At 57.2% G+C, this 57,671-nt stretch carries 46 protein-coding genes (1 of these 46 cut by a window edge); 26 read left to right on the top strand and 20 right to left on the bottom strand.

Annotated features, from left to right (window positions below; translation table 11 throughout):
- Positions 1 to 186: 186 nt before the first annotated feature.
- Positions 187 to 672 (top strand): cytidine deaminase, encoded by a 486-nt coding sequence (locus EPD60_RS01885; RefSeq protein WP_131446276.1) that lies wholly within the window; start codon positions 187 to 189, stop codon positions 670 to 672.
- Between the two features lie 71 nt (positions 673 to 743).
- On the opposite strand, the gene EPD60_RS17325 is transcribed toward EPD60_RS01885, so the two are convergent.
- From EPD60_RS17325 to EPD60_RS01855, 6 genes are all read right to left on the bottom strand, one after another.
- Positions 744 to 1,217 (bottom strand): methylated-DNA--[protein]-cysteine S-methyltransferase, encoded by a 474-nt coding sequence (locus tag EPD60_RS17325; RefSeq protein WP_131446274.1) that lies wholly within the window; start codon positions 1,215 to 1,217, stop codon positions 744 to 746.
- The gene (locus EPD60_RS01875; RefSeq protein WP_131446272.1) at positions 1,217 to 1,555 is read right to left on the bottom strand and encodes a tRNA-binding protein; all 339 of its coding nucleotides are present in this window, start codon (positions 1,553 to 1,555) and stop codon (positions 1,217 to 1,219) included. Before EPD60_RS01875 ends, EPD60_RS17325 begins: the two co-directional genes overlap by 1 nt.
- Before the next feature lie 29 nt (positions 1,556 to 1,584).
- Complete coding sequence (locus EPD60_RS01870; RefSeq protein WP_131446270.1) at positions 1,585 to 2,451, bottom strand: transglutaminase family protein; 867 nt, start codon at positions 2,449 to 2,451, stop codon at positions 1,585 to 1,587.
- Positions 2,452 to 2,596: 145 nt separating this feature from the next.
- The gene (topA, locus tag EPD60_RS01865; protein ID WP_131446268.1) at positions 2,597 to 5,188 is read right to left on the bottom strand and encodes a type I DNA topoisomerase; all 2,592 of its coding nucleotides are present in this window, start codon (positions 5,186 to 5,188) and stop codon (positions 2,597 to 2,599) included.
- A gap of 136 nt (positions 5,189 to 5,324) precedes the next feature.
- Positions 5,325 to 5,942: an SGNH/GDSL hydrolase family protein gene (locus tag EPD60_RS01860; RefSeq protein ID WP_131446266.1), complete on the bottom strand. Its 618-nt coding sequence runs from the start codon at positions 5,940 to 5,942 to the stop codon at positions 5,325 to 5,327.
- A gap of 114 nt (positions 5,943 to 6,056) precedes the next feature.
- A complete protein-coding gene (locus EPD60_RS01855; protein WP_131446264.1) occupies positions 6,057 to 6,908 on the bottom strand; it encodes an alpha/beta hydrolase in 852 nt (283 codons plus the stop codon).
- 153 nt (positions 6,909 to 7,061) lie between these two features.
- Between EPD60_RS01855 and EPD60_RS01850 the strand changes: the two genes are divergently transcribed.
- The 8 genes from EPD60_RS01850 (at position 7,062) to EPD60_RS01815 (ending at position 12,944) form a co-directional block, all read left to right on the top strand.
- The gene (locus tag EPD60_RS01850; protein WP_131446262.1) at positions 7,062 to 7,820 is read left to right on the top strand and encodes a Rossmann-like and DUF2520 domain-containing protein; all 759 of its coding nucleotides are present in this window, start codon (positions 7,062 to 7,064) and stop codon (positions 7,818 to 7,820) included.
- 78 nt (positions 7,821 to 7,898) lie between these two features.
- Entirely contained in the window at positions 7,899 to 8,855 is a 957-nt protein-coding gene (locus tag EPD60_RS01845; protein WP_131446260.1) for a glycosyltransferase family 2 protein, read from the top strand.
- A 78-nt stretch (positions 8,856 to 8,933) separates the two neighbouring features.
- Positions 8,934 to 9,269, top strand: a complete 336-nt coding sequence (locus tag EPD60_RS01840; RefSeq protein WP_131446258.1) for a 2Fe-2S iron-sulfur cluster-binding protein — start codon at positions 8,934 to 8,936, stop codon at positions 9,267 to 9,269.
- 23 nt (positions 9,270 to 9,292) lie between these two features.
- Positions 9,293 to 9,532, top strand: coding sequence for a Fe-S cluster assembly protein IscX (gene iscX, locus EPD60_RS01835; RefSeq protein ID WP_131446256.1), 240 nt, complete (start codon positions 9,293 to 9,295; stop codon positions 9,530 to 9,532).
- Between the two features lie 81 nt (positions 9,533 to 9,613).
- Positions 9,614 to 10,135 carry a KdsC family phosphatase gene (locus EPD60_RS01830; protein ID WP_131446254.1) on the top strand — a complete coding sequence of 174 codons (522 nt, stop codon included), beginning with the start codon at positions 9,614 to 9,616 and terminating at the stop codon, positions 10,133 to 10,135.
- Between the two features lie 5 nt (positions 10,136 to 10,140).
- A complete protein-coding gene (locus EPD60_RS01825) occupies positions 10,141 to 11,061 on the top strand; it encodes a geranylgeranylglycerol-phosphate geranylgeranyltransferase (RefSeq protein ID WP_131446252.1) in 921 nt (306 codons plus the stop codon).
- A gap of 5 nt (positions 11,062 to 11,066) precedes the next feature.
- Positions 11,067 to 11,624 (top strand): Maf family protein, encoded by a 558-nt coding sequence (locus EPD60_RS01820; protein WP_131446250.1) that lies wholly within the window; start codon positions 11,067 to 11,069, stop codon positions 11,622 to 11,624.
- A gap of 18 nt (positions 11,625 to 11,642) precedes the next feature.
- Positions 11,643 to 12,944: a DUF2851 family protein gene (locus tag EPD60_RS01815; RefSeq protein ID WP_131446248.1), complete on the top strand. Its 1,302-nt coding sequence runs from the start codon at positions 11,643 to 11,645 to the stop codon at positions 12,942 to 12,944.
- A gap of 38 nt (positions 12,945 to 12,982) precedes the next feature.
- On the opposite strand, the gene EPD60_RS01810 is transcribed toward EPD60_RS01815, so the two are convergent.
- Complete coding sequence (locus EPD60_RS01810; RefSeq protein WP_131446246.1) at positions 12,983 to 13,396, bottom strand: OsmC family protein; 414 nt, start codon at positions 13,394 to 13,396, stop codon at positions 12,983 to 12,985.
- Positions 13,397 to 13,456: 60 nt separating this feature from the next.
- Between EPD60_RS01810 and EPD60_RS01805 the strand changes: the two genes are divergently transcribed.
- The gene (locus EPD60_RS01805) at positions 13,457 to 14,257 is read left to right on the top strand and encodes a hypothetical protein (RefSeq protein WP_131446244.1); all 801 of its coding nucleotides are present in this window, start codon (positions 13,457 to 13,459) and stop codon (positions 14,255 to 14,257) included.
- 240 nt (positions 14,258 to 14,497) lie between these two features.
- Positions 14,498 to 15,421 carry a lipoyl synthase gene (lipA, locus tag EPD60_RS01800; RefSeq protein ID WP_131446242.1) on the top strand — a complete coding sequence of 308 codons (924 nt, stop codon included), beginning with the start codon at positions 14,498 to 14,500 and terminating at the stop codon, positions 15,419 to 15,421.
- 124 nt (positions 15,422 to 15,545) lie between these two features.
- On the opposite strand, the gene EPD60_RS01795 is transcribed toward lipA, so the two are convergent.
- Together EPD60_RS01795 and EPD60_RS01790 are read right to left on the bottom strand one after the other, a co-directional pair.
- Positions 15,546 to 16,523 (bottom strand): ROK family protein, encoded by a 978-nt coding sequence (locus EPD60_RS01795; RefSeq protein WP_131446240.1) that lies wholly within the window; start codon positions 16,521 to 16,523, stop codon positions 15,546 to 15,548.
- 9 nt (positions 16,524 to 16,532) lie between these two features.
- Positions 16,533 to 18,272 carry an MFS transporter gene (locus EPD60_RS01790; protein ID WP_131446238.1) on the bottom strand — a complete coding sequence of 580 codons (1,740 nt, stop codon included), beginning with the start codon at positions 18,270 to 18,272 and terminating at the stop codon, positions 16,533 to 16,535.
- A 179-nt stretch (positions 18,273 to 18,451) separates the two neighbouring features.
- On the opposite strand from EPD60_RS01790, the gene EPD60_RS01785 reads away from it, so the two are divergent.
- The 4 genes from EPD60_RS01785 to EPD60_RS01770 all read left to right on the top strand — a co-directional run bounded on the left by EPD60_RS01785 (position 18,452) and on the right by EPD60_RS01770 (position 24,646).
- On the top strand, positions 18,452 to 19,873 hold the full coding sequence (locus tag EPD60_RS01785; protein WP_131446236.1) for a glycogen synthase: 1,422 nt from the start codon (positions 18,452 to 18,454) through the stop codon (positions 19,871 to 19,873).
- A gap of 78 nt (positions 19,874 to 19,951) precedes the next feature.
- Positions 19,952 to 21,223 (top strand): glucose-1-phosphate adenylyltransferase, encoded by a 1,272-nt coding sequence (locus EPD60_RS01780; RefSeq protein ID WP_131446234.1) that lies wholly within the window; start codon positions 19,952 to 19,954, stop codon positions 21,221 to 21,223.
- A 170-nt stretch (positions 21,224 to 21,393) separates the two neighbouring features.
- Entirely contained in the window at positions 21,394 to 22,788 is a 1,395-nt protein-coding gene (locus EPD60_RS01775; protein ID WP_131446232.1) for an MFS transporter, read from the top strand.
- A gap of 1 nt (position 22,789) precedes the next feature.
- Positions 22,790 to 24,646 carry a glycoside hydrolase family 13 protein gene (locus tag EPD60_RS01770; protein WP_131446230.1) on the top strand — a complete coding sequence of 619 codons (1,857 nt, stop codon included), beginning with the start codon at positions 22,790 to 22,792 and terminating at the stop codon, positions 24,644 to 24,646.
- 170 nt (positions 24,647 to 24,816) lie between these two features.
- On the opposite strand, the gene EPD60_RS01765 is transcribed toward EPD60_RS01770, so the two are convergent.
- Both EPD60_RS01765 and EPD60_RS01760 read right to left on the bottom strand, forming a co-directional pair.
- Complete coding sequence (locus tag EPD60_RS01765) at positions 24,817 to 25,554, bottom strand: GLPGLI family protein (RefSeq protein ID WP_131446228.1); 738 nt, start codon at positions 25,552 to 25,554, stop codon at positions 24,817 to 24,819.
- Positions 25,555 to 25,624: 70 nt separating this feature from the next.
- On the bottom strand, positions 25,625 to 28,378 hold the full coding sequence (locus EPD60_RS01760; RefSeq protein WP_131446226.1) for a TonB-dependent receptor: 2,754 nt from the start codon (positions 28,376 to 28,378) through the stop codon (positions 25,625 to 25,627).
- 138 nt (positions 28,379 to 28,516) lie between these two features.
- On the opposite strand from EPD60_RS01760, the gene glgB reads away from it, so the two are divergent.
- Positions 28,517 to 30,520, top strand: coding sequence for a 1,4-alpha-glucan branching protein GlgB (glgB, locus tag EPD60_RS01755; RefSeq protein ID WP_131446224.1), 2,004 nt, complete (start codon positions 28,517 to 28,519; stop codon positions 30,518 to 30,520).
- A gap of 123 nt (positions 30,521 to 30,643) precedes the next feature.
- Positions 30,644 to 31,669 carry a tetratricopeptide repeat protein gene (locus EPD60_RS01750; protein ID WP_165871369.1) on the top strand — a complete coding sequence of 342 codons (1,026 nt, stop codon included), beginning with the start codon at positions 30,644 to 30,646 and terminating at the stop codon, positions 31,667 to 31,669.
- Between the two features lie 266 nt (positions 31,670 to 31,935).
- Here the strand turns inward: EPD60_RS01750 and EPD60_RS01745 are convergent, their stop codons facing one another.
- The 5 genes from EPD60_RS01745 to EPD60_RS01725 form a co-directional block, all read right to left on the bottom strand.
- Positions 31,936 to 34,368, bottom strand: coding sequence for a glycoside hydrolase family 20 protein (locus EPD60_RS01745; RefSeq protein ID WP_165871368.1), 2,433 nt, complete (start codon positions 34,366 to 34,368; stop codon positions 31,936 to 31,938).
- A 27-nt stretch (positions 34,369 to 34,395) separates the two neighbouring features.
- Positions 34,396 to 35,109: a pirin family protein gene (locus EPD60_RS01740; protein WP_131446220.1), complete on the bottom strand. Its 714-nt coding sequence runs from the start codon at positions 35,107 to 35,109 to the stop codon at positions 34,396 to 34,398.
- 41 nt (positions 35,110 to 35,150) lie between these two features.
- Entirely contained in the window at positions 35,151 to 36,008 is an 858-nt protein-coding gene (locus tag EPD60_RS01735; protein WP_131446218.1) for a pirin family protein, read from the bottom strand.
- Positions 36,009 to 36,105: 97 nt separating this feature from the next.
- Complete coding sequence (locus EPD60_RS01730) at positions 36,106 to 36,819, bottom strand: pirin family protein (protein ID WP_131446216.1); 714 nt, start codon at positions 36,817 to 36,819, stop codon at positions 36,106 to 36,108.
- A 90-nt stretch (positions 36,820 to 36,909) separates the two neighbouring features.
- Entirely contained in the window at positions 36,910 to 37,479 is a 570-nt protein-coding gene (locus EPD60_RS01725) for an NADPH-dependent FMN reductase (RefSeq protein WP_131446214.1), read from the bottom strand.
- A gap of 108 nt (positions 37,480 to 37,587) precedes the next feature.
- On the opposite strand from EPD60_RS01725, the gene EPD60_RS01720 reads away from it, so the two are divergent.
- From EPD60_RS01720 to EPD60_RS01710, 3 genes are all read left to right on the top strand, one after another.
- Positions 37,588 to 38,607: a glycosylasparaginase gene (locus EPD60_RS01720; RefSeq protein WP_131446212.1), complete on the top strand. Its 1,020-nt coding sequence runs from the start codon at positions 37,588 to 37,590 to the stop codon at positions 38,605 to 38,607.
- 76 nt (positions 38,608 to 38,683) lie between these two features.
- Positions 38,684 to 39,409: a copper homeostasis protein CutC gene (locus EPD60_RS01715; RefSeq protein ID WP_131446210.1), complete on the top strand. Its 726-nt coding sequence runs from the start codon at positions 38,684 to 38,686 to the stop codon at positions 39,407 to 39,409.
- Between the two features lie 39 nt (positions 39,410 to 39,448).
- On the top strand, positions 39,449 to 42,406 hold the full coding sequence (locus EPD60_RS01710; protein ID WP_262708824.1) for a GH92 family glycosyl hydrolase: 2,958 nt from the start codon (positions 39,449 to 39,451) through the stop codon (positions 42,404 to 42,406).
- Positions 42,407 to 42,436: 30 nt separating this feature from the next.
- Here the strand turns inward: EPD60_RS01710 and EPD60_RS01705 are convergent, their stop codons facing one another.
- A complete protein-coding gene (locus EPD60_RS01705; RefSeq protein WP_131446206.1) occupies positions 42,437 to 43,723 on the bottom strand; it encodes a hypothetical protein in 1,287 nt (428 codons plus the stop codon).
- Positions 43,724 to 43,899: 176 nt separating this feature from the next.
- Here EPD60_RS01705 and glgX point away from each other — a divergent pair, with 176 nt between their 5' ends.
- From glgX to EPD60_RS01685, 4 genes are read left to right on the top strand one after another with little or no spacing between them, the layout of a single operon-like run.
- Positions 43,900 to 46,026 carry a glycogen debranching protein GlgX gene (gene glgX, locus EPD60_RS01700; RefSeq protein ID WP_131446204.1) on the top strand — a complete coding sequence of 709 codons (2,127 nt, stop codon included), beginning with the start codon at positions 43,900 to 43,902 and terminating at the stop codon, positions 46,024 to 46,026.
- A 5-nt stretch (positions 46,027 to 46,031) separates the two neighbouring features.
- On the top strand, positions 46,032 to 47,870 hold the full coding sequence (treZ, locus tag EPD60_RS01695) for a malto-oligosyltrehalose trehalohydrolase (RefSeq protein WP_131446202.1): 1,839 nt from the start codon (positions 46,032 to 46,034) through the stop codon (positions 47,868 to 47,870).
- Entirely contained in the window at positions 47,860 to 51,993 is a 4,134-nt protein-coding gene (treY, locus tag EPD60_RS17200) for a malto-oligosyltrehalose synthase (RefSeq protein ID WP_131446200.1), read from the top strand. Before treZ ends, treY begins: the two co-directional genes overlap by 11 nt.
- Before the next feature lie 4 nt (positions 51,994 to 51,997).
- The gene (locus EPD60_RS01685) at positions 51,998 to 52,777 is read left to right on the top strand and encodes an alpha/beta hydrolase (protein ID WP_131446198.1); all 780 of its coding nucleotides are present in this window, start codon (positions 51,998 to 52,000) and stop codon (positions 52,775 to 52,777) included.
- A gap of 97 nt (positions 52,778 to 52,874) precedes the next feature.
- Here the strand turns inward: EPD60_RS01685 and pyk are convergent, their stop codons facing one another.
- Together pyk and pfkA are read right to left on the bottom strand one after the other, a co-directional pair.
- A complete protein-coding gene (gene pyk, locus EPD60_RS01680) occupies positions 52,875 to 54,365 on the bottom strand; it encodes a pyruvate kinase (protein ID WP_131446196.1) in 1,491 nt (496 codons plus the stop codon).
- Positions 54,366 to 54,438: 73 nt separating this feature from the next.
- Positions 54,439 to 55,422 carry a 6-phosphofructokinase gene (gene pfkA / locus EPD60_RS01675; protein ID WP_131446194.1) on the bottom strand — a complete coding sequence of 328 codons (984 nt, stop codon included), beginning with the start codon at positions 55,420 to 55,422 and terminating at the stop codon, positions 54,439 to 54,441.
- A gap of 198 nt (positions 55,423 to 55,620) precedes the next feature.
- Between pfkA and EPD60_RS01670 the strand changes: the two genes are divergently transcribed.
- Both EPD60_RS01670 and EPD60_RS01665 read left to right on the top strand, forming a co-directional pair.
- Positions 55,621 to 56,193, top strand: coding sequence for a hypothetical protein (locus EPD60_RS01670; protein ID WP_131446192.1), 573 nt, complete (start codon positions 55,621 to 55,623; stop codon positions 56,191 to 56,193).
- An 18-nt stretch (positions 56,194 to 56,211) separates the two neighbouring features.
- Positions 56,212 to 57,108 carry an SDR family oxidoreductase gene (locus tag EPD60_RS01665; RefSeq protein ID WP_131446190.1) on the top strand — a complete coding sequence of 299 codons (897 nt, stop codon included), beginning with the start codon at positions 56,212 to 56,214 and terminating at the stop codon, positions 57,106 to 57,108.
- Positions 57,109 to 57,215: 107 nt separating this feature from the next.
- Here EPD60_RS01665 and EPD60_RS01660 read toward each other — a convergent pair whose 3' ends face one another.
- Positions 57,216 to 57,671: the 3' end of an arginase gene (locus tag EPD60_RS01660; protein WP_131446188.1), read on the bottom strand. The gene runs 492 nt beyond the window's last position; 456 of the gene's 948 nt are visible here — the last part of the coding sequence; the start codon falls outside the window, past its right edge; it ends in the stop codon at positions 57,216 to 57,218.

Genomic DNA, 57,671 nt, shown 5'->3' with positions numbered 1-57,671 from the left:
CGCGGAAATGAATATTCAGAAGCCCCGCATCGCGGGGCTTCTGACTTGGGTACCATAAAATAACTTCCGTGATTTCGGCGGTTTCTGCGCGAGATATCGTATTTTTAACTGCCTTCCGGGAACCGGAGGGCATTTTTGTCTCCGTAAGTGAACAAGAATGTTTTCGGAAAAACCAAAGACAGAAAGATGAAAGAAACAAAATTCGAATTCAATTACAAAGTATACGACAGCATCGAAGAGCTTCCCGAGCAGGAGCAGTGGCTCCTCAATGAAGCCCGCGAAGTAACGGCCAATGCGTATGCACCTTACTCGCATTTCCAGGTCGGCGCCGTTGCGCGCCTCGTCAATGGGGAGATCATCACCGGCTCTAACCAGGAAAACGCTTCCTTTCCCGTAGGTCTTTGCGCGGAGCGCGTGCTGCTGGCCTCTGCATCGTCCGTATTTCCCCGGGTGCCGGTGGATGTCATGGCGATTTCTTACAAGGGAGAAGGTCATGCTTCCGACCACCCGATCTCGCCCTGCGGCATTTGCCGCCAGTCGCTCCAGGAATTCGAAAGCCGCCTGGGGCATCCCATCAAGTTGATTCTTGGCGGAATGACCGGCCCGGTATATGTTATCGACAATGCCAAGGCGCTGCTGCCGCTTGCCTTTACGAGCGAGGAACTGCGTTAAGAGTTACAGCTGTGATATCGCAAAAGGCGTCGCACTGCGACGCCTTTTGCATGGTTGCAGGTGAACATTTCTCAGAAAAGCGTTTGCACCCCGGTGGCAAACCTGGCCTCATGCTCCAGCAGCCAGCGTTTGCGGTGCAGGCCGCCCGCATAGCCGGTAAGCGACTGATCGGAGCCGATAACGCGGTGGCAGGGCACGACGATCGCCAGCCGGTTGCGCCCGTTTGCCGTGCCCACGGCACGGATCGCTTTTACGTCGCCCAGCTGTTTTGAAAGGTCGCGGTAGGATGTAGTCTTCCCGAAAGGAATGGTACAGAGCGCTTCCCAGACGCGTTGCTGAAAGCCTGTGCCATCCTGGCGCATCGGGAAGTCAAAATGACGACGTGTGCCGGCGAAATATTCCCCGAGCTGCAAGCGGCAGGAGCGCATCACCACCGAATCATCACTGTCATCGAGCGGGGCATCGTCGAGGTGTATCGTAACAATGTGGCCCTCCTCCTCATGAAGGTGTACATAACCGACGGGGGAGTGGAAACAGCATTTCATCAGCCTATTTTTAACCCGTTGGATAATTGCCTGCGGGGCTGCAGCAGCACTACCGCGCCGTCTTCATCGTACACGCCCAGCACCAGGCATTCGCTGAAAAAGTTGGCGATCTGTTTCGGCGGAAAGTTCACCACCGCAACCACCTGGGTTCCGATCAGTTCAAGGGGTGTATAATGCGTGGTTATCTGCGCGCTGGAGCGCTTTACACCGAGCTCAGGACCGAAATCGATCTGCAGCTTGTAAGCCGGTTTACGTGCGCCTTCGAAGTTTTCCGCGGAAACGATCGTGCCGGTGCGGATATCAACCTTTTCAAAGTCTTGCCAGGTGATGAAGTCCATAAGGACCTAAAGGTAATTTCGGAACGTCGTCAATCCAACAGGTCGGCAAGCCCGTTCAGTTCGTCTTTCTTAAAAAAGTCTTTCTCGTTATCGAAGCATTTGCTCATTTCGATCAGCAGGTGCTGGATGACTTTCTTGTTGCTGAAGGGACGGAAATAAGACGCGACGGCCGGAACCTGGATGCGCTTGAAATAGAGCTCGAGGTCTTTGTGGGTGAACACCATCCCGGAAGCCGGGTCGATGAAGAATTCAATTTTCGAAACCGGCTCGTTTCCGTCTTCGGTGCTGTAACCCGGCTTGAAGTATGCGAGGATGAATTGGCGCGGCACGCCGATGGCGCGCACCGGGATATCGAGCAGCTCGCACAGGATCAGGTAAAGCAGGCCATTGGCTACCTGGTTGCCGCGGCGCCCCTCGAGCGCTTTGTGCAGCAGGAAATCGTTCACATCGGTATAAGCCGTTTCCACGCCTTTGAGGCCGTAATAGCCATAGAGGATGCCGGTGACGATCCGCACCTGCTCCAGCGGCGTCAGGTAGTTATTGAGCTCGAGCCAGATGTTGCGGCGCAACTTCTCTACCTCCTGCACGATGGGAGCGGTGGTGAGCTCCGGGTACTGGAATTTTGCAGCCAGCAGCGCGCCCACCATCAGGTCGTGATGACCCGCCAGCGACCATTGCCGGAAGTCTTCGTGCAGGTCGTTGAAATGAAGGCGGTGGATCAACACCTCGATGCGCTCCTGAACCTTTTCGCTGATCGTGTTTTCCCAGAGGTTTTCCAGGTTGGGAACGATCTGCCTTCCAAACTCCACGATCCGCAACGACACGGCACCAAAGACCTCTTCGTCGGGGTCGTCGATGAGGTGCAGCAGGGCGTCGATCTCCTTCGTTTGTTCCATAGTTGATTACCTTCCAATATAGTACCAAGCAGAGCCGGTATGCGTGCAATTTTAACCCGCGGACGCATAGCACTGCTTAAAATATTATCCACGGCAAAAAAAGAGACGCCCAGGGGCGTCTCCGGTATTCGTTGCATCGCTCGGACTACTTCTTTTTCGGTGCGGCCTTTTTTGCGGCAGCCTTTTTGGGCGCGGCTTTTTTCGCCGGAGCCTTAGAAGCGGCAGCCTTCACCTTCTTGTCAAAAGCACCCGGCACCTGGTCCTCGATCATTTTCTTAACCGAGTCAAGCGGAAGCACCGCCGCCTGCTCCGGGGTGAGCTTTTCGCCTTCCGGACCGCGGCCCAGCTTGAGCATTTTCTTGCCAAAGCGGATAAAGGGACCCCAGCGGCCGTTCTCGATCGTGATCTTCTCGGCGGGCCATTGCTGGATGTACCGGTTCGATTCTTTTTCCAGCTTTTTGGAAATCAGTTCGTTCACATCGTGCTGGGTGAGGTTATCGAAATCATAGGCCTTCGGCACGTTGATGTAGAGGTCGCCCCACTTAAGGAAGGGCCCGAAACGGCCTTTACCCTTCGTGACCGGCTGCTCCTGGAAAAACGCGATCGGGGCATCGGCCTCCTGCTTTTGCGTGATGAGGGCGATTGCTGTGTCCAGATCAACATCCATGGGGTCGGTGCCGCGCGGGATGGAAACAAACTGCTCGCCGAATTTTACGTAGGGACCGAAGCGGCCGCTGTTGACCGACACTTCCTGGCCCTGGTATTCGCCGAGTGTTTTCGGGAGCTGGAAGAGCTCGAGCGCCTCGTTGAGCGATATCGTTTCGATGCTTTGATTGGGCTTCAGCTTGGCATAGCGCGGCTTTTCCTCATCATCGGTCTTGCCGACCTGCACCATCGGGCCAAAGCGGCCCATCCGGGCGATGATCGGCTTGCCCGTGGCCGGGTCGGCACCCAGGTCGCGCTCGCCCGATATACGCTCGGCCGTTTCGATCGTCTTCTGTACCTCCTGCTTGAAGGGATTATAGAATTCCCCGATCATCTTGTTCCAGACAAGCTTTCCGTTGGCCACTTCGTCGAACTCCTCTTCGATGCGCGCGGTGAAGCCATAGTCCATGATGTCCTGGAAGTACTGCTTCAGAAAGTCGGTGACGACCATGCCGAGATCGGTCGGGAAAAGCTTCTGCTTTTCGGCACCCGTATTTTCACTGTCGGTCTTCCGGGTGATGTTATCGTCGCGGAGCGTCAGCACGCGAAACTCGCGGCGGATGCCTTCCTTGTCGCGCTTTTCCACGTAGCCCCGCTTCAGGATCGTAGAGATCGTAGGTGCATAGGTAGAAGGACGGCCGATGCCGAGCTCTTCGAGCTTTTTCACCAGCGAAGCTTCCGTGTAACGCGGCTGCGGGCGGGTGAAGCGCTCGATGGCGCTCATTTCTTTCAGCGGAAGCTGCTGGCCCACCGTAAGCGGCGGAAGCATGCCTTCCTGGGTACCTTCGCCTTCCTCCTCGTCGTCGGAGCTCTCGCGGTACACCTTCATAAAGCCTTCGAACTTCATCACCTCGCCTTCGGCCTGCAATTCAGCACCGTTGGTGGATACGCCGATTTTGGCGATGGTCTTTTCCAGTTCGGCGTCGGCCATCTGCGAAGCCATCGTGCGCTTCCAGATCAGCTCATAGAGGCGGCGGGTATCGGGATCGTCGATGGTGGTTGTTTGCATATAAGTCGGACGGATCGCTTCGTGCGCTTCCTGGGCCGACTCATTTTTATTTTTAAATCGTCGCGGCTGGTGGTAGCGGTCGCCCCACATTCCGGTGACGGTCTTTTGGATATCGCTGCGGGCCGTGTCGCTCAGGTTGACGCTGTCGGTACGCATATAGGTAATGTGACCGTTTTCATAAAGCTTCTGCGCCAGCAGCATCGTGCGGGCAACACCGTAGCCCAGCTTGCGGCTTGCTTCCTGTTGCAGCGTCGACGTAGTGAAAGGCGCAGCAGGGGAGCGGCGCGTCGGCTTTACCTGGATGTCTTTCACCTGGTAGGTGGCGCCCATACAGCTTTGCAGGAAGGCTTCGGCGTCTTCGGCCTTTCCGAATTTGGCGCCTTCTGCTTTGAAGGTCACCGGGCGGCCGCCGGCATCGTTGGCCGTGAAGTGTGCTTCCACCTTGAAGGAGCTCTGCACATTGAATGCGTTGATCTCGCGTTCGCGCTCCACGATGATGCGCACGGCAACACTCTGTACGCGTCCGGCGGAGAGGTTGTTCTTCATGCTCATCTTGCGCCACAGCACCGGGCTCAGCTCGAAGCCCACGATCCGGTCGAGCACGCGGCGGGCCTGCTGGGCATTCACCAGGTCCATGTTCACCGTGCGCGGATGCTGCACGGCGTTGAGGATTGCCGGCTTGGTGATTTCGTGGAAGACAATGCGTTTCGTGGTCCGCGGGTCGAGGCCGAGCACCTCGCACAGGTGCCAGGAAATCGCCTCTCCTTCGCGGTCCTCATCCGTCGCGAGCCATACTTCGCCGCTCTTCCGCGCCAGGGATTTTAGCTCGCTGACCACTTTCTGTTTATCGTCGGAAACTTTATAGTGGGGGCGGAATCCATTCTGCACATCGATGCCCATATCGCCCTTTTCCAGGTCGCGGATATGGCCATAGCAGCTCTTCACCTCGAAGTCCTTTCCCAGGATCTTCTCGATGGTCTTCGCTTTCGCGGGGGACTCTACGATCAATAGGTTCTTCGCCATAAGGTCATAAATAGGTTACGCCCGAAGCGGGCGTAACGGCAATTTTACGGCAAGATTAGGACATTTTCATTTAGCTCATCTTTTTGAGCCCGGTAGCGGACCGGCCGGATCGGGTGGAAGTACCCGGGATTCCGGCTCAGGGATTCATCTCGAGCCGCATCGCCAGTGCGAGCTTGGCCGCCCAACGCACATACTCTTTTTCGGAGGGATGGAGACCGTCGACGGCCAGGAGCGAGGGATCAAAAGCCGCTTCGCGCGAGCCCTCAGTGATATCTATATAATGTGTGCCGTATTGCGCGGCCAGGGCCCGCGCCGCGGCATTGAACTGGTCGACCTCCGCGGCGATCTTTTCGGGGTCGAGGCCCTTTTCCTTTGCAAAAGGCGAGACGCCGTAGTCGGGGATGGAAAGCACGAAAACATGCTGTGCCTTTCCATGGGCGAGCGCCACCGCCCGCTCCAGCAAGGCGGCACACTCCGGGGTATAGGCCTCCACGGTCCGGCCCCGGTACTGGTTGTTGACGCCTATGAGGAGACTTACGAAATCATAACTTTTTAAAAAGGTATAACCCTCGAGGGCACTGGTCAGTTCATCGGTGGTCCAGCCTGTTTTCGCAATCACTTCCGGCGGCGCCAGGTGTACCTTTTCGCGGCGCAGCGCCTGCACGGCCTGGTAGGGGAAAGAGGCGGGCAGCGGCACCGCTTCGCCAATCGTATAGGAATCGCCGAGGGCCAGGTAGGTATAGAGCTTCTCCATGGGATAAATGTACTTTGAAAAGGTTCTAGGGTTCTGAGGTTCTAAGGTTCTAAAGTTCGGGAACTGAAATCGAAAAATCACTGGACTATGAACCAACCTCAGAAACTTAGAACCTTATTCCGAAGCCAGGAACTCCACCACGCGCGCCACCACTTCCGGATCGCGGTAGATGCGGCGGTGCCCGAGGCCTTTTGTGATATAAAAATGGATATGCGGCAGGTTTTTGCGACGCAGCGGCTCCACATCGGAAAGCGGTGTGAGGTCGTCGTCTTCGTCGTGGATCCACAGCACCGGCAGCCGCATGGCCGGGAGGGCACGGGCTACCGAGAACCACTCGGGCGGTTTACCGCCGCGTTCGCCGATAAGGGCGTCAAAGGGCGCCCGCATCGAAGCGGGCAGCCGGAGGTAGCGGAAATAATAATCGATCGCCGTGCGGGTTTCGGTAGCCGGTGCGATGAGCACCGCCCGCGCGTCTTCGTAGCCGCCCTGTTCTTCCAGCGCGAGGCAGAGCGACAGCCCGCCGAGCGAATGCCCCATGAATCGCGTTACCGGCCCGAAGCGCCTGCGGATCGCTTCTATGAATTGCATATAAATGCGCACGTTCATCCGCTGCCCGCTGCTCCGGCCGTGCGCCGGCGCATCGAAGCCAAGCACGCAAAAACCCCGGTCGAGCAACGGTTGCACATATTGGCCAAAGTTGACGATTCCCGATTCAAATCCATGCAGAATGAGCGCCGTACGCGGCGCTCCGGCGCCCCAGCGATAGCCCTGGATCCGGAATTCCTGGAAGTCAAAATTGAGTTGCTCGGCCTTCAGGAAAATGTCGGTGAGGTCTTTCGTATTCCGGTATTGCGGCGTGGTGAAAAGGCGAAAGGCTGACGCGGCCGCCGCCTTCGGCGAAACCAGGTTGAGCAGGCGCAGCTTGTTGCGTATTAACGTAAGGGCAAGCTTTTGTTGAAAAGACATGGATATTTGTAGGGTTCTGAGGTTCTGGGGTTCTATGGTTCTGAGGTATTGGGATTGCCACGCATTAACATGCGCCGGGTCAATTCCGGGCTTCAAAACTACAGCTGTGAAAATTCAAATGCGGGACAGACCGCCTAAATGTGAAATAACCGGATGGATATTGTAATTATCGGGACGGGTAACACGGCTACGATCCTGGGCCGCAAGCTGAAGGCGGCCGGGCATCGCATTGTTCAGGTTTTCGGGCGGGATGCGGCGGCAGCTTCTGCCCTGGCCTATGAACTCGAAACAGAATCGACAACTTACTGGGCGGTGGTAGACCGCAGCGCCGACATCTACCTGGTTGCCGTTTCCGACATTGCGATTGCGGAGATCCACCGCGAGCTGCACCTGCCGGAGGGAACTGTGGTGCACACCGCGGCTTCGGTGCCGCTCGATGCCCTTGCCGGCAACGCTCCCCATCATGGTGTATTTTACCCGCTGCAAAGCCTGCGCAAAAACAGCGGCGGCCTGCCCGATATACCCGTTATCATTGATGCCGCCGACCCGCAAACTTTTGAGCAGTTGGATCGCCTCGGGCACAGCATCTCGGACCAGGTGGTAGCGGCCAACGACGCCGAGCGGCTGCGCCTGCACCTCGCCGCGGTTTTCTGTAACAACTTCGTCAACCATATCTATGCATTGATGGAAGACTGGTGCCGCCGCGAGGGGCTCGACTTCCGGCTGCTGCTGCCGCTGATACGCGAAACCGCCGAGCGGGTGCAACTGCAATCGCCGCGCGAAAGCCAGACCGGTCCTGCGCTCCGCGGCGACGAGAACACCATCGCACGCCACCGCGCGCTGCTGGCCGGCGAGCCCGGACTGCTGCGGCTTTACGAGCTGATGACCGATAGCATCCGCCAGCAACGGTAGGAGGGTCCCCGCCGTTTTTCGTAACATTACAGCGCAATTCCGGTTACACTGTTTGAAAAAGATCGTAACCAAATTATTATGAGCCCGGTTCTGAGCATCGTTGTCCCTATCTATAATGAAGAAGCAAACCTGCCGTTGCTCCACGACCGGTTGCATGCGGCTGCGCGCCAGATCACCGAGGACTACGAAGTGATCTTTGTAAACGACGGCAGCCGCGATGGCTCGCTCGATATCCTCAGGGGAATGGCGCAGCAGGATGCCCGCAACTTTTACCTGAGCTTTACCCGCAACTTCGGCCACCAGGTGGCGGTAATGGCGGGCATCAACCAAAGCCGCGGCGGCGCAACCGTCACCATCGACGGCGACCTCCAGGACCCGCCGGAGCTCATTCCGCAGCTTTGGGAGCAATACCGGCAGGGCTGCAAGGTGGTATATGCCCAGCGTAAAAAGCGCCCCGGTGAAAAGCGGCTCCGCAACCTCGCCATCAAGATCTTCTACCGCATACTGAAACGGACAACGCGGATCAACATACCCGTGGATACGGGCGATTTCCGCCTCATGGACCGCGCCGTGGTGGATGCGCTGAAGCAAATGCCCGAGCAGCACAAGTTTCTCCGCGGCCAGATCGCCTGGGTGGGCTACCGGCAGGCGCCGGTGTATTACGACCGCGATGCGCGGTATGCCGGTAAAAGCAACTACGGCATCGGGAAGCTCATCAGGCTGGCGCTTGATGGCTTCACGGCCTTTTCCAACGTGCCGCTGCGCGTGGCTACCGTATCGGGTTTCATCGTTTCGGGGATTTCCTTCGGCCTGATCCTGTACGCGATTTTCGCCAAGCTTATTCAAAAGAACCTTATTTCCGGCTGGACCTCGCTGATGGTGAGCACAATGTTCATCGGCGGCGTGCAGTTGATCAGCATCGGGATCATCGGCGAGTACATCAGCCGCATCAACAGCGACGTACGCCGCAGGCCGCTTTACATCGTCGAAGAGCAGGTGACGGCAGAAACGACGGAGCCTGCCGGCAGGCCCTGATTTTGAAAACTTGCGCACCGGTTAGGGCCTTTGTGGCGGCTACGGCCTACTTTTGCACCCGAAAAGCCTGAAGGACTGATGTACACGATCAAATTCAATTTTGAACAGGCCGGATTGGAACCGGTGACCCTGGAAAATATTAAGCCCGGCTACAGCCTGCTGGAGGTAGCCCTCATGAACGATATCGAACTGCACCACAACTGCGGTGGTGTCTGCGCCTGCAGCACCTGCCATCTTTATGTGAATAAGGGTGAAGACGCACTCGAGGAGCTGAGCGACAAGGAAGAAGATTTCATCGACCGCGCGGTCAACCCGCGCCTCAACTCGCGCCTCGGCTGCCAGTGCCTGCTGCTGGAAGGCAGCGGCGCCGTTGAGGTGACCCTTCCCGACCAAACCCAGTTCCTGGGCGAATAATTTACCGACAACCGCACTGCCCCATGAGCCACTTTGAACCCCCGATTCACTGGAACGATTACGAAGACATCGCCCTGAAGCTTTACGAGAAGTTTGGCGACGACTTTAATGAGAGCAAGATCTACCGCATCCGCTTTACCGACCTCCTGGAGTGGGTGCTAACCCTGCCGGGCTTCGTCGGCACCCGCGAGGAGTCGAACGAAGGCCACCTCGAACGCATCCAGAGCGAATGGGTATACGAGTGGCGCGACAACCAGAAATAGATCGCTGATCTCAGATCTCCGATCTCGGATCTGAAATCAAGCAATTAAATCTGAGATCTGAGATCAGACATCTGGGATTATATGGATTTGCTCGATCAGTTCAAACGCATTACCACCTTCATCTTTGATGTTGACGGCGTGCTTACCGACAGTACGGTGCTGCTGCTCGATAACGGCCTGCAGGCCCGCCGGATGAGCATTAAGGACGGTCTTGCGCTTCAGCTGGCGCTCCGTCACGGCTACCGCGTGGTGATCTGCTCGGGTGCGCATTCGGAGCCCGTAGTGGATCGGATGCGTTACCTCGGCATCAGCGAGGTGCATACCGCGGTGAAAGACAAAAAAGGATTTATCGAGAAGTACTGCACCGAGCACCGGATCGATGCCACCGGCGTTTTGTTCATGGGCGACGACCTGCCCGACCTGCCCGCCCTTCAGGTAGCCGGCCTCAGCGCCTGCCCGGCCGACGCAGCCGTAGAAGTACGGGAAGCGTGCACCTACCGGTCGCCTGTAGCAGGCGGATCCGGCTGTGTGCGCGACGTGATTGAAAAAGTGCTGCGCCTTAACGGTCATTGGCATTACGAAAGCGGACTTACCTCCAAATAAACTGCATGAAAGCGATCGCTGCGTTCTTCCGACTGGTACGCTGGCCCAACCTGCTGTTCATCGTACTGACGCAGCTGCTTTTCTATTTTTGCGTTTACGTGCCGCTTTTCAACCCGGCGCAACCACCGCTTCGCCTTGCCTGGATCGTAACAGCCTCGGTACTGATCGCGGCAGCGGGCTATATCATCAACGATTACTTCGACCTCGACATCGACCAGGTGAACAAGCCGGAGAAAAACGTGATCAACCGCCTCATCACGCGACGCTGGGCCATCTTCTGGCATGCGGCGCTGAGCCTGGCCGGTATCGTCGCCACCGTGTTGGCCGTCGGCTGGCACAAGAGCTACCTGATCGGCGCCAACGTTGTCGTGGTGCTGCTGCTCTGGCTTTACTCCACATCGCTCAAAAAGAAGATGCTGATCGGGAACGTCGTCATCTCGGCACTCACGGCCTGGACGGTGCTGATTCTTTTCTTTGCCCAGGTACCCTTCCGTTATGCCTTCGGCGCGCAGGATGCAGTGACCACGAAGTTCTTCCGCGTAGCCTTTCTCTACGCCGGCTTTGCCTTCGTGCTGTCGCTGATCCGCGAAGCCATTAAGGACGTTGAAGACCTCGAGGGTGATCGCCGCTACGGGTGCCGCACCATGCCCATTGTAACCGGTGTGGTAGCCACCAAGGTGTACACCACCGTGTGGATCGTGGTACTCCTGGGCGCGCTGATCCTGCTGCAGTTGTACATACTGCAATTCCGGTGGTGGTGGGCGGTGATTTACTCAGTTTTTCTGGTGATTTTTCCCCTGATTTCCCTGTTCTTTTCCCATCTCAAAGCCAGCTCGACGGCCGAATTTGCAACACTGAGCCGCCTGTCGAAATGGATCATGCTGGCCGGGATCGGGTCGATGCTTTTTTTCCGTTTGTATTTTTAAGCCCTATGGCATCTTATATCCTCGCATCGCAGTCGCCCCGGCGCAAACAGCTGCTCGAATGGGCAGAGATCGATTTCGACATCCGGATCGCCAACACCGATGAGAGCTACCCCGAGGGCCTTACGCCCGAAGCGGTGGCCGAGCACATCGCCCGCGAAAAAGCGGCGGTGGTGGCGCGGGCCGAGCCCGGCCGCACCATCATCGCTGCCGACACCATCGTGGTGCTGGGTGCCGAAATCATCGGTAAGCCCGCCGACCGCGACGATGCCGTTGCCACGCTCCGGAAGCTGAGTGGCAACGCGCACCGCGTGATCACGGGTGTGGCGATCCGCCGCGGTGACCGTGAAGTGATTTTTCACGACGTGACCGAAGTGCAGTTTCACCCGCTGAGCGAGGAGCAGCTTACTTTCTATGTAGATAAGTACCGCCCCTACGACAAAGCAGGCGCCTATGCCATCCAGGAATGGATCGGGGTGGTGGGTATCAAAGCTGTGCAGGGTGATTTTTACAACGTCATGGGACTTCCGGTCAGCCGCGTGGTGCAGGCGCTCAGAGATTTCTGAGAACCAACACCCGTAAATATGACCGAAAAACTGCTGCAATTCATCTGGCAGCACGGCTACTTTCACCAGGGCGCGCTGCGCACACCGGAAGGGGAGACCGTGCAACTGCTGCACCGCGGCCAGCTCAACACCAATGAAGGCCCCGATTTCCTGGAAGCACGATTGCGGGTCGGCAACACCTTGCTGGCCGGTTCTGTGGAGCTGCACCTGCGCACCTCCGACTGGGACCGCCACCGCCACAGCGCTGATCCCAACTACCGCAACGTGATCCTCCATGCCGTGTATGTGCACGACCGGCCGGCCGTAAACAGCCAGCTCCCGCTCGTGGAGCTGCAGCCGCATATCCCGGCGATGTTGCTGGAACGGTATGAGGGGCTGATGCAGAATGCGGGCTTTATTCCCTGTGAGCGGGAGCTTGCCGCGGTGCCTTCTCTTATCTGGACCGGCTGGAAGGATCGCCTGCTGGCGGAGCGGCTGATGGAAAAGACCCGCCGGGTGGCGGCGCTGCTGGAGGGCTGCGGCCAAAGCTGGGAAACGGTTTTCTGGTGGCTGCTTGCCCGCAACTTCGGCATGCGGGTCAACGCGGATGCCTTTGAAGAGGTGGCCCGCAGCCTCCCGGTGCCGCTCCTGCTGCGCCACCGCGGCTCCATCCACCAGCTGGAGGCCCTGTTGCTGGGCCAGGCCAACCAGCTCCAGAGACATTTCAGCGAAGACTACCCCAAACTGCTGCAACGCGAATACCGCTACCTGCGCCAGCTGCATCCGCTGAAACCGGTGCACCGTGCGCTGCATTTCCTACGGATGCGGCCGCCCGCTTTCCCTACGGTCCGCCTGGCCCAGCTCGCGATGCTGCTGCACCGGCAGGAGCACTTGTTGGAACGGCTGCTGGAAACAGAAAGCCTCGAAGCGTTGCTTACCGCTTTCGACATAACGGCCAATGATTACTGGCACTACCACTACCGCTTCGACGAGGAATCAGGATTTGCGCCAAAGCATTTGGGACAATCCATGGCGGAAAGCATCGCGGTCAACACGCTGGTGCCGGTGCTTTTTGCCTGGGGCCAATTGCGGGGGGATCTTCGTTTCAAGGAACGGGCCCTCGGATGGTTGCAGCAGCTTCCTGCCGAAACCAACAGCATCCTCGGCCGGTTTGCGAAGCTGGGCGTAGGTGCCGACAATGCCGGTGATGCCCAGGCGCTGCTGTACCTGGAAAAAAGTTACTGCGCGCAGCGGCGCTGCCTCGAATGCGCCGCGGGGAACGCCTTGCTGAAACGCGATCTGAGTGCAACGGCGCGTCCCGGCGAGCCTTCATCAAAATAAACGGCAAGTCACCGCATTGTTCCGGAACAGGCGCCTGCTCAGGACCAGTCGCCCCAGTTTACCTGTACTTCGATATCGGGGTGAATGCTTTGCGCAACGGGGCAGGTGTGCGCAGTTTGCTTGAGGATATCGCGCGACCGGGGATCGAGGTTTTTGAGCTGTTCAGGAATATGGTAGGCGAGGTGGATCCCGCTTACCCGGCGGGGATCGGCTTTCATTACTTTTTCCACGTCGACACGGATGCCTTCGAGGTCGAAGCCCATGGAGCGGGCTTTGATACCCATTACGGTAACCATGCACGTAGCCAGTGATGTGGCCATCAGGTCGGTGGGCGAAAAACGCTCTCCCTTACCGTTATTATCCACCGGCGCATCGGTCTCGATGTCGGACCCGGAGCGTAGATGGGTGCAGGTGGTGCGCAGTTCGCCGTTATAGGTTACGGTGGAAGTCATGGGATTCAGTTTGTGTATTGTATTTGTGCCTAAATTTACGTGAACAACCTTTCGAACATAGTGAAAAAACTCATCCCCGTGTTTTGCCTTTCCCTGCTTTCACTGCAGGGATTCGGGCAGGAGAAGTCCGGCAAGAATTCGCGCAAAGAGGAAAAGCGACAGAAGATAGCAGCGGCCATCAAATCGGAAGAGGAAGGCGTGATTGCCTACCGCAAGCAAACGGCCTTCGGCCTCCAGCTGCGGACCAACGGCTATGGCTTATTTTTCGAGCTGGGCCGCATGAAAACCCCACGCTGGAGCGATGTATACAGCATCGAACTTACCGAGATCAAGCATCCGAAAGAGGAGAAGAGCGGCAATATCAACGGCTCTTTCAATAATTCGTTCATCTACGGAAAGATCAACAACTTCTACGCGGTGAAGCTTGGTTATGGTCGCCAATACATTTTCGGGCAGAAGGGTAACAAAAACGGGATCGCTGTGATCGGGCTTGCCGAGGCAGGCCTCTCTCTTGGCCTTTTACGCCCTTACTACCTCGATATTGCCGACGGCAACGACCGCCGAGCAGTGAAATACGAAAGTGCCGACAGCCTCCTGTTTCTGGGTGTGCAGCCCGGCGGCGCCATCCTGGGCTCCTCGGGTATCGGCAAGGGCTGGGACGAGATCAAGGTCAAGCCGGGCGCCTTCCTGAAGCTGGGTCTCCGCTTCGATTTCAACAAATACAACGACAAACTCCAGGCGCTCCAGATCGGCTTCAGCATTGAAGGCTACGGCGACAAGATTCCCCAGATGGCTTTTGTCAAGCAGGAGCAGGTGTTTTACCAGGGACACCTCGCCTTTGTTTTTGGGGGCCGTAAGTAAAGCCCCCTTTTTCCCAAACGGGACATTTAGGCCAGAGCTCCTGATCTGCCGAACAACTTTACTAAAGCAATACTCAAAAGAAAGCCCCGGACCGATGAACGATCCGGGGCTTTTTATTACCCTTCCCTCTGGGGAGGTTCGGAGGGGGGCGCCCCCTTCGGGGAAGAGGGGCCTGGGGCAGGGCGGGGGCTTTTCCCTAACTTTGCTCCTCCTCCGTTCTGTGGACCTTAATAGAAGTATATGTCGTGTAACTCTGTAGCGGATCAACCTGTTAAAAGAAACAAGCCCGACTGGCTGCGTGTAAAGCTGCCGATCGGGGAGACCTATAAGCACGTGCGTGGCCTCGTGGATACCCACAAGCTGCATACGATTTGCGAAAGCGGCAACTGCCCCAACATGGGAGAATGCTGGGGCGCCGGCACGGCCACCTTCATGATCCTGGGCAATATCTGCACCCGCAGCTGCGGCTTCTGCGCCGTAGCCACCGGCCGGCCGGAGCCTGTAGATTGGGACGAGCCCCAGCGCGTAGCCGAAGCCATCCACCTGATGAAGGTGAAACACGCGGTGATCACCTCTGTAGACCGCGATGAGCTCAAAGACGGCGGCGCCGCCATCTGGTACAATACCATCCGTGCCGTGAAGACACTCAATCCCGACACGACGCTCGAAACGCTCATCGGTGATTTCAAAGGCAAAAAAGAGGACATCCAGCGCGTTATTGAAGCGGCACCCGAAGTGGTTTCCCACAATATCGAAACCGTGGAGCGGCTCACCCGCCAGGTGCGCATCCAGGCCAAATACTGGCGCTCGATGGAAGTGATCAAAACACTGAAGGAAGGCGGCATGCGTACCAAGAGCGGTATCATGCTGGGTCTCGGTGAAACCAAAGAGGAAGTGTTCCAGACCCTGCAAAACCTGAAAGACAATGGTTGCGACGTGGTGACCATCGGCCAGTACCTGCAGCCTACCAAGAAGCACCTGCCGGTGCAGCGCTTTGTGCACCCCGACGAGTTTGCCGAATACCGCGAGGCGGGCTACGAAATGGGTCTCGATTACGTGGAAAGCGGGCCGCTGGTTCGTTCCTCCTACCATAGCGAACGCCACGTGTTTGCCGGCCTCGGCCGCAAGGAGTGGCTCCTTTCTAAAACGAATGCAACGCTGTGAGGAATGTGCTAGTGTGCCGGTTTGCTAGTGTGCTGAATAGATAAAGAAAAAGCCATTCCGTTGGGATGGCTTTTTCTTTATCTATAGCAGGATTATCGCATTATCACATTACCGTATTACCGCATTAATCCTTTATTTCCCATACCAGTGCCGAAGCGCCGAGGATAGCGGCATCGGCTTCCTTGAGCTCACTGAAAACGAGCTTCACTTTGTTCTGGAAAATAGGAAGGAGGTTGGCTTCCATATGCTCGCGGGTGGGCTCCATCAGCAGGTCGCCGGCCTTGATGACGCCGCCGAACAGGATGATTGCTTCCGGGGAAGAGAACATAATGAAGTTGGCAAGCGCTTCGCCAAGGATCTGACCGGTATATCGGTACACTTCCCGGGCAATCGGATCGCCGGCAACGGCACACTCATAGATCTTTTTCGAGTTGAGCTCCTCCCCGCTGATGCCGCGCAGGGTACTGTCTTCCTTCGAATTTTCGAGCAATTCTTTTGCCGTAAGTACAATCCCTGTTGCCGAGCAGTAGGTTTCCAGCGAGCCGCGCAGGCCGGTAGCCCAGTGCAGGCGGCCGCCGGGGCGGATGCAGGTATGACCGAGCTCGCCGGCAAAGCCGTCGTGGCCAAGTATGAGCTGGCCGTTGGCGACGATGCCGCTGCCGACGCCGGTACCCAGGGTTATCATGATAAAGTCTTTCATGCCCCGCGCAGCGCCGTACATCATCTCGCCCACGGCCGCCGCGTTGGCGTCGTTGGTAAGCGAGCAGGGGAGTCCGAAGCGCTCGGTCATCAGCTGCGTCACGGGGATGATGCCCTTCCAGTGCAGGTTGGGCGCATACTCGATGGTGCCCTTGTAGTAATTGCCGTTCGGTGCGCCTACGCCGATGCCCCGGAAAACCGAGTCGGCGCCCATGCGTTGCATATAGGGTTGCAGCGTGGCGTGAAGTGCCTCGATAAACCGGTCAATGGTGGGGTGACCGTCGGTGGGTATCTCGCCCTTTTCCACGATCTCGCCGCGGTGATTGACAATGCCCCACTTTGTATTGGTACCACCGATATCGATACCGATGGCCAGTTCGTGTGATAGATCCATGGTTTGTATGTAAATCGATTATTGAACGTTTACCGATGCCTCGGGCACCAGCTCAACGGTTTTATCATTCATATTGTTCTCGTAGTCGATGCCCTGGCGGCGGAGGATGCCGCGCACGGCAAAGGCGAAGAACGCGAGGTAGGTGAAACAGGCCACCGGAATCCAGTAGGACTGGTGGATACCGTAGCCAAGTTCGGCCTTACCGGCCTGCATGAAGTCGGCAAGTTTACCCTGGATCGGCGGGATGATGCCACCACCCAGGATCATCATGATCAGGAAGGCGGACCCCTGCGAGGTATATTTACCAAGGCCGGCAATAGCCAGTGTGAAAATGGCAGGCCACATGATCGAGCAGAAAAGACCACCGCTCAGGAAAGCGTAGATCGCAACCATTCCGGTGCTCATAATTCCCACAATCATCGCCGTGATGCCAAGCAGTGCAAAAATTAGGAGGGTTCGTGCAGGCTTGTCTTTGCTGATATAAAAGGCCGCAATCTGGATCAGCACACAGACCACATAGTAATAAAGCGGGCTCATGTCGTACTGAGCGATCGCGTTGGCGCCAACCACCACACCAAAGGCCACAAGCGGTACTACCAGCAGCAGGAGCCGCTTGGTGTTTCCTTTCACATTAAAAGCCGAAATGGCGCCGGCCCAACGCCCGATCATCAGGCTACCCCAGTACATTGAAACGAAGGGAGCTACCTGCGACGATTGGTAACCGCCGAACTGCGGCTGTTTCAGGAGCTCTCCCAGGTTGCTTCCTATCGCTACTTCCACGCCAACATAAACAAATATGGCCAACATGCCGAGCACAAGCTGCGGGTATTGCATTGCTCCCCAGCCCCGGGCGTTTCGACGGGCACTGGTAAGGGCTGCCAACAGGCTCAGCACCACTACCGCAAGCGCCCCGAAAAGCCATTTCATACGGTAGGTTTCTAGCTCATGCGCATCCGTGATTTCGAAGCCGCTCTTATAACTGTTGAATACCGGGATGAACAGTGCGATGAGCAGCCCGGTCATCACGAGCAGCGTAGTGAGTGCCTTGCTCGCGCCTTCGGTGCGTTCCAGTGAAACGCCGGAGGGAACTTTTTTCGAGAAAAAGAACAGCGCTGCCGCTCCGATGAACAAAGCACCTACGAACGAGTACAAAACGATCACCTTGTCCAGCCCGAGGCTCGCTATCTTTTCGTCTGTAATGGCCGCGGTGGTGCCGAAAAGGGCATAGGCGACCACAATCGGTCCAATTGTGGTGCCGAACGAATTGATGCCTCCACCAAGGTTTACCCGGCTCGTACCGGTGGCGGGATCACCGAGGGATATCGCAAAGGGCTGCGCCGCTGTCTGTTGCAGCGAGAAGCCTAGCGCCACGATGAACAGTCCCACCAACATCCCTGCGAACGTGTTGCCGCGGACCGCCAGGATCATTGCCACAGCACCGAGCGCAGAAAACAGTAGGCCGTAAACGATGCTTTTCTTATAGCCCCATTGTCCTACCTGGTCGCGGCCCTGAAGGGTGCCGAAAATAAACAGCAGCAAAGCGCCGACGTAATAAGCGAGGTAAAAGGCAAAATCGACCAGCTGGCTCTGGAACTGGTCGAGCTTGAAATAGTGCTTGCAGAAAGGGATGAAAACCGAGTTTCCGGCAGCGATAAAGCCCCAGAAAAAGAAAACGGTGACTAGGGTGCTCAGCGCGCCGTAGTTGGTACTTGCCGATCCCTGCACGTTTGTTTGCGTGGTTGTGGTTGCTGTGGCCATAATGTGGTTTTGCGGTATGGGTTCGTTGAAGTTTGTCTAAGCGCTGAAAATAAGCACTTTGGCGGAATCAGCGTGCGTGCCGGCCGCCGATGTTGATAAATTGAATTTTTTGGTCAATTGCGAGGGCGGTAAGTTGCCCATACCTGTAAAGGCCTTAATTTGACCGCGTAAGCAATTGTATGGAAATAATTCACGTTTCGGCGGAATGCTACCCTGTGGCCAAGGCGGGGGGATTGGGAGATGTTGTAGGTGCGCTGCCTAAGTACCAGGCAGGACTTGGCCATATCGCCAAAGTGGTGATGCCGATGTACCGTACGAAATTTCTCATGACCAACGAATGGGAACTCGTGCACGAAGGCGGCCAGTTTATCGGCGGCCAGTATTTCAACTACGCGATTATTAAAGAAACTACCAACAAGCTCGGTTTCGACCTGTACCTCGTTGACATCAACGGCCTGCTGGACCGGGAGAAGATCTATGGCTACGATGACGACACCGAACGCTTCCTCGCTTTTCAGATCGCGGTGTGCGACTGGATGAGCAAGTGGGAGCACCAGCCGGATATCATCCATTGCCACGACCACCAAACGGGGCTCATCCCGTTTATGATCCAGCATTGCTTCGCCTTCCAGCGTCTTGCCGGCGTACCGAGCATCTTCACAATCCATAATGCCCAGTACCAGGGCTGGATCGGCTGGGACCGTGCCAACCTGCTGCCGGCATATGACAGCTGGAAATGGGGGCTGCTCGACTGGAAGGATACCATCAACCCGCTGGCTTCAGCCGTCCGTTGCGCCTGGCGCGTGACCACGGTGAGCCCAAGCTATATGCAGGAATTGCGCGTGTCGGCAAACGGCCTCGAAGACCTCATGAATTATGAACAGGGCAAATGCACCGGTATCCTGAATGGTATCGATACAGAAGTGTGGAATCCGGAAAACGACCCGATGCTGGTCCGTAATTATACGGATGCCGACGTCCGGGCGGGTAAGCGCGGCAACAAAAAAGAGATCTGCGCGCGCTTCGGAATTGACAAAGACAAGCCACTTTTTGTTTTCATCGGCCGCCTGGTGGGAGAGAAGGCTGCCGACATTCTGCCGGAGGCGATCCGTCAGTGCATTTACCAGCACCATGGCAATGCTTCTTTCCTGGTGCTGGGCTCGGGTGATCCGGCGGTGGAGCGGGCGCTGGAAACCCTGGAGCACCAGTTTAACGGATACGTGAATACCTATATCGGCTACAACGAGGCGCTCAGCCACCTCATGTATGGCGGCGCCGACTTTCTGCTGATGCCCAGCCGGGTGGAGCCTTGCGGCCTCAACCAGTTGTACGCCCTTCGCTATGGCACCGTGCCTATCGTGCGCAGCACCGGTGGGTTGCGCGACACCGTGCGGGACATGGGCGACTGGCAGGGCTACGGCATTCGTTTCGACAATGCCGATACCGGCGACGTGGTGTATTCGGTAGGCCGTGCCCTCGCCCTTTATTACGACCAGCAGGAGCTCATGCAATGGATGCAGAGCTATATGATGCGTCTTGACTTTTCGTGGCACAGCTCGGCCCGGGCCTATATTGACCTGTATCGCTCCGTTCGTGCCTGAGGTTGCCGCCACGGTGTGGCACAATGCTTTTATTGTAAATTGATTCTGAAATTGAAACAACAGTATAACTGACAGGCTATGAAAGAAATGCTCTCCGTGATCCTGGGTGGTGGCGCCGGCACGCGGCTCTACCCGCTGACCGCAACCCGCTCCAAACCGGCCGTACCCATCGCCGGTAAATACCGCCTGGTGGATATCCCGATCTCCAACTGCCTCAATTCGGGCATCAGCCGGATGTTCGTACTGACGATGTACAACTCGGCCTCCCTCAACCGCCATATTAAAAACACATATCATTTCAGCGCCTTCAGCAGCGCCTTTGTGGACATTCTCGCCGCCGAGCAGACGCCCGACAACTTTACCTGGTTCCAGGGCACGGCCGACGCGGTGCGCCAGGGCCTGCGCCACCTCCGGCCCTTCCCGGCCGAATATGTGCTGATCCTTTCCGGCGACCAGCTGTACCAGCTCGACTTCGTACGGATGCTCGACGAACACAAGCAGCGCGGCGCCGATATCACCATTGCTACTATCCCCGTTACCGAGCGTGAAGCTTCCGAGTTCGGTATTCTGAAAACGGAAGAAGGGATCATCAGCTCTTTTACCGAAAAACCGAAGAGCGGCCTCGAAAACTGGGTCAGCGAAACGGGCGACGAGATGCGCAGCAAAGGCCGCAACTACCTCGCCTCCATGGGCATCTACATTTTCAACCGCAACCTCCTGTTCGACCTGCTGGAAAATGAGCATGCCGAGTCGGCCGATTTCGGTAAACACATCATTCCCGATGCCATCAACAAGTACAAGGTAGCTTCCTTCCAGTACGAAGGCTACTGGGAAGATATCGGGAACATCCGCGCCTTTTACGAGGCCAACCTGGCACTTACCGACGATATCCCTTCCTTTAATCTATTCGACAACAGCAAAGCCATCTACACCCGTGCCCGCATGCTGCCGCCGGCCAAAATCAGCGGCACCCGCCTCGATAAAACCCTGATCGCCGAAGGCTCGATCATCAATGCGGCCCATATCGAGAACTCGATCGTCGGCATCCGTTCGCGCATCGGCGATGACACCAATATCATCGGTGCATACCTGATGGGTAACGACTATTTCGAAACACTCGAAGACATCGCCCACGATCAGCAGCACGGCTTGCCCGTGCTGGGTATCGGCAACCGCTGTACGATCCAGAATGCGATCATCGATAAAGACTGCCGCATCGGCGACGACGTAAAGATCATCGGGGGTACGCACCTCGAGGATGGTGACAATCCGTTGTATACGATCAAGGACGGCATCGTTGTGATCAAGAAAGGGGCGGTGCTTCCCAATGGATTCACCCTGGGTGCTTAGGCCCGCGGAAAGCACGAAACCTTATCGTTCGAAAGTCCCGCATCGCGGGACTTTTTTCGTAAAATAATTCAGCGGTTTCTGCGTTTTCCGCGTGCGCATTCAGAAATGTGTCTGCAAAACACAATACTTACCGATTACTTACTAACTTTCGCTCATCAAGAAAGATTGCTATGTCTGCCAACACACCGCTTGCTACCGGTTCGAATAAGCCGAAACTTTCGCTTTCCCAGATCATCAACATGAGTGTCGGATTTTTCGGCATTCAATTCGGTTGGGACCTGCAGCGTGCGAATATGGGGCCCATCTATAAAGTGCTCGGCGCGAACGCGGATGATATCCCCTTCCTTTTCCTGGCCGCGCCCCTTACCGGCCTGCTGGTACAGCCGATTATCGGCTACCTGAGCGATCGCACCTGGCATCCCAGGTGGGGACGCCGGCGTCCGTACTTCCTGATCGGTGCGCTCCTGAGCTCAATTGCGCTTATCCTGATGCCGCACAGCAGCGCCCTCTGGATGGCCGCCGGCTTGCTTTGGGTAATGGACGTGTTCGGAAACGTGGCGATGGAACCCTTTCGTGCCTTTGTGGCCGACAAGCTTCCCGACAGCCAACTGAACCGCGGCTTCGTGATGCAAAGCCTGATGATCGGCCTTGGTGGGTCCGTGGCGTCTTCGCTGCCCTGGATCTTCAGCAACTGGTTTCACATGGCGAACGTGGCGGAGGTAGGCGTCATCGCGGATAACGTCAAATTCTCATTTTATATCGGCGCCTTTTTCTTTCTCGCTGCGGTACTCTGGACTGTCTTTACTACGAAAGAATACCCCCCGTCAGAGATCGGCTTCAAAGACAAGGTGCAGGAGAGCAATAAGGGATTTGGCGGCGGATTGGGCGAGATCATCGATGCGGTTCGCAACATGCCGTCGCGCATGCGTGCCGTGTCGCTCGTGCAGTTTTTTACCTGGCCCGGCCTCTTTCTGATGTGGTTTTATTATTCACTTGCCGTGGCCTTCCATGTGTTTGGAGCCAAGTCGGAAACCGACCCTGCCTTCGGGGAAGGAAAAGACTTTGCGGGACTGACGCTTGCCTTTTATAATGTAGTGACCTTTCTTTTTGCCTTTATCCTCCCGTCGATCGCCGACCGTCTGGGGCGTAAAACCACCCATGCGCTATGCCTGCTGGCCGGTGCCGCAGGGCTGATCAGCATTGCGTTTGTGAGCAACAAGTATGTTCTCTTCGGCTGCATGACCGGTGTGGGCATTGCCTGGGCGAGCATTCTGTCGATGCCCTATGCCATGCTGGGCGGCGTGCTGCCTCCCAAAAAGATCGGCATCTACATGGGCATCTTCAACTTTTTTATCGTGCTTCCGGAGATCATGGCTTCGCTTGGCTTTAAGTGGCTTATGAACAATGTGCTGAACAACAACATGCTGCTGGCCGTACAGCTCGGCGGCGGACTCATGATTCTCGCCGCGCTGATCTGCTACTTTATGATCAACGAAAAGAAAGTGGCGCCCGCGGACGATCCGGAAATAGCGGAAATGGAAATTTTAGAACAACGATCTGTTTAATATGAACAAGCACTTTTTATTAGGTGTAACGCTGCTGCTGATCAGCAGCGTTTCCTTTGCACAGCCGCTCCAACCGCAGGGAGTTTACCCCACCAACTGGTGGGTAGGAATGAAAAACCCGAAACTGCAGTTGATGATCCATGCGCCGGGCGCGGGAAACTATACCTACTCGATATCCGACCCGCGTGTGCAGGTGCAGAAAGTGACGCCCGCTGAAAATAAGAACTATGCCTTTATCGACCTTGTGGTAAAAGCAGGAGCGAAGCCGGGCGTAGTTAAGATCAACTGGAAAAAAGGCGGCGATCAGGGATCGTTCGATTACGAGCTGAAAGCGCGCCGCGCCGGAAACGGAACGGCCTTTGCGCAAGGCGTCCGCTCCGAGGATTTCATCTATTTCCTAATGCCCGATCGTTTTGCCAACGGCGATTACAGCAATGACCGCATTGGCCGTTACCGCGACCAGAGCCTGAACCGCGACTCGATGTACCACCGCCACGGAGGCGACATCGAAGGCGTTATCAATCACCTCGATTATATCCAGGACCTGGGCGCAACAACGGTTTGGCTGACACCGGTGTTGGAGAACGATATGCCCAACCGCACCGAGCATGGTTACGCGATCACCAATCACTACCAGGTGGATGAGCGCTATGGCGGCAACCTCGCGTACAAGCGCCTCAGCGATGCCCTCCACAAGCGTGGCATGAAACTGATCCAGGATGCGGTGCCCAACCACAGCGGCCTCTGGAACTTCTTTGTGCAGGATATGCCGATGAAAGACTGGCTGCACCAGTGGCCTTCCTTTCAGCAAACCAGCTATAAAGACCAGACCCTCATGGACCCGTATGCGGCCCCCAAGGAAAAGCGGATCATGGAGAAAGGCTGGTTTACACAGCAGATGCCCGACATGAACGAGGATAATCCCTACGTGGCCAACTTCCTCACCCAGCATGCCATCTGGAGCGTGGAGGAATTCGGCGTGGATGGCTGGCGCGTGGATACGTATATCTACAATGACCTGAACTTCATGAACCGCTGGAATGCCGCCCTTTACGCGGAGTACCCCAGGATCACAATCTTTGGAGAAACCTGGGTGCACGGCGTGGCCAACCAGGCCTATTTTGTAAAAAACAATATCAGCAACATCCCAGTAAAGAGCAATCTCACCGGCGCCACCGACTTCCAGGCCAAGTTTTACGGCATTGACCCGGCGCTCACGCAAAATTTCGGCTGGACCGAGGGCGTCAACCGCCTTTATTCGACGCTCGCCAACGACTTCCTTTACCAGGATGCGACCAATAATGTTGTTTTCCTCGACAACCACGATATGACGCGCTTCCTGAGCACGGTAAACGAAGACGTGGACAAGCTCAAGGTCGGCATCGGCTGGCTGCTGACGACCCGTGGTATTCCGCAACTCTACTACGGCACCGAGGTACTGCTGAAAGGCGTATCGAACCCGGATGGCCTCGTTCGCGGCGACTTCCCTGGCGGCTGGAAGGAAGACAAGCAAAACAAGTTTACCGCCGCCGGCCGCACCGGGCGCGAAGGGGAGGTGCACGACTGGGTAAAAACCATCGCCAGCTACCGCAAGGGATCGACTGCGCTGAAGACCGGCAAACTGATGCAATACCTTCCGAAAGACTGGGTGTACACCTATTTCCGCTACGACAGCAAGAGCACGGTAATGATGGTGATGAATACGAGCCCGGATGAACGCACCGTGGACCCGCAGTATTTCACCGAGCGCGTAAAAGGATTCTCCCACGCCAAAAACATCATGGGAAGTACAACCATGTCGCTGACCGACAAATGGAAGGTGCCCGGTAAATCGATCTGGATACTCGAACTCCAGTAATTTGCCACGAAATTATTCTAGCCGCGGGCCGAAAGGTCCGCGGCTTTTTTTATGAACTACAGGATTCCCACAGCCCGGGTGAAGATCGTAGCAAAGAAGAACAGAAACGCCCCACAAAGCGGGGCGTTTCTGATAATCGTCGTTCCGCGTTATCCGCGGTTTCAGCGAGCCTATATCGTAAAGTTGACCACCATCTTACTTCCAAAGCTGCCCCAGTCGCGGAGCACTTCACCTACCTGCTTCATCATGGCTGCGCGGCTGGTTTTCTTGCCCTTCGTTGCAGGCTTTACCGTGCTCATCGGGATGTCGAACACATCTACTTTGGTGGCAAACCAGGTGGTATGCAGGCGGGGGACGCCCATTCCCAGGATCATCCCCGGAAGTCCCTGTATACCTTCCGGCCCGCCGGGAATGAGGATTTCATCGGTGTAAAAAGCGAAGATCGCGACACTGTCATCGAGGATACCGATCGCCTTGCGGCACTCATAGCCGGCGATCACGCGGGTGTCGGCCGTAAGCCGCCATTTGATCTTTGACAGACTGTCTTCGATCAGGAAGGTCTCTTCGTAAACCGGCTTTTGGGCCACCGTGCGGGCCGCGCGGAAATCGGTATAGATCACGTTCTTGTCGGCTACGGGGCGGTACCAGCTCCGGGGATCGAGCACGGCTTCTTTACCGGGATGATAGAGGGAGCGGGTGCTGTCGCCGATAAATTCGTGGTAAGTGGTCACCTGCTTCGGCAGGCGTTCCTTGATGCGTTCATACCATTCGCCGTCGAGATCTTTGTAATAGGCCGGCACATTCACGGTGCGCTCGTATTCGATTTTCACCTGGCCCAAAAAACGGGCCTGGGCGCCGGCGCCCAATGCGGCACCGAGTATCAGTAAAAGGAAAAAGGCTTTTTTCATTGTTTTCAGTTTTTGGTCGCGGAGGGCCGTCTTCGGGCACCTTCAACAGTTCACGAATTGGAATCCGGGGTTAATTCGCTCCCGGCATTTTGCTGAACGACCATTCGAAGCGCAGCATGAAGTAGCGGGCGATGCGGCTGTAGCGTTCCTCCAGGATCTGGTTCGAGTTGATATTGCGGTTAAAGCCGATGTTTTGATCAAGCAGGTCGTTTACCGTCAGCGATATTTTACCAGCATTGTTCTTGAGCACCTTATAGGACAGTCGGGCATTAACCATATAGTTATCGGGCGTCCCCGCAAATCCGGCAACTTTCTGGCGCACCTCGATGACGGCATCGGCGCCGAACTCGAGCTTTTTCGTGATGTTGACCGAGCCGTTCATCTGCCCGCCAAAGGTGAAATAGTTGGTCTTGCTTTGCGGATTCAGCGCAGAGCGCGAAGTATTGTATCCGACCTCGGGATTGAAATAGACATTGTAGTGCTGATCCCAGCTATATCCCAGCGAAGGGCCGAATTTAAAGGTTGTGTAGTCGTTCCGGTTCGCGCGGCCGTTGAGGAAGTTATTATTGCGTCCGCCGTTACCGTTCAGTTGGAGGCCTTTGCTCCACTTCCTGTCGCCATTGCCCACACTCCAGGAACTCCAGAACCAGAAGTCACGGTTGCCGTTCACGTTCACCGGCTGATAAGTTTGCTTGCCGGCCTTGTCGATAAAATTCTGCATGGCGATGGCATTCTGGGTAAGGTTCATGCCTACGTTCATTCCGATCCAGCTGCCCTTCAGTGCCTTGTATTGATTAAAGCCCGCGTTAAAGCTGTGTACGAAGCCAACCTTCAGATCCGGGTTGCCCGTAAAAACTTTAAGCGGGTCATTGTTATCACGGATCGGCTGCAGTTGGTCAATCGTTGGTTGCCGGGTGTTGCCCCGGTAGCTGAAGTTGAAATTCATCTGCGCCTTTGGCATGTAACCAAACTGCACCTGCGGCGTAACGTTAAAGAAGTTGTAGGTGTTTTCATTTCCGGTAAAGAGGTCATTCAGCTTCAGCTGAACGCCGGAGACTCCCGTACCAAGGGCAAAGCGAAGCTTCTTATACATGTAGCGAAGCACGGTAGAGCCGTTGTGCGCCCGCACGCGGAGATCGAAGTTGCTGCTGTAATTCCGGTCAAGCGATTCGTATTTTCCGCTGATGTCCTTATTGAACGTATTCCGGAAGGATTCCGAGTTGTTCTGGTTGTATCCGTATTCAAAAACCAGGTTCAGTTTATCGCTCAGCGGCTCATTGAATGTGGACTTGATGCCGAATGTGCGCGACTTGCCATCCACCTTGCGCATCTGATCGATGGTTCTCGCCGAATCGACGATGTTGTTGGTAAAATACTCCAGGTCCGAGCGGTTCGTCCGCTCCTGGTCATCGTCCGTCATCCCATAGCGGGCCGTGGTGATCAGCATCCGGTTTTTCTTCCGGAACAACTGCTTCCACACCAGTTGCTGGTCTACCTGCTGCCGCGTACTGTGCTGGTTGCGCGTCTGCTCTGAAATATTAGCGGTGTCGCCGATGTTGCGGAGAAAGTTGCTGCTGGTACCGGCCCACTGCTCTGTGTTCTTGTACAGCCCGTTGATCTTATAGGTGATCGTGGTCAGCGAATCGGGCTTGAACTCATATTTACCATTGCCGGCATGCTGGCGGTTGCGGACATAGGTTTCTTCGGCAATATTTCTAAAGGTCCGGCTGCCGGAGTCAATATTTTGCTGGATCAGCAAATTGTTATTTACCGCCGTAAGCTGGTTAAAACGATACGACAGGTTCACATTATGGCGATCGTTGTTCCATTTGTTGGAGAAAAGACCACCACCGGTGTAAGAATCGGGGAGGCCGCGTGTATTCCAGTCGTTGAAGCCATCATCGCCGCCACCGAAGCTATAGTAGTAACCCGAGATCTCATCGTACTCCATATCATTCTCCATACCGAGCTTCTGCTTGTCGTTCCAGCTGAGCGAGCCTGTATTGACATTGCTGCGTGTGGCATAGGCCGACAGCTTTTTCTTCCCGACAAACTTGTTGTAAAGCCCTTTCGCCTCAAGAAAGTTGGTGAAGTCGGTGCCTGCTTCCAGCTTCCCGAATCCGCCCTTCTTTTTGTCTTCCTTCAGCTTGATGTTGAGTGTCTTTCCCTCGTTGCCGCCACCGATGCTGGTGAGGTTCTGCTGCTCGGTCTTGGTATCGTATACCTGCACTTTGTCCACGATCTTGGCCGACAGGTTTTGCGTCGCCATCGTCGGGTCGTCGCCGAAAAACTCTTCCCCATCTACCAGGACTTTGTCTACCCGCTTGCCCTGTGTGGTGATTTCACCCTTGGCATTCACCGAAAATCCCGGGAGACGCTTCAGCAGTTCCTCCACGGTGGCACCTTCGCGGGTCTTGAACGAGTCGGCTGCAAACTCCGTGGTATCGCCCTTGATGCGGATCGCTGCATTGGCCCGCACGATCACTTCGTTAAGCAGCACGCTTTTCGGCGTCAGTGCCAGGCGGCCCAGGTCTACGTCCTTGTCGGTTACCGTGATAGCGTCAGCGAGGTCGGCAAACTTCGGGTAGGTGATGAGTACCACGTAGTGGCCGGGTGCGATGGGCGCCGTGCGGAAGTGGCCCTCGACGTCGCTGCGTGTAAACGTTACCAGGGAACTGTCTTTCTTCTGAAGCACAACAATAGATGCGAGCTCCGGTGCTTTATGACCAACCGTGTCTGAAAGGGATCCGGTAACACGAAACTGTGCCCGGAGGCCGCCGCCTGCCAGCAAAAGCAGGAGGGCGAATAGCAAGGTTTTTCTCATGCAAGAAGTTTTCAACAGTGTGGTTTGGGCCTGGTTTGTTTTGGTGGGTTGAAGGTAACTTTACCAGAACGGCCCTATGTTCCCGGTTATTGTTTTAAAAGAGATTTAACACCTACGAAACATTTCGCACAAGTTAATATGGATACCCGATCTGCTAATACCGCTCATCAAAAAACAGCCCCTGCCGGCACTGCGCCGGCAGCTACGCGCTATGAGGACGCCAACTTCGTGGATACGGAAAAGCCGGTGTGGAACTATTCGCTGCTTTACGATCACGACATCGCGGCATTTGCCGCCGGTACGCACTATACCCTTTATGAAAAGCTCGGCGCACGGCCCCTCGACGTACTCGGCCGCCCCGGCTATTATTTTGCCGTATGGGCGCCTAACGCAACCGCGGTTTCGGTAGTAGGCGACTTCAACGGCTGGCAGCAAGGCGCACACCCCTTATTTCCGCGCCTTGACCGCAGCGGCATCTGGGAAGGTTTTATCCCCGGCTTTGCACAAGGACAGTTGTATAAATACAATATCACCGGTTACCAGGGACGGGTAACCGTAAAAGGCGATCCTTTTGCCAACTACTGGGAAAAGCGACCGGCCACCTCTTCAATTGCCTGGGAATTTAAATACGAATGGAACGATGCGGCCTGGATGAAGCAGCGCGGCAAACACAACAGTCTCGACGCTCCCTGGAGCGTTTATGAAGTGCACCTCGCCAGCTGGATGCGACCCGACCCGCACGACGAGGAAAGCTACAACAGTTACGAAATGATCGCCGAGCGGCTTGTGCCATATGTGCAGGAACTCGGGTTTACCCACGTGGAATTCATGCCCGTGATGGAACACCCCTTCGACGGCAGCTGGGGTTACCAGTGCACCGGCTTCTTTGCACCTACCTCGCGCTTCGGGCAACCGGAGGGTTTCATGCACCTGGTTGACAAGCTGCACGAAGCCGGCATCGGCGTGATCCTCGATTGGGTGCCTTCCCACTTTCCTTACGACGCGCACGGCCTTTTCCTTTTCGACGGCACACATACTTACGAGTATGCCGACATGCGCAAAGGCTTTCACCCGGACTGGAACTCTTATATTTTCAACTACAAGCGGGGAGAGGTAAAATCCTTCCTGATTTCGTCGGCCCGCTTCTGGTTCGACAAGTTTCATATCGACGGGATCCGTGTTGACGCCGTATCGTCGATGCTGAAACTCGATTATTCGCGCACCGAAGGACAGTGGGAGCCCAACGAGTTTGGCGGCAACGGCAACCTGGAGGCGATTGCATTCATCAAAGACCTGAACGAAACCATATTCCGCGACTTTCCCGATGTGCAGACCATCGCCGAGGAAGCCACCGACTGGCCGGGTGTATCGAAGCCGACCTTCGCCGGCGGCCTTGGCTTCGGCATGAAGTGGATGATGGGCTGGATGCACGACACACTCGACTATTTCAAGTTTGACCCCGTATACCGGTCGCATCACCAGGATAAGTTTACGTTCAGCATGATGTATTTCTACGATGAAAACTTCATGCTTCCACTCAGCCACGATGAGGTGGTGCACGGTAAATCGCCGATGATCTACAAGATGCCCGGCGACGAGTGGCAGAAGTTTGCCAACCTCCGCCTGCTCTATGCCTATATGTGGATGCACCCCGGCGCGAAGCTGCTTTTTATGGGAAACGAGTTCGGGCAAACATCAGAATGGAACTACAAAAGCGAGCTTGAATGGGGCCTGCTCCGGTTCGGGCCGCACAAAGGGTTGCAGCTGTGCGTTCGCGACCTTAACCGGCTGTTAAAGGCAGCCCCCGCGCTTCACTGTGCGCAATTTGCATCGGACAGCTTCGAATGGATTGACCTGGGTCACCGCGACGATTGCGTGGTAGCCTTCCGCCGCAAGGGCAGGAAAAAAGGGGAAGACCTGCTGGTGCTGCTCAACCTGACGCCCTTACCGCGCTGGGACTGGACCGTGGACGTGCCCGGGAAATACTATACAAAGGAGCTGTTCAACTCCGATCATTCTCACTACGGCGGCAGCGGCGATATATACAATACCAAAATCGCCCGTAAACTCATCGATAAGGAACTCCAGACCTGGCGGCATACCGTGCATCTCCCGCCGCTGGCGGCGCTCATCCTGAAATGAGCCGCTTCAGTCGATAAAATCCCTGTTCCGTCTAAATTTAACAGGCGAAAAATGCCCGTCCGTTCTAATTTAGTGCCACCTCCCAAAGAGGCGTTAACCCATCCTGTAAAACACCGATACCCCATGCGCAAACTCATCCTTGCCGTCCTGACAAGCCTTGTCTGCCTCGCGAGCTATGCTCAGCAGGACAGCGCATCCCTTTACTATGAAAAAGGCAGCCAGGAATGGCTTAAAGGCCGCGTAATGGTGGCCTGGAAAATGTTCGATTCGGCCTACCGGTACAATAAAAGCGACAAGCGGATCGTGGGCGATCTTGCCAAGTCGCTCCTGGCATTGCGCCGCTATCCCCAGGCCCGTGAAAAGTACCTGGAGCTGGAAAAACTCGGCGACAATTCGGCCGACACTTACAACCAGCTGATGACGCTTTCGTTCAACATGCGCCAGTTCCCGGACGCTATCAAGTATGCCGGCCTGCTGAAGTCGGTTGATCCCGCCGCGAAAACCGCCTATTTCGTAGGCAAGGCGCATTACGACGACGAAAACTACGGTGAGGCGATCAAGTACCTCAACGAAGCGGCCAAAGAGGATCCGACCAATGCGCAGGTGCCCTATATGGTTGCGCGCGCTTATTCGGACATGAATAACAACAAGCTCGCCATCCCTTATTTTCTCAAAGCCCTCGAGCTCGACCCGAAGAATACCCGCTGGATGTATGAAACGGCCCTCATTTACTACGGGATGAACGACGATAAAAACTCGCTGAAGTATTTCGAAATGGCGATCGAGAACGGCTACAAGCAAGACAACGAGTTCAGGGAAAACCTCGCCATCGCCTACCTGAACAACAAGCAGATCGATAAGGGCCTCGCCATTCTCGACGAAATGGTGAAACGCCGTCCCGCCGACCTCAACCTGCTGAACATGATCGCGGAGGCCAACTATGACGCCAAGCGTTATGATGTTGCGATCGATTACTGGGATAAGATCCTGGAGCTGGACAAAACCAATGCGTCGGCCCTCTTCATGATCGGCATGAGCTACCAGAAGAAAGGCGACAAGGCGAAAGGCCAGGCGCTTTGCGATAAAGCGATCGAATTGGACCCGCAGCTTGCCCGCAACAAGCAAAAGATGGAAATGCCGGGCATGTAAATTGCCCGAGTAAAATATAGAACGGATATACAAGAGCCTCGCTTTGCGAGGCTCTTGTCATTGCGATCCCCAACAAGTTGGGGAGAAGCAATCTCCCCAACCTGAAGACTGGCCATAACCCAAGATTGCGTTAGGTCGAAACTTCTTCCGGCCATGAACACCCTGCGTAAATCAGGAGTTTGCTTCGCTACGCTCGCAATGACGCCGAAGGCGTCGCTTGCGCGACGCCTTCGGCGTTCCAGTTTATTCCACAGCGTTGCCGCGCGCTATTGCACATCGATCTCGTCGGCGAAGAGCCAGGCTCTTGTACCGGCACCGGGCTGTCCTTCGGGGATAAGGCCATAATTCTTCGCCAGCACGCGGATGTAACGGGCGCTGGTTTCCGGCACATTCAGCGTAATCCAGCCCTGGGTGTTGGTAGGGCTGTCTTTTACAAATTGTTTTGCCTGCCCGATCGAACGAAAGTCGCGGCCATCGTCGGAGGTGAACACTTCAACGTATTGCGGCAGGTAGATCCAGGAGCCATTCTGGTCGAGGGTATGCAGGCGCACAGTGCTCACCGGTGTCGGCTTGCCCAGGTCGATGGTGGCATCGATATCTCCGCCCAAAAAGCCGAGCCAGTCGGTACTGGCAAGACCGCGGCTTGAATAGATGCCATTGGCAAGGCTGAGGGCGCCCAGCCCCGGGTAGTTGCGGCTTGGAGTTCCCTGCAGGGTCACCGGGCGCGCTGTGGCTTTGTTGAAATGAAAGGAATAAGATATCGAGTGAATCTGCCGCTTTTGCGGGGTGATGAGGGCAACCACGATCGAGTCGGTACCCGACACCGGGATCCCGCCGGAAGGGTAGGGCAGCAGGGGCTTCAGGCTGCTTTCAGACGAGGGATTGCGGGTATACAAAATGGTGGGGTTGGCAAGCCGTGTGCGTACCCGCAGCAGCAGGCCGCCCCGGGCCGAGTCGCGCAGTAGCTCGGGCTGCAGGTTGTAGTAGGCGCGGCTGGCGGTGTATCCGGCGCGGTCGTAGCGGGCAAACAGCTCCGGCAGGCGGCGCTCGAAGGAAGCCCAGCTCCGTTGGGCAGGCGGCGTCCACAGTGCTTCCGACAGAGCGGCCATGCGGGGCAGCGCCATGTATTCGACTTTGGCCGGGTTGCTCATGTACTCCGTCCACAGATTGGCCTGTGCACCGATGATATAGCAGGCAGCGGCGCTGTCGAGAGCGCGCGGAAGGGGTTCGTAGGCATATACCGAGTCGAGCGGGTTGTAGCCGCCCCAAACAAGCGAATCTTCGGGCTTCGCCTGCGCATAATCGAAGTAGCAGGGTTTCTGTGGCGTCATCACGGCAACGTGCTGCTGCTTCGCCGCTTCGATGCCGCCCCGCTCACCCTGCCAGCTCATGATGGCGGCATTGGGCGCCAGGCCGCCCTCGAGGATTTCGTCCCATCCGATGATGCTTCGTCCTTTTGCATTCACAAATTTTTCGATACGCCGGATAAAATAGCTCTGGAGCTCGTGCTCGTCTTTGAGCCCGTTGGCTTTCATGCGCGCCTGGCAATTCGGGCAACGCTTCCATTGCGACTTCGGTGCCTCGTCGCCGCCAACATGCACGTATTTACCCGGGAATAGCGCGATCACTTCATCGAGTACACCTTCGAGAAAATCAAAGGTCGAATCCTTGCCGGCGCAGAAGATATCATAAAATACACCCCAGGTTTCCTGCACCTGCTTCGGACGGCCTGCGGCCTGCTGCGCTTTGCTGCCTTCGGAAGGCCAGCTCGGAATGACCGTAGGCTCTGCCGGGAAACAGCTCAGGAAAGGGTAGGCGGCAATGGCCGCAGACGAATGACCCGGCATTTCAATTTCGGGTAAGATGGTGATGTAGCGCGCGGCGGCATAGGCTACCACTTCTTTCACTTCGTCTTGTGTGTAAAAGCCTCCGTAGCGCTCGTTATCGTTGCCGGAGCCGGGATAGCGGCCGATAATGGTTCCATTGCGCCACCCGCCGACATTGGTGAGGCCCGGGTATTTTTTGATCTCGATGCGCCATCCCTGGTCGTCGGTAAGATGCCAGTGAAACGTGTTCATCTTATGCATCGCCAGCAGGTCGATATAACGCTTGATAAAGGAAACGGAGAAAAAGTGCCGGCACACATCCAGGTGCATCCCGCGGTAGGCGAAGCGCGGTGCATCCTGCACCAGGAGGCGTGGCAGCGCGAAGCGGCGGGTGGCCGGAGGCGCGGGCTTTTCAAGCACCGATTTCACTTTCGTCTTTCCGGGCCGCTCTTTCACTTTTACAACAAGTGGCGCAGGCTTCGGTGGCTCCGGGAGCAGCTGCAGCAAGGTTTGCAGGCCGTAAAAGGTGCCGGCATAGGTGTCGCCTTCTACCTTAACGCCATTGCCATCCACCCGCAGCAGGTAAGCATCTTTGTCGGGCGCTTTGATGAAACGGCGGGTCACGAAACGTACGCCGCTATTGCCTTGCTTCGCCAGGGGCAGACGGAATCCATACAGTTCCTGTACCCGATCGTTAAAGAAAGCAGCAATCCGTGCATCGGCATCATCGGAAGCGATCAGCGGTGTCTGTGGAGTGATCGTTAGGGAGCCTGGTACCGTCTTTATGGCAGCGGGTTGCGGAAACAGGGCAGGAGCCTGCGCGCCGGCAGAAAGAGAAGCGCCGAACGCAAGAAGGCAAAGGAGTCTTTTCATGGTCCCGGGTTTGTGCCGGGAAATTAGCTATTTCTGGTTGATGGGTGTTTCGATGAGCAGAAACTCAGCCTCCCCTTTTGCTGTGATCCGTATTTCACCGGTATCCCAGATGCCGATCGCATCGCGTGCGGGCAAGGCTTGACCCGCAACATCGATCGCCCCGCTCATTACAAAAAGAAAGAGGCATTTATTTTCGGGGTTGAACCGGTATTCGGTCGCCCCGCCGGCATCAAACAGCCCAAGGCTGATCCGGGTATTCTGGTTGATCCAGCAGTGCCCGGCTCCTTCTTCCGGTGATACGATGGTCACAAGCCGGTTGCGGCGCTCTGCCCTCGGGAAATGCCGGTACTGGTAGCGCGGTGTCACATTCTGCAGCTTCGGCTGGATCCAGATCTGGAGAAAGTTGACGGTATCATCACCAACATTGTATTCCTCGTGCCGCAGCCCGGTGCCGGCGCTCATGATCTGCACCCAGTCTTCATGCACCACATTGGTATAGCCCATCGAGTCTTTATGGTTCATACTTCCGTTCAGCATCACCGAAATGATCTCCATATTGGCATGCGGATGCAGGCCGAAGCCCTTGCCGGCAGCCACGAAATCATCGTTGAATGCCAGAAGAGTGCCGAAGGCCGAGCGCATCGGGTTGCGGTATTCGCTGAAGCTGAAAAAGAAATTACTCTGCAGCCAGCCGATGTCTTTGAGACCGCGGCCGGAGGACGGGAAATGTTGGAAGTTCATGCCTTATCATTTTCAATCAATAATAGCAGTGCTAAGAGCCATCAGCTTTCAAGCACGCCCATACGGCCCTCTTCATAATCCAGAATGGCCTGCTTGATCTCGCCCGGGTAATTCATCACAAAGGGACCGTAAGAAACCACCGGCTCGGCGATCGGCTCGCCTGCAAGGAACAGCGCGTAGCCCGGCTCCGCTGCTTCGAGCACAATGCCATCGCCATCTTTTTCAAACACGCCGAGGTTGCCGGCTTCCAAAACCGTTTCGCCGGCAGTCAGTGCGCCCGAAAGAACGTACACCAGCGCGTTCCAGCCTTCCGGAACCGGTACATCGAGCTGCCCTTGCGCATCATAATAAACCATAAGGGCGGTGATGGGACTAAAGGTGCCAGCGGGTCCCTGCCGGCCGTCGAATGCGCCCGCTACGACACGCACGCGGAATCCGTCTTTGGCGATTTCCGGTATGCCGGCGCCCTTGATATCCTGGTATTTCGGAGGTGTCATTTTATGCGCCCGCGGCAGGTTTACCCACAGCTGCACCAGTTCCATGCGTCCGCCTTCACGGGCAAACTCCGCCGAGGGTCCTTCACTGTGAATGATGCCGCTGCCCGCCGTCATCCATTGTACATCGCCACCTTCGAGAAAGCCTTCTGCGCCGGTGCTGTCTTTATGATGCAGCTTGCCGCTGAACAGGAAGGTCACCGGCTCGAAGCCGCGGTGGGGGTGCGGGCTCAGCCGGGGCGATACCCCGCCCGGCGCATGCACCTGCGGCCCGGCATGATGCAGCAGGATAAAAGGGCTTACCTGTTGCAGGGTGTCCGACGGAAGCGGCTGCTTAACGCGAAAGGTTGGTCCCACATTCATATGCACCAGGTCGGTATGACGCGTTACGGTTCTTTGTTTCATGGTTTCCTTTTTAGAAAGCGCGGGCTTGCGGCCATCTGCAACCGAAACCGGCGACGCTTTTATTTTCCAAAGAAGCTAAATGGATGTTTGCCTTTCATCAGGCCATCGGTACTTCCATGAGGAGTATTTCAGCCGAACTGTCGGCGCGCAGTGTGAATTTATCGACATCGCTTACCCCAAGGCCGTCGCGGCGGTTGAGCAGCACTTCGTTCAGAAACACATCTCCTTCGAGCACGAAGGCATACACGCCGTTCTTCGGGTTATGCAGTGTGTACTCGAGTGTGTTTCCTTTGTCGAGCTGGCCAAGACTGAACCAGGCATCCTGGTGGATCTGTACGCCTTCGTCGCCGGAACCTACCGGTGAAACGACGGTTTGCAGCGAGTTGCGGCGGCTTTCAACCGGGAACGACTTCTGGTCGTAGCGCGGCTTTACGTTGCGTTCCTTCGGGAATACCCAGATCTGCAGGAACTTAACCGGGCGGTCGCTGTTGGCGTTCTTTTCAGAATGGACAACGCCCGTGCCGGCGCTCATGATCTGCACATCACCCTGGCGAATGACGGTAGTGTTGCCCATATTGTCGCCGTGCTCCAGGTCGCCCTCGAGCGGGATGGAGATGATCTCCATATTATCGTGCGGGTGCTTGCCGAAGCCCATCGAAGGCGCTACGCTGTCATCGTTGAGCACACGAAGGGCACCGAAATGAACGCGCGCCGGATCGTGGTAACCGGCAAAAGAAAAGGTATGCCAGGAGTCGAGCCAGCCATGGCTTGCATGACCACGCGTAGCGGCTTTATGAAGTACTGAATTCATCGTATGTGTATTTGTAAATTGGTCAATTGGTTAAATAATTCATCTGAACGTCTTCACGTACATAACAACACGGCAGCATCAGGACCTTTACTACACTCCCTGGGCGGCCGTTACTTTTTCTTCGACCACTTTTTCAGCCAGCCAGAGAAACTCATAGACAAACGTTTTGACGCTTTTCTCAAACGACGGGTCGGTCAGGTTACCCTCCGCGTCAAACTTCTTGTCTACCTGCGGCGTCACCAGCATATAGGGGGAAGGGATACCGAAAAGCGCCATTACGAATTGCTGCAGTTGCATGGCGGCGCGGATGCCGCCAAGAGCGCCGGGAGAGGCCGTCACCAGACCGAAGGGCTTGTGGTGCTGCTTCGGAAAGTGATCGAACAGATTCTGCATGGCAGGAGAGTAGGAGCCGTTGTACTCCGGCGTCACAATGATATAGGCATCGGCCGCGAACATCCGTGCCGCTACCTCGCGCAGCTCAGCCGGAGCCGCATCGGGGCCCGTGATCACCGCCTGCAGGGGCGGGAAAATATTATCCTTGAGCGCAATAACGCCCACCTCGTGGCCGGTGCTTTCCTGGAGCTGTCGCTGCAGGTGCAGAGCGACGCGATGCGATACACTATTATGGCGGGGGCTACCCGAAACGATCTCAATTTTCATAGTTCAAATTTACAATTCAATGTTTAAACATCAAAATAAATGCCGCTTATTTCAGCTGCAAATATGGCAGTGGACCAAAGGCCTTTAACTTTAGCGCAAACAAAACGCATGCTCCACCGCCGCCGTTTCCTGCAGTTGTCCTCCCTGTCATCGCTGGCCTTGTTGTTGCGCCCTGCGGAAGGGCTTGCAAACGGCTCCGGCCCAGCCGAAAAGCCGCTGGTGGTCTCTACCTGGGCGCCGAACGTGGCTGCCAATGCCGCGGCCTGGAAGGTGCTTGAAAAAGGAGGCCGTGCCGTAGACGCGGTGGAGGAGGGCGTGCAGGTTCCAGAAGCGGACCCGCGTGACCAAAGTGTCGGTTATGGCGGACTTCCTGACAGGGACGGCAAGGTGACGCTCGACGCCTGCATCATGGACGAGCAGGGCAATATCGGCTCGGTGATGTTCCTCGAAGGCATCATGCACCCGATCAAGGTAGCGCGCCTCGTGATGGAAAAGACGCCGCACGTGCAGCTGGCAGGAGAGGGCGCCCTGCAGTTTGCGCTTGCCAACGGCTTCAGGATTGAAAACCTCCTAACACCCGAAGCCGAGAAAGCCTGGAAGAACTGGCTGCAAAAGGCGCAGTACGATCCCATGACCATCCCGAAGCTGCTTCAGCAGCAGGGCGTCAAGGACGGCAACGGGCAACAACACAACCACGACACCATTGGTATGCTGGCGCTCGACGGCGCCGGCAACCTCGGCGGCGCCTGCACCACCTCGGGCATGGCCTTTAAAATGCGTGGCCGGGTGGGCGACAGTCCCATCATTGGCGCCGGTCTGTTTGTCGACAATGAAGTCGGCGCTGCAACCTCTTCGGGTGTTGGTGAGGAGGTAGTGCGCGCCGTCGGCTCGCACACTGTGGTAGAGTTGATGCGCCAGGGGCACGCTCCAGAAAACGCCTGCAAGAAAACGCTGGAACGCATGCTGCGGCAGCGTGGCGACAAGCTGAAAGACTTGCAGGTAGGCTTTGTGGCCATTAACAAGAAGGGCGTAATCGGTGCCTATGCGCTTCAGAAAGGATTTACCGTTGCGGTGCAGTCCGGTAACGGTGTGCGCACTTTCGAAGCAAAGCACCTGTTAGGGAAATAATGCAGCCTCAATTTACCGGCACAACCGGTTGAACCGGCGGAATTCAATGCATTAACTTGCCGCACATTCTTACGCCATGAGTTACGTCATTGAGATCGCAACAACTGATTTTTCCACCACGGCCGCCGCTGTTGCCGGTGGCGCCGACCGCATTGAGCTGTGCGCCGCGCTTTCGGAAGGTGGTATTACCCCATCGCACGGCATGATGCGTGTTTGCCGCGAATCCTTTGAAGTAGCACTGTTCCCGATCATCCGGCCCCGTGGTGGCGACTTCCATTACAGCGACGAAGAACTGGAGGTGATGCTGGACGATGTCCGGTATGCACGCAGCGTAGGTTGTGACGGCGTTGTATTGGGCCTCCTCAAAAAAGACGGTACACTGCCGCGCCGTAAGCTGGCGCGCCTCGTGAAGGCTGCCTACCCGATGGAGGTGACCTTTCACCGCGCCTTTGACCGCTGCGCTGACCCTTTTGAAATGCTGGAACAGTTGGTGGAAGCGGGTGTGCAGCGCATCCTTACCTCCGGTCAGAAACCGACGGCTCCCGAAGGCAGCGCCGTGCTCCGCCAGCTTGTGGAGCAGGCCGACCACCGCATCATCATCATGCCGGGGAGCGGGGTGCGTGCCGACAATGTGAAGGAGCTACAAAAAGCTACCGGCGCGGAAGAATTTCATTCGTCGCTGCGGAGCCGCCGCGAAAGCCCGATGCAGTTCCGCCACCCATCCTTCGGCGCCGGCGATTTCCAGCTCGATGCCATCGACCCGGATGCGGTGCGTGCCCTCCGTGCCGCGCTCGAAGAATAGAGGAGCGGCGCCTATCTTTGGAGCAACAGGCAAAGTCGCCTGCCAGCCCCGATCACCATGAAACAGTTGCGCCTCCTGGTCCTTGCACTTGCCTTCCCGGCAAGCCTTCTTGCACAAAAAGATTACACCCGTTTGGTCAATCCTTTCATCGGCACCGGCGGCCATGGCCATACCTATCCCGGCGCCTCGGTTCCGTTCGGTATGATGCAACTGAGCCCGGACACCCGGATGGACGACTGGGATGGCTCCAGCGGCTACCATTACAGCGACTCGGTGATCTATGGATTTTCGCATACCCATCTCAGTGGTACCGGGATTCCGGACTACTGCGACCTGCTGCTGATGCCCTTCACCGGCCCGACGAAATGGAAGAACACCGAATACCGCAGTCCGTTTTCGCATAAGTCGGAGGTGGCGTCACCGGGGTATTACGAAGTGTTCCTGAAAAAGGGGAATATCAAAGCGCAGCTGACCACAACAACACGCGCCGGGATGCACCAATACACTTTCCCCTCGGGCACCAAAACCGGTTCGCTGCTTATCGACCTGCAGCACCGCGACGAGGTGCTGGATGCGCGCCTGGAGGTGGTAGACAGCCGGACGGTGCGCGGTTACCGGCGCAGTAAATCCTGGGCCAAGGACCAGCATTTTTACTTTTATATCCGCTTCGACCGCCCGTTCGGGTCGAACAGCAGTGAATATCACGATGGCTTCCCCAACAAAATGGGCGGCCTCGTAGAAGGAAAGGACGCGAAGGCAGGCCTGGTATTCGAACTCGGTGCCGACCGCCAGCTTCGTTGCCGCGTGGGCATTTCGGGTGTGAGCATGGAAGGCGCGAAGGCCAACCTCGATGCGGAGATCGGCGCCAAATCATTCGCCCAGGTGCACAGCGAAGCGAGAGCTTCCTGGAACCGCAGCCTGGGCAAGATCGATATCACCGGCGGCACCCGCGACCAGCAGGTGACCTTTTACACGGCGCTTTATCACACCTACCTGGTGCCCAACACCTGGCAGGACGTGGACGGGCAATACCGCGGCACCGACGGACAGGTACACCGCGCGGAGGGCTTTACCAACCACAGCGTGTTCTCACTCTGGGATACCTACCGCGCCTACCACCCGTTGATGACTATCCTCGAGCCGAAACGAACTGCAGACTGGATCAATACCTTCCTGCATCAATACAAGGAAGGCGGGATGCTGCCGGTGTGGGAGCTTTCGGGCAATGAGACCTTTTGCATGATCGGCTACCACTCGGTGCCGGTGATCGTTGACGCCTGGCAAAAAGGCATCCGGGGCTTCGACGCGCAGCTGGCGCTGGAAGCGATGCGCAGCTATGCCGAGAGCGATCGCTTCGGGCTCGATTTTTACCGACGCCAGGGCTATATCGCCAACAACCAGGAACACGAGTCGGTGTCGAAGACGCTCGAATATGCATACGACGACTGGTGCATCGCGCAGTTTGCCCGGTGGAACGGGAATGATTCCGTATACCGCCGCTACATCCGCCGTGCACAGAACTTCAAAAACCTGTTCGACCCGCAAACCCACCTGATGCGCGGCAAGCTGCAGGCACGCTGGCACTCGCCGTTCGACCCGCGGGAGATCAATAACTTTTTTACCGAAGGAAATTCCTGGCACTACAGCTTCGCGGCGCCGCAGGATGTGCAGGGCCTTATGGCGCTTCACGGTGGAGCCGCACCTTTCGAGAAGAAGCTCGATGAACTGTTTACCACCGCACCGGTTACAACCGGCCGCGAGCAACCCGATGTCACCGGGCTTATCGGTCAGTATGCGCAGGGCAATGAGCCGAGCCATCATATGGCTTACCTGTATAATTACGCCGGCCGCTGGGACAAGACGCAGGACCTGGTACACCGTATTTGTACGGAATTTTACAGGAACGCGCCCGACGGCCTGATCGGCAACGAGGACTGCGGGCAGATGAGCGCCTGGTATATATTGAGCGCGCTTGGCTTCTACCCTGTATGCCCGGGCAGCGGCGAATACATCCTCGGCACCCCGCTGTTCGATGCAGCTACTCTGAAGTTGGAGAACGGCAAGACCTTTCGTGTAATAGCTGCGCGTGCCAAAGCGGGACTATGGAAAAGCGCGACGGCTTCGTGGAACGGCAGCCCGCTTCCCCGCACCCTGATTGCCCACGAGCAGATCGCGGCGGGTGGTGAGCTTCGTTTTAATATGCCCGAACAGCTCCCCGCGAAGCTCTGGGGCGCGGCGCTCCACGAACGCCCCCTGTCGCAGATTCTTGACCCCATTGTTACGCCCGTGCCTTTCGTGGCCAACGAGAGCAATAAATTCCGCGACAGCATCCAGGTGCGCCTGACCGGCATGGACGCACAGCAGCGGATCTTTTACACCGTGCAGGAGAAAGGAAAGCCGGCATCCGCAGGCCGTGTTTATTCGGGCCCATTCACACTGAAGCAAAGCGCAACGGTGCAGATCATCACTACATACGACGAAAAGCAGAACCGCGTGCTCACGCAGGATTTCTTCCGCATCCCCTCCGACCGTAGTATCACCGTTCAAAGCACCGTGCACCCGCTTTATACGGGTGGCGGCCCGGATATGCTCGTAGACAGCATTACCGGCGGTGCTAACTGGCGCGCCGGCGACTGGCAGAGCTATTTCAACACGGACTTCGAGGCGGTGGTAGATCTCAAATCAGTCCGGCCGGTACGATCACTGGGCGTGCACGTGCTCCAGGATGTCAGTCCCTGGATCGTGTATCCCAAAGAAGTGATCTTCTGGGGGAGCGAAGATGGCGTCAGCTTCACCAAGATCGGGCGGGTTATCAACAAGGTGGGAATCGATTCGATGGGGCAGCAGGTGCAGGTGCTGGGCCTCACCGTTAACACAAGGGCGCGCTATATCCGTGTCAGGGCGGTGAATGGCGGAAAGCTACCCGCGGGCCACCCCAGCGCGGGTAATCCTTCACACCTGTTTATCGACGAAGTACTGATTGATGCCGGCAATTAAACAGCATCTCACCAAGTTGAAGAGGCAGCATTAGCGCCGCGGCTTGCGCGCCTGCACCTCCGCGATCTTTTCATCCATCTCGGACACGCCGGCCCGGATCTTCGCTACTTTGGATTCGATCTCCGCGATGTCTTTAACGTTGGTTTCGATCCTGCCGCCGATTTCTTTTATGTCGGTCTCAATCTCCGCGATCCGTGTCTTTTTGCCTTCGATTGACGCCTCTACCCGGCCGCGCATATCGAAATTGCGCGCACCTGCAAGCCGGGTTTCCAGCTCATCAAGATCATCGTAAAGTTTATTGAGGTAATCCTGCTGGCTGGCCAGCCTGGCTTCGAGGCGCGGGCCGAATGCGCGCTTGGCCTCCACTACTTTTTCCAGGTTGGCGGCATCGGCAAGCCGTTTCTGTTTTTTTTCCTCAAGCAGTTGGGCGAAAGCCTTTTGTTTTTCCGACCACTCGTCTTTGCGCTTCTGGCGCGCTTCCTTGTAGGCGCCCCAGGCCGCATCCATTTCTTTTTGCACCGCGGTAAGCAGGTTATAGGTTTCCTGTCCATCCTCGCGCGTAAACTGCGTGCGCTGCTCTCCAAAGAGACGGCGCAGCTCCCGCAGGCTGTCGCTTTTCACTTTCAGCGGGGCCTTTTCGGCGCTGCCGTCGGCGAGCGGGCCTTCCAAGCCATCCAGCCCGGCAAAGGGCAGGGAGCGTTCTGTGAATACGTTCCGCAAAGCAACAAGCGCTGCAGCGAGGTCGGCAATCGGGGTAGCGGGGCGAGCCGCTTCAAGGGCTGCGCGGAAGGACAGGAGGAGGGCGGCGGAGCGCTCCTCGCGCGCGCGGATGCCGGCGCGGATCTGCTCGTAGCGGGCGTCCTCAAGCTTCTTAACCCGGTCGCGGGAAGCCGTAAACCGGTCCCATACCGCCGTGCGGCGCTCGCGCGTGGGCCAGCGGTTCTGGCGCATGAAATCAAAAATATCATTCGCCCCGGCCCGGAGGGCAGCGAGTTCTTCCTTGGTCCATTCTTTGTCCGGACCGGCCTCGTCAACTTTACGCTGTAAGGCTTCGATGCGCTCCTCGGCCTCGGTGGCGAAGGCCTCGTTCTCCACCTGCAGCAGGGCGCCCTTCTGGCTCAGCATGTCCATACCGTCCTGGAGTCGCTGCCAGGCATCTTTACGCGCTCCCGGGTCGGCAAATTCCACCGTCCGGAAATCCTCGACAATCCCGGCCCGCAGGTCCCAGATCTCTTTTGCCGAAAACTTGCTCACCCCATAGGCCGCCAGTGCCGCCTCAAAGGCATCGAGCCGCGCAGACAGTTCGTTCTTGGTCATTGCCGCAAGATACATAACGTAAGCGGTGAGCCGTCAACCGTGAACCCCTGAGGCTCGACGGGTCCGGCATGTTTGAATCTTCCTGAGTTGATCTTCTCACGGCACACGGCTCACCATTGCCTTGGCCCGGAATTTTCATCCTTGCGGGTCACCGAACGAATACCAACACCTTAAGCATGGAATACCGAGTTATCCCGGGAGGGCCATTTCCCCTGGGCGCCACCTGGGATGGGAAAGGAGTGAACTTCGCGCTGCACGCAGCACACGCCACCGGCGTGGAACTCTGCCTGTATGAAAAATACGGCAAGCGTACCCGTGAGTCGGCCCGGCTCCGCCTTGGGGAGCGTTCGCACCATGTATGGCATGGCTATGTACCGGGCCTGCGTCCCGGCCAGCTCTACGGCTACCGGGTCGATGGACCTTACGAACCGCAGAACGGCCATCGCTTCAATAAAAACAAACTGTTGCTCGATCCCTATGCGAAGGCCATTTCAGGTACGGTTCACTGGCACGATTCGCTCTTTGGATACAAGGTTGGTCATCGCGACGGCGACCTCAGCTTCAGTAAGACCGACAGCGGCAACTTCATGCCCAAGTCGGTGGTCATCGATGGCTCTTTCGATTGGGAAAATGACGCACCCCTGCGGATTCCCTACCATAAAAGCATTATCTACGAAGCGCATGTAAAAGGGCTGACCTACCGCCACCCGGATATTCCCGAGTCGATCCGCGGCACCTATGCGGCCATCGCGCACCCGGCCATGATCCGCTACCTGCAGGATCTCGGCATCACCGCCATCGAGCTGATGCCGGTGCACCATTTCGTAGACGAGCGCTTCCTCGCCGACCGGGGCCTGGTAAACTACTGGGGCTACAACACGATCGGTTTCTTCGCGCCCGACGTCCGCTACAGCTCAAGCGGCGGCAACGGCGGGCAGGTGCGTGAATTCAAGGAAATGGTAAAAGCCCTGCACCAGGCGGGTATCGAAGTGATCCTCGACGTGGTGTACAATCACACCGCGGAAGGCAACCAGATGGGGGCCACACTCTGCTTCCGCGGGGCAGATAACCTGGATTACTACCGGCTTACCGAGGACGCCCGCTATTACATGGACTATACCGGCTGCGGCAACACGCTCAACGTGATGACGCCGAACACGCTCCGGATGATCATGGACAGCCTCCGCTACTGGATACTGGAAATGCACGTGGACGGCTTTCGCTTTGACCTGGCAGCGGCGCTCGCCCGCGAGTTCCACGATGTGGACCGCCTCGGTTCTTTCTTCGACATCATCCACCAGGACCCGGTCATTTCGCAGGTAAAGCTGATCGCCGAGCCCTGGGACATCGGTGAAGGCGGCTACCAGGTTGGCCGCTTCCCGGCGGGATGGGCCGAGTGGAACGGAAAATACCGCGATACGATGCGCGACTACTGGCGCGGTGCCGGCAGCGTGCTGGGCGAGTTTGCCCTGCGTCTCACCGGCTCGCCCGACCTGTATTTTAATGATTTCCGCCATCCATTTGCGTCCATCAACTTCGTTACGGCGCACGACGGCTTCACCCTGCGCGACCTTGTTTCGTACAACGATAAACACAACGAAGCCAACAACGAAAACAACAACGACGGCGAAAGCCATAACCGCTCCTGGAACTGCGGCGCCGAAGGCCCCACCGACGACCCCGAAGTGCTGCAACTGCGGGCGCGGCAGCAGCGCAACTTTATGGCCACTCTTTTCCTGAGCCAGGGCGTGCCGATGATCGTTGCCGGCGACGAGCTGGGACGCACGCAGGGCGGCAACAACAATGCGTACTGCCAGGACAACGAAATCTCCTGGATCGACTGGGAGCACCAGGACAAAGGGCTCCTGGCCTTTATGCAAAAGCTGATTCATTTTTACCGTTCCCATCCCGTTTTCACCCGCAAGCGCTGGTTCAAAGGGCAGCCGATAAAAGGAGTTGGTGTTGAAGACATCGCCTGGTTTCAGCCCTCGGGCGAAGAGATGAGCGAAGAAAACTGGACCAATGACTTCGCCAAGTCGCTCGCGGTGTTCCTGAACGGGAAAGCCCTGCGCACGGTAGATGAGCAAGGCAACCCGGTCCATGATGATAATTTCTACCTGTTGTTCAACGCGCATTTCGATGGCATCGACTTCCATATTCCGCAGGCACGCTACGGCGCTGGCTGGGAAAAAGTGATCGACACGTCGGCCGATTACGTGTCGGAAGAAGGCACGCCGATTGAAGGCGACGTCGTACACCTCTTTGGCCGCACGGTGATCGTGCTGCGTCAAAAAAACCCGTAAGCAAGATGCAGGATATAAATACCAGTCAACGAACCCTCGGTGCGGTGGCACAGCCGGACGGCTCCGTAGAACTACGGGTCTGGGCCCCGCTTGCCGGAACGGTATCGGCCGTGATCGGACAAAAGGAATGGCCGCTCCGAAAGGAAGCCTTTGGCTATTGGACACTTGGGGAAGCACTGGCCCCGGGCAGCCGCTACAAGGTGCGGGTAGATGGCGGCGACGCGCTTCCCGACCCCGCCTCGCTTTCGCAGCCCGATGGCGTGCACGGCGACTCGGAGGTTGTTGACCCGATGGCCTTTACGTGGGCAGACGCCGGCTGGCAAAACCACGACCTGTCGGATTACATTATTTACGAATTACATACCGGCACCTTTACTCCGGAAGGCGATTTTGCCGGCATCGAAAAAAAGCTCGACCACCTGCTCGACCTCGGTGTCAACGCTATCGAGATCATGCCCGTGGCACAATTTCCCGGCGGGCGCAACTGGGGCTACGACGGCGTCTTTTCCTTCGCGGTGCAAAACACCTATGGCGGTGCCGCCGGCCTGCAGCGCCTTGTGGATGCCTGCCACCGGCGGGGCATCGCCGTCGCGCTCGACGTGGTGTATAACCACCTCGGCCCGGAGGGCAACTACCTTGGAGCCTTTGGCCCCTATCTCACCGATAAATACAGCACGCCCTGGGGCGGCGCCATCAATTTCGACGATGCCTGGAGCGATGGCGTTCGCCGGTATTTCATCGAAAACGCCTTGATGTGGCTGCGTGATTTTCATATCGACGCCCTCCGCCTCGATGCGGTGCATGCCATCAAGGATTTCGGCCCCGTGCACTTCCTCCAGGAATTGCGGGAGCATTTGGACCGGCTGATGGCCGACACGGGACGTACACACTACCTTATCGTGGAGTGCGACCTCAACGACACCCGTTTTATCGACCCTCCCGAAACACGTGGCTACGGCATGCACAGCCAGTGGATTGACGAGTTTCACCACGCCCTTCGGGTCAGCGCTACCGGCGAACGCACCGGTTATTACAGCGATTTTGCCGGCATTGAGCACCTGGCGAAGGCCTACCGCGATGCTTACGTGTACGATGGACAGTGGTCGGAACACCGGAAAAAGCATTTTGGCGTGCCGGCACGCGCCAACGGTGGCGAGCAGTTCATCGTTTTCACTCAAAACCACGACCAGGTAGGCAATCGCATGCTCGGCGAGTCTACCAGTGTGCTTGTGTCTTTCGAGATGCAGAAGCTGATGGCAGGTGCCGTGCTGTTCAGCCCGTTCCTGCCGATGCTCTGGATGGGAGAGGAGTGGAGCGAGCCCTCGCCCTTCCTTTACTTTGTCAGCCATGGCGATGCCGACCTGTGTGCCGCCGTACGCGAAGGTCGCCGGCGCGAGTTCGCAGCCTTTCATGCACAGGGCGAAGCGCCGGACCCCGTGGCCAGCGAAAGCTTTGAAAATTCAAGGCTCCGTTGGGAGCTCCGCGACCAGGAACCACACGCCACGATGCTGCGCTTCTATAAAAAGCTGATCCGGCTTCGGCGCACCGTTCCCGCGTTGGCGAACCGCGACCGCGAAGGACTCACCGCGACTGCAGACCCCGCGACGGATACGCTCGTATTGCAGCGGCAGGGCGCCGGTGGCGTTGCACTCGTAGTGATGAACTTTTCAAAAGTGGCGAGGCACATTGAACTGCCCGTGGTGGAAAGCGCCTGGACGCCGCTGCTGCAATCATCTGCCGCCGAATGGGGCGGCAGCGGGGACGGCCTCCAGCCTTCGCTCGGCGGCGAAACCGTAGAACTACAACCAGAATCATTCATTTTGTATACTTCCGATGACGTATAATCCAGTAGCAACATACCGCATTCAATTTCACAAAGACTTCACGCTGGCCGACCTGGAGCGACAGGTAGACTATCTCGCCGCGCTCGGCATCCGCACCCTTTATGCTTCACCCGTTTTTACCGCCGTTCCGGGCAGCACACATGGCTACGATGCGCTCAACCCGCACGAGATCAACCCCGAGATCGGCACGCTCGACGACCTGCGCCGCGTAAGCCGGAAGCTGCGTGAAAAGGGAATCGGCTGGCTCCAGGATATCGTGCCCAACCACATGGCCTACGACACCCGCAACCCCTGGCTGCGTGATATGCTTGAAAAGGGCCGCGGCTCGGCATACGCCGCCTTCTTTGACGTAACTTGGAACGACCAGGTAGCGTCGGGACATATCATGGCGCCCTTTCTGGGCAAGTCGCTCGAAGACGCGATTAATGATGGCGAGATCTCCCTGGCCCTGGAAGACGGCCGGTTTTGCCTACGCAATTACGATAGCAGTTACCCCTTACGCCTGCGGTCCTACGAAACAGTTTTACAGGGTGACGGCGCATCGGATGCAATCCGGCAATGGCTCCAACAGGCCGGTGAACTTCGCGCAATAGAAGACAGCGATCAATATACACCCCGCTTCGAAGAGCTGGTGCTGCAGTTGTCGGGCCTGCTCAAAAACGACGTTGTGAGCGGCTATATCAACGAACGCCTAAGCGCGTTGAATGAAAACAAGGCCGCCCTACTGGAGCTCGCCAACGACCAGGTATACCGGCTTTGCCACTGGCAGGAAACTGATGGCCGCATCAACTACCGGCGCTTCTTCACCGTGAACGGGCTTATCTGCCTCAACCAGCAGGTGCCGGAAGTCTTCGACACCTTTCACCGCTTTATCAGCGAGCTGGTGCAGGAAGGCATCTTCCAGGGCGTACGCGTTGATCATGTTGACGGGCTGTACGACCCCACCGCCTACCTGGAGCAGTTGCGCCGGCTGCTGGGCCCCGAATGCTATATCGTGGTGGAGAAGATCCTGGAGCGCGAAGAAGAACTACCGGCTGCCTGGCCGATCGAAGGAACGACCGGCTACGAATTCCTCGCACAGGTAAATGGCATCCTCACCGACAGCCGCAGCAGCCAGGCTTTCACCCGCTATTACTACAGCCTGGTGCCGGATCACCGGACACCCTTGCAGCAGGTACGCGACAAAAAAACCCAGATCCTGTATCACCATATGGGCGGGGAACTGGAGAATCTCTACCAGCTGCTGATGCAACTTTTGCAGCCGGAGCAATACGCTCAGTTGCGCACGGAGGATCTGAAAACCGCGATCGCGGAGTTCCTGCTGCACCTGCCTGTGTACCGGTGGTATGGAAATGCCTTGCCGCTCCCGTCGGAAGAGTCGGCGCAGGTGCATGCCGTAATGGAGCAGGCACGGAGCAGCCGGCCCGACCTGTCGCCGGCCCTGGGCCTGCTCGAACACACGCTGTTGCACCCCGAGCCCGACCCCGTGCGTGCCGCCGCCATTCTGCATTTCTACCGGCGGCTGATGCAACTGAGTGGCCCGCTCATGGCAAAGGGCGTGGAAGACACCCTGATGTATACCCATTTCCGCTTTCTTGGTCACAATGAAGTAGGCGACGCGCCGGCACACTTCGGCTGGCGCATCGAAGCCTTTCACCAGGCGATGGCCCGGCGGCAGGCCGAATGGCCGCTGGCGCTGAATGCAACCTCCACCCATGACACTAAACGCGGCGAAGACGTACGCGCCCGCCTGCAGGCCCTTTCGGCCATGCCGGAAGCCTGGCTGGAGGCCGTAAAGGCCTGGATGCAGGAGCGGGGCGCGGACGATATCCCCGATGCCAACGACGCTTACGGGCTGCTGCAGACCCTCGTGGGAAGCTATCCGAACGACGATGCGGAACTCCCGGAATACCGCACGCGCCTTGAGGCCTTTATGGAAAAAGCGTTGCGCGAAAGCAAGCGCCGATCCGACTGGGGACGTCCCGACGAAACCTACGAAACAGCAGCGAAGACGCTTGCCAAAGAACAACTGGCGTCCGGCAGTGCCTTCGAACGGCATTTCGGAAAACTGCGCAGGCGGGTTGCCGAATTCGGGTATTACAACTCACTGATCCAGCTCCTGCTGAAATGCACCTGCCCCGGTGTACCCGACGTGTATCAGGGCTGCGAGGGCTGGGACCTGAGTCTTGTAGACCCCGACAACCGGCGCCCGGTTGATTATAAACTGCGCCATGAATGGTCGGCGGGAAAGAAAGCACCCGGGAAGTTTCGTTTCCTGCAGGCACTGCTGGCCCTGCGGAATGCAGATAGCGAGCTGTTTACTTTCGGCCGCTACCAGCCGCTGCGTGCAGAAGGGAAGCTGGGTGAACAGGTACTCGCCTTTGCGCGGTTGCAGGAAGAGCGCATCCTGGTGGTGGCAGTGCCGTTATGGCTTGCTTCGCTCGGGGAGCGCCCGGACGAGATCGATTGGGCCGATACGCGCATCGTTTTGCCCGAAGGAACCGCCACCGACTGGACCGATGCATTCGGTCGGCGAACGGTGACAGCGGCGCGCGGCAGCCTCAACGTAGCGGAGCTTTTTGAGCGACAGCCCTACGCGGTGCTGCGCGGCACGATCGTGGAGCAGAAACGGCGGAACGCAGGACTGTTGCTGCACATCACCTCGCTGCCGGCGCCTTTCGGCATCGGCGACCTTGGCCCGGAAGCCTGTCGCTTCGCGGACTTCCTGTATCGCTCGGGGCAAAGCTACTGGCAGCTCCTGCCGATCAACCCGACGGAACAGGGCCAGGGCCATTCACCGTATAGCAGCACTTCGAGCAGTGCCGGCAACCGGCTCCTCATCAGCCCGGAGCTTTTGCTGCAGGAAGGACTGGTTTCCGCGGAGCAGGTAGACGCCGCACGCCTGGAGGCGTCAGACAGCGTTGACTACACTGCCGTTGAGCAGGCAAAGAACAGTTTGCTGCAGCAGGCCTGGGAAACATTCCGAGCGAATGCCGCAGATGCCGATGCCTTCTCGGTGTTCTGCGAACTGGAGCGGGGCTGGCTTGATGACTTTGCGGCTTATTCCGTTTTGAAAAAGCACCACGACGGCGAGCCCTGGTATGAATGGGCGCCCGAATGGAAGCTGCGCGACCCGCTTGCCCTTGCGCGTCTCGAAGCCGAATCCGGTGCCGCCCTGGAGCAGGTGCGCTGGGAACAATTTATTTTTTCCCGTCAGTGGCAGGCGCTGCGCGACTATTGCACCCAGCGGGGCATCCGCCTCGTCGGCGACCTGCCCTTTTATGTGAGCTATGACTCTGCAGACGTCTGGGCACACCGCGGGCTTTTCCGCCTCGATGAGGAAGGCGCGCGGCTTGGACTTGCCGGCGTGCCGCCGGATGCATTCAGCGCCGACGGGCAGCTGTGGGGAATGCCCGTGTTCGACTGGGCAGCGTTGCGCCGCCGCGAATACGACTGGTGGATCGCACGGCTGCACCGCAACCTCGAGCTGTTCGACATCGTGCGGCTCGATCATTTCCGTGCCTTCGCGGCATATTGGGAGGTGCCCGCCGATGCCGAAACCGCGCGCGAAGGACAATGGGTGGAAGGCCCCGGCGCGCATTTTTTTGAAACGGTAAAAGAACAACTTGGTGACCTTCCCTTTGTAGCGGAAGACCTCGGCGATATCGACGCCGCTGTATTGCAGTTGCGCGACCGCTTTTCGCTGCCCGGGATGAAGGTGCTGCAGTTTGCCTTTGGCGAAGACCTGTCGGCCTCCCCGCATATCCCGCATAATTACGATACGCGATTTTTTGTGTACACCGGCACCCACGACAACAACAGCACCCGCGGCTGGTGGCGCACAGAGGCCGATGTGGCAACCCGCGCCCGCCTCCGCCGATATGCCGGCCATGTACCAGACGAAAGCTCCGTTGCTGAAACCCTTTGCCGGATGGCCTTGTCGTCGGTGGCGCAAACCTGCATCCTGCCCGTGCAGGACCTTCTTGGCCTCGACGAGGGGAGCCGGATGAATACGCCCGCATCCGCCGGGGGCAACTGGGGCTGGCGCCTGACGCCGGGGCAATTGCAAAAAGATATCGGCCGGCGCTTGCGCTCCTGGACCGAACTTTACAACCGAAGCTGACCGTATGGAAGATCGAAACGCGCAACTGGCGCCGAACGTATATATTCTCGACACCGCCTTTTACATGCCTCAGCTGGGGCGCTACCGGCGCATCTGGCTTTACCTGCCGCCCGAATACCACAGCACCGAAAAAAGCTTCCCCGTGCTGTACATGCACGACGGGCAGAACCTGTTTGAAGAGTGGAGTGCTTTCGGCGAGGAATGGCAGGTAGACGAAACAATCGACGAACACGAGCGCAAGTGTATCGTGGTGGGCATCGACAATGGTGGCGAGCATCGCCTGCGCGAATACAAGCTGCACGACGACCCGGAGTTCGGCAAAGGAGAGGGGCGCCCTTACCTCGAATTCCTGACGCAGACACTAAAGCCATTCATCGATGGCACCTATCGTACCAAGCCGGGCCGCGAGCATACCTGGATCGCCGGCTCCTCGATGGGCGGCCTCATTTCCTATTACGCCGCGCTGCTGCACCCCGAGGTGTATGCCAAGGCCGGCATCTTTTCGCCTTCTTTCTGGCTGCAGGATGATATTGCAGAACAGACGGACCGCCTGATTGGAAAGTCCAGGCTGCCACAGCAACTGTATTTCTACGGGGGCGAAAAAGAAGGCGCGCAGATGACGGAGCGGATACGCGCCATCACCGCGCTGCTGCACCGCGAGCACCGCTTCGACATTCAGGAGAACTATAATCCGGAAGGTGAGCACAGCGAGGCCGCCTGGCGCGAGTCGTTCCGCGACTTCTACCACTGGCTGTGGCGGCGGCCGGCGCGGATCGTGATCTAGGGCGTGAATCGTGAATGCTGACGCCTGTATACGAAGAAAGGATGCCTGAGGCATCCTTTCTCAATTACCGCACAGCGCGGATTCACGATTCCCGACCTCAATCCACCTTCGTGATCTTCACCACATTGGTGGGCAGGTGCAGGTGCACGGGCGTAGAGCCGGTGTTCACCACCACATCGCCCGACTTCAGGAAGCCGCGCTCCTGGAGGATGTCGATCTGGTCGTTGATGATATCGTCGAGGCTGTCTTCCTCATCGTAAAAGAAGGCACGCACGCCCCAGCTGAGCGACAACTGGTTTACGAGCGAACGCTCCTTGGTAAAAACGTAAAGCGGCGACTTCGGGCGGTAGGAGCTCAGCATAAATCCGGTGTAACCGCTTTGGGTCATCCCGATCAGCGCGTCGGCCTTCACATCGGAAGCAAGCTTACAGGCATTGTAGCACACGGCATCGCTGTGGAAGGAGGGGGAGTGGGGCTGGGGCTGCAGGAACTCCTCGCGGTCGTACTGGTACTCGGTGCGCTCTACTTCCATGATGATCTTGCGCATCGTTTCCACCACAAGCTTCGGGTGGTTGCCGGTGGCGGTTTCGCCCGAAAGCATCACGGCATCGGCACCTTCGAGTACAGCGTTGGCGACGTCGGTAATCTCCGAGCGGTTGGGCTTACTGCGGTCGATCATCGATTCCATCATCTGCGTAGCCACAATCACCGGCTTGGCGCGGTGCAGGCACTTCTGAATCAGCTGGCGCTGGATCAGCGGGATCTGCTCCACCGGCAGCTCTACGCCCAGGTCGCCGCGGGCGATCATGATGGCGTCGGACTCCACGATGATGTCGCGGATATTATTGAGTGCCTCCGGCTTTTCGATCTTGGCAATGATTTTCGTTTTGCTCTTGCGCTCCTGGAGCTTGTTACGCAGGATAATGATATCCTTCACGCTGCGCACAAAGGAAAGCGCCACCCAGTCGAGCTCCTGGTCGATGATGAACTCGAGGTCAACGAGGTCTTTATCGGTGATCGCGGGCAGCGAGATCTTCGTGTCGGGGAGGTTAACGCCCTTCTTGCTCGAAAGGAATCCACCCAGCACTACTTCCACCTGCACATCGTTGTTACGCAGGACATTCGACACCTTCACCTCGATCTTACCGTCGTCGATCATGATGGTATTGCCCACTTTTACGTCGGCATGGAGGTTCGGGTAAGAAACATAGATGCGTTCCTTGTTTCCCACGAGTTTTTCATTGGTGAAGGTCAGGATATCGCCGGGGCGAACGTCCATGCCGCCGTTCTCCATCTCGCCCACACGAAGCTTCGGTCCCTGCAGGTCGCCGAGAATGGCGATGTTGTAAGGCTCCGTCTTGTTGATCTGGCGGATGTACTCGATGATCTTGGCCTTGTCTTCGTGGGTTCCGTGCGAGAAGTTGAGCCGGAATACGTTGACGCCGCACTTCACGAGGTCGAGCAGCTTTTCATAAGTGTCACAGGCCGGGCCCACCGTTGCTACGATCTTGGTACGGTGGTGGGTGTGCTGGATGCCGGCGGTGCGGTCCATGGATTTGTGGTAGTACTTACCTACGTTTTTGCTCATAATATTTTCAATTTGCAAATCTCAGATCGCTGATCGGCAAAAAGATCCGGGACCTGAGATCCGGGATCGGAGATTAGCTAGCGAGGATTTTCACGATTTTCATCCACTCCTGCCCGATGGTACCTTTTTTCTTGTGCACCTGGTTGAGTGGAACGTAGTTCATCCGGTTGTTGAGGATGCCCACGAATACGTTGTGACGGCCTTCGAGGAGGCATTCCACGGCGTGGTAGCCCATGCGGCTGGCGATGAGGCGGTCCATCGAGCTCGGGGCGCCACCGCGCTGGATATGCCCCAGGATGCACACCCGGGTTTCGGCGTTCGGGAGTTCCTGCTTGATTACCTCGGCCACCTTGTTGGCGCCGCCGAATTCGTCGCCCTCGGCCACCACGATGATGTTCACGAGCTTCTTGCGGCGCTCCTTTTCCTTGAGGGAGGCCACCACTGCCTTGATATCGGTTTTCTGCTCCGGCACGAGGATATGCTCGGCGCCGGTGCCGATGCCGCTGTAAAGGGCGATGTAACCGGCGTCGCGGCCCATCACTTCCACAATAAAGAGACGGTCGTGAGCGTCGGCAGTGTCGCGGATCTTGTCGATCGCTTCAATCGCCGTATTCACCGCCGTATCAAATCCGATCGTAAAGTCGGTGCCGAAAATGTCCTTGTCGATAGTGCCGGCAAGACCGATACAGGGGATATCGTATTCGTTGGAAAACTCCACCGCGCCGCGGAAGGAGCCGTCGCCGCCGATGATCACGAGGCCGTCGATGCCATGGCTTCCCAGCACCTCGTAGGCCTGCTTGCGGCCTTCGGGGGTATGAAAGACCTTGCAGCGGGCCGTTTTCAGGATGGTGCCCCCGCGCTGGATAATATTGGCCACGGAGCGGCTTTCCATCTTGAAGATATCATTCTCGATAAGGCCCTGGTAGCCCCGCATAATGCCATATACCTCGAGTCCATAATAAATACCCGTGCGCACTACGGCGCGGATGGCGGCATTCATACCCGGCGAATCGCCTCCGGATGTGAGGACGCCAATACGGGAAACTTTTTTTTCCATTCAATTCAATCTTTCAGTTCATATACAGCAGCAATCGGAACGGTAAGGGTCAAATGTAAGGCTTTGCCGGAAATGTGTCTTTAATACACAGCCGAAAGGCCCTGAACGCCCGGTGGGAAGGTAACGCGTTTTAACATGATCTTCAGGATGGCATTATTTTCGTCCCGGATGGGGTAGCTAACCTTTAAAACCCCGCACATGAAGCGTCTCTACCCCGGCTTCGCCCTTATCGTCCTGTTTGCCTCCTGTTCCAAGAAAGAAATTGCAGCGCCCCAAACATCCCCGGCTGTAGCAGCTATTTCCCAAATCGCGGCCACGGCGCGCCCGGTCGTCACGACCTGGGAACGCCCGATGGAATGGTCGCGCACGACCGCACCCGACGGCAGTACCCGCTACTCCAGCGAGCGCACTGTTCCTGCACTCAGCCCGGAGCTTGCTGAAAACGGCCTCGTGCTCACCTTTGTTACCGGCTATAACCTGGAAACCCCGGCCCTGGAGAAACCCATGGGCCTGCCGTTCCAGTTCTATTCCCTTTCCGGGCGGTCAGACCGCCCCCTGCTGTGGGAGCAGGGCATACGCCCCGGCGCCCTGTCGCTTTCCGTGACCGTCCCGGCCGCCGATGCCGGCCAGTTCGAAAGCGGGAGCAGCCGTATCCAGGTGCGCCATATCCTGCTGTCGCCAACCGCGATCGCTGCCACCGGCCGCACCGCGGAAGAGCTCCGGAACCTGTCTTTCCGTGACCTGGCCGCACTGCTGGGTATCGCCCGCTGAGGCGCTTATCTTTGGCGGATGCGCAGCATCCTGATCACCGGCGCCAACGGCTTTGTCGGCAGTTACCTGGAGCGTCGTGGCAGTGCCCGGAACGAAATCATAGCCACCGGCAGCGGCGCCGCACGCATCGCCTTCGGACCCGACACGGTTTATGAAAGCACCGACATCACCGACCCGTCAGCCGTAAAAGACTTATTGGCCCGCCACCAGCCCGCGGTCATCGTACATGCGGCGGCCATTTCGCAACCCGACCTTTGCGAAAAAGACCCGGCACTGGCCGACCGCGTGAATATTGACGGTACCCGCAACCTCCTCGAAGCCGTCGCGGGCAGCGACGCACATTTTATTTTCCTGTCTACCGACTTTGTATTTGACGGAAAGCGCGGGCTGTACCGCGAAGAAGATCCCGTAGGCCCGGTCAATTATTACGGGGAAACCAAGCTGGCGGCCGAGCGGCTCGTTCGGCAATACCCCGGGCTCTGGAGCATCGCGCGGACGGTGCTGGTATACGGCGATCCCTGCGGCGCCCGCGGCAACCTGCTGACGATGGTGGCCGGTGCGCTCCGCGAAGGGCGGGCGCTGCGCATATTCAACGACCAGCTGCGCACCCCCACATTCGTTGAAGACCTGGCCGACGGCATCCTGGCTATCATCGACCGCCGCGCCGGGGGCACCTGGCATCTTTCAGGAGAAGACGTGCGTACGCCTTACGAAATGGCGATGGAAACCGCGCAGCTGCTTGAGCTTGACGCATCGCTCATCACGCCCATCACCGGGCGGGATATGAAAGAGCTGGCCAGGCGGCCGCAGAAAACGGGGTTTGATATTTCAAAAGCAAAAAAGGAACTGGCTTACGCACCGACTTCCTTTGCGGAGGGGCTTGCCCGGACCTTTTGCATGGAAAAAGAACGCTGATTCCGCAGGCGGAATACGCCGATTGGTTTTGATTAACGCTGATGTTGGTACCGGTATCTGCGTACATCATAACAGATCATAAAAAATCTGCGGTCTTTCTCTCCCGGTCACGAATACATCAGCACGTTCACGCTCCGCTGCAGGATGTTGAACGCGATTTCCGCCATCAGGTTTTCTTTGTCGAGCGTCGGGTTTACCTCGGTAAGCTCAAAGCAGCACACCTTCCGGTTTTGCATGAACTTACTCACGAGGTCTTCTGCTTCGCGCTCCTTGAGCCCGTTGCTTACCGGGGTGCCGGTGCCTTTGGAAATGGAGGAGTCAAGTGAGTCTACGTCGAAGGAAACATAGATATCGGTGCAATCGGAAAGGTAACGCGTGACCGCACGGACGATATTTTCCGGGCCTTTGCTGCGCACCTCCTTGGTGCTGATCACCTTGATGCCGTATTTATCGATCAGCGCTTTTTCTTCCTTTTCAAAATCACGCAGGGCGATCAGCACAATGTCTTCGGGCAGCACCTTCGGCGCGATCTTGCCCAGGTTCTTGAGCCCGTTCCAGATCTT

The organism is Flaviaestuariibacter flavus (assembly GCF_004337505.1).
In the GTDB taxonomy this organism is placed as follows: domain Bacteria; phylum Bacteroidota; class Bacteroidia; order Chitinophagales; family Chitinophagaceae; genus Flavisolibacter; species Flavisolibacter flavus.
This window is presented reverse-complemented; position numbering and strand designations above follow the sequence as displayed.

Coding starts and splice junctions, on each gene's coding strand:
- EPD60_RS01830 (WP_131446254.1), top strand. CDS start 9,614: ATGGATTTGCTCGATCAGTTCAAACGCATTACCACCTTCATCTTTGAT.
- EPD60_RS17325 (WP_131446274.1), bottom strand. CDS start 1,217: ATGAAATGCTGTTTCCACTCCCCCGTCGGTTATGTACACCTTCATGAG.
- topA (WP_131446268.1), bottom strand. CDS start 5,188: ATGGCGAAGAACCTATTGATCGTAGAGTCCCCCGCGAAAGCGAAGACC.
- EPD60_RS01825 (WP_131446252.1), top strand. CDS start 10,141: ATGAAAGCGATCGCTGCGTTCTTCCGACTGGTACGCTGGCCCAACCTG.
- iscX (WP_131446256.1), top strand. CDS start 9,293: ATGAGCCACTTTGAACCCCCGATTCACTGGAACGATTACGAAGACATC.
- glgX (WP_131446204.1), top strand. CDS start 43,900: ATGGAATACCGAGTTATCCCGGGAGGGCCATTTCCCCTGGGCGCCACC.
- EPD60_RS01740 (WP_131446220.1), bottom strand. CDS start 35,109: ATGAACTTCCAACATTTCCCGTCCTCCGGCCGCGGTCTCAAAGACATC.
- EPD60_RS01855 (WP_131446264.1), bottom strand. CDS start 6,908: ATGTCTTTTCAACAAAAGCTTGCCCTTACGTTAATACGCAACAAGCTG.
- EPD60_RS01715 (WP_131446210.1), top strand. CDS start 38,684: ATGAGTTACGTCATTGAGATCGCAACAACTGATTTTTCCACCACGGCC.
- EPD60_RS01840 (WP_131446258.1), top strand. CDS start 8,934: ATGTACACGATCAAATTCAATTTTGAACAGGCCGGATTGGAACCGGTG.
- treZ (WP_131446202.1), top strand. CDS start 46,032: ATGCAGGATATAAATACCAGTCAACGAACCCTCGGTGCGGTGGCACAG.
- EPD60_RS01785 (WP_131446236.1), top strand. CDS start 18,452: ATGGAAATAATTCACGTTTCGGCGGAATGCTACCCTGTGGCCAAGGCG.
- pfkA (WP_131446194.1), bottom strand. CDS start 55,422: ATGGAAAAAAAAGTTTCCCGTATTGGCGTCCTCACATCCGGAGGCGAT.
- EPD60_RS01685 (WP_131446198.1), top strand. CDS start 51,998: ATGGAAGATCGAAACGCGCAACTGGCGCCGAACGTATATATTCTCGAC.
- EPD60_RS01885 (WP_131446276.1), top strand. CDS start 187: ATGAAAGAAACAAAATTCGAATTCAATTACAAAGTATACGACAGCATC.
- EPD60_RS01870 (WP_131446270.1), bottom strand. CDS start 2,451: ATGGAACAAACGAAGGAGATCGACGCCCTGCTGCACCTCATCGACGAC.
- pyk (WP_131446196.1), bottom strand. CDS start 54,365: ATGAGCAAAAACGTAGGTAAGTACTACCACAAATCCATGGACCGCACC.
- EPD60_RS01705 (WP_131446206.1), bottom strand. CDS start 43,723: ATGACCAAGAACGAACTGTCTGCGCGGCTCGATGCCTTTGAGGCGGCA.
- EPD60_RS01780 (WP_131446234.1), top strand. CDS start 19,952: ATGAAAGAAATGCTCTCCGTGATCCTGGGTGGTGGCGCCGGCACGCGG.
- EPD60_RS01875 (WP_131446272.1), bottom strand. CDS start 1,555: ATGGACTTCATCACCTGGCAAGACTTTGAAAAGGTTGATATCCGCACC.
- EPD60_RS01670 (WP_131446192.1), top strand. CDS start 55,621: ATGAAGCGTCTCTACCCCGGCTTCGCCCTTATCGTCCTGTTTGCCTCC.
- EPD60_RS01725 (WP_131446214.1), bottom strand. CDS start 37,479: ATGAAAATTGAGATCGTTTCGGGTAGCCCCCGCCATAATAGTGTATCG.
- EPD60_RS01720 (WP_131446212.1), top strand. CDS start 37,588: ATGCTCCACCGCCGCCGTTTCCTGCAGTTGTCCTCCCTGTCATCGCTG.
- EPD60_RS01810 (WP_131446246.1), bottom strand. CDS start 13,396: ATGACTTCCACCGTAACCTATAACGGCGAACTGCGCACCACCTGCACC.
- treY (WP_131446200.1), top strand. CDS start 47,860: ATGACGTATAATCCAGTAGCAACATACCGCATTCAATTTCACAAAGAC.
- EPD60_RS01750 (WP_165871369.1), top strand. CDS start 30,644: ATGCGCAAACTCATCCTTGCCGTCCTGACAAGCCTTGTCTGCCTCGCG.
- EPD60_RS01860 (WP_131446266.1), bottom strand. CDS start 5,942: ATGGAGAAGCTCTATACCTACCTGGCCCTCGGCGATTCCTATACGATT.
- EPD60_RS01815 (WP_131446248.1), top strand. CDS start 11,643: ATGACCGAAAAACTGCTGCAATTCATCTGGCAGCACGGCTACTTTCAC.
- EPD60_RS01790 (WP_131446238.1), bottom strand. CDS start 18,272: ATGGCCACAGCAACCACAACCACGCAAACAAACGTGCAGGGATCGGCA.
- EPD60_RS01775 (WP_131446232.1), top strand. CDS start 21,394: ATGTCTGCCAACACACCGCTTGCTACCGGTTCGAATAAGCCGAAACTT.
- EPD60_RS01820 (WP_131446250.1), top strand. CDS start 11,067: ATGGCATCTTATATCCTCGCATCGCAGTCGCCCCGGCGCAAACAGCTG.
- EPD60_RS01745 (WP_165871368.1), bottom strand. CDS start 34,368: ATGAAAAGACTCCTTTGCCTTCTTGCGTTCGGCGCTTCTCTTTCTGCC.
- glgB (WP_131446224.1), top strand. CDS start 28,517: ATGGATACCCGATCTGCTAATACCGCTCATCAAAAAACAGCCCCTGCC.
- lipA (WP_131446242.1), top strand. CDS start 14,498: ATGTCGTGTAACTCTGTAGCGGATCAACCTGTTAAAAGAAACAAGCCC.
- EPD60_RS01765 (WP_131446228.1), bottom strand. CDS start 25,554: ATGAAAAAAGCCTTTTTCCTTTTACTGATACTCGGTGCCGCATTGGGC.
- EPD60_RS01760 (WP_131446226.1), bottom strand. CDS start 28,378: ATGAGAAAAACCTTGCTATTCGCCCTCCTGCTTTTGCTGGCAGGCGGC.
- EPD60_RS01845 (WP_131446260.1), top strand. CDS start 7,899: ATGAGCCCGGTTCTGAGCATCGTTGTCCCTATCTATAATGAAGAAGCA.
- EPD60_RS01735 (WP_131446218.1), bottom strand. CDS start 36,008: ATGAAACAAAGAACCGTAACGCGTCATACCGACCTGGTGCATATGAAT.
- EPD60_RS01770 (WP_131446230.1), top strand. CDS start 22,790: ATGAACAAGCACTTTTTATTAGGTGTAACGCTGCTGCTGATCAGCAGC.
- EPD60_RS01665 (WP_131446190.1), top strand. CDS start 56,212: ATGCGCAGCATCCTGATCACCGGCGCCAACGGCTTTGTCGGCAGTTAC.
- EPD60_RS01730 (WP_131446216.1), bottom strand. CDS start 36,819: ATGAATTCAGTACTTCATAAAGCCGCTACGCGTGGTCATGCAAGCCAT.
- EPD60_RS01850 (WP_131446262.1), top strand. CDS start 7,062: ATGGATATTGTAATTATCGGGACGGGTAACACGGCTACGATCCTGGGC.